Below are 41,493 nucleotides of genomic sequence, written 5' to 3'. Positions count from 1 at the left end.
TCTGCGGAGCAGAAACTTCCATTTCATAATAAAAAAGCCGGAGTTCTGCGTAGTTGGATGACTTTCATACCTACTCTCTTAGGGGTGGAATTCACTAACTCTTAACAGGACAATGTGAACTCGACTTCTGATTGTCATACGCATTTTTCCGACTTTTGTGCTATTATAGCCGTAAATGTGGATAAAATCCATCATTTTTGTAAAAAGAAAACTCCACCCCGTGGAATTTACTCCTACAAGGTGGAATTTACTCTTACAAAGTGGAATTAACTATTACAAGTCACCATATTTATTACAACCCTCAGAAAAACATGAAAAAGGTGCATAAAATGGCAATCAGACTTTCCGAATATTTAAAATCCATATATGGCGAAAAAGTGTACAGATTATCACTTTCTTCTGGCTGTACCTGCCCAAACAGGGATGGCAGTATAATTCTGTCTGACGGCACAAGACTCACGGGCGGATGTACATTTTGTTCCGAAGGCGGTTCCGGAGAATTTGCTGCTAAAGTCGCACCCATCTCGCAGCAGATTGAGGTTGCAAAAAAGAGAATCCGAAACAAGACTGACGCCGGAAAATTCATTGCATATTTTCAGTCCTATACCAATACATATGGAGATATTTCCGGATTAAAAGAACTATATATGGATACCATCAAAAGAGATGATATTGAAATTCTCTCTATAGGAACACGTCCTGACTGCCTTGGCCCGGAAGTACTTGAAATGCTAAAAGACTTACGGCAGATAAAACCTGTATGGATTGAGCTGGGGCTTCAGACAATAAAGGAAGAAAGTGCAGAACATTTTCACAGGGGATACAAATTAGAGGTCTTTGAAGAAGCGTATCAAAATCTAAAAGAACTCGATATAGAAGTGATAGTACATGTTATTTTTGGTCTTCCCGGAGAAACAAAAGAAGATATGCTGGATACTGTCCGCTATTTATCAGCTTTAAATCCCCCACTTGATGGAATAAAGCTTCAAAATCTTCAAATTCTCAGAGACACTCAGATGTATGAAGAATATAAGAAAACTCCCTTCCACATCCTTACCCTTGATGAACATACAGATCTATTGGAAGAAAGCTTAAAGCTTCTGCCGGATAAAACTGTAATCCACCGTATGACAGGTGACGGTCCAAGAGCTCTTTTGATAGAGCCTCTGTGGAGTCTTGATAAGAAACATGTGCTGAACACCATAAATAAAAAGGTCAACAAATATTTTTAGCGATTAGTGCATTCCCATTGCCCAGAATGCCACTGCGCTTGCAGCAGCCACATTCAGGGAGTCCACTTCATGTGACATGGGTATTTTAACGCAGAAATCACAGGCATCAATGGTTTCCTGAAGAAGTCCGTCCCCCTCTGCGCCAAGATATATTGCTAGCTTGTCCTTTGATACGATTTCTCTGTCATCAACTGAGCGGGAATCATCCCTAAGAGCCATGGCAACTGTAGAAAATCCAAGACTTTTTATAAGCTCAATACTGCCTTCTTCAGGCAGAAACGTCCACGGCAACAGAAATATATTACCCATGCTGACTCTTATTGCGCGCCTGTAAAGAGGATCCGTGCACCCATGTGAAAACAATATGGCATCAATCCCAAGTGCAGCTGCGCTTCTTACAATTGCTCCCGCGTTAGTGGGGTTTGTCACATTTTCAAGGACAGCCACTCTTTTTGCCCCTTCACAAACCTCCCCTACGGAAGGAAGTACTCTTCTTTTCATGGCACATAAAACACCTCTTGTAAGGTGAAATCCCGTAATTGAAGTAAGAATCGCATCATCTGCAACATATACAGGGACATCAAAAGAAAGCTCATCCATCTTTTCCAAAAGACCGGTTGCTTCACCCTTCATCTGTCGGTCTTCCAACAATAACGATATTGGTTCATACCCTGCACCTAGAGCCCTTTCTATTACCTTTGGACTCTCTGCTATGAAAATCCCCGGCTCAGGCTCATTTATCCTATAGAGCTGAACCTCTGACTGCTCGTTATATATTGAAAGCTCCGGTGATTCAATACCGGTCACATTTGTTATATGTACCATTATCTCTTCTCCTGAATAATTTATAGGAAGAGTATACCATACGCTAAGTCCATATCTATCCGCCTTTCTCACAATAATTCTGTTTGTCTCTGTAAAAGATAATGATTTATAATAGTATTTAATTGTACACAAATAATTCAGGGAGGAGAATCACATGAACGAAATGATAACCAAGAGAAATGGTCTGCTTTCAAAAAAAATAATTGACGGGCTAAAATCCAGAAACATGAGTGGCTACTATGCGGGCTCCAAAGATGAAGCTCTTAAAATTGCTCTGGAGCTTATCCCAAAGGGAAGCAGCATAGCCATGGGTGGCGCCATGAGTGCTCACGAAATCGGCCTTGTAGATGCGCTTAAGACATCCGACTACAATTTTATAGACAGAGACGCTGCAGAGGATAAACGTGCTGCTATGCTTGCAACCTACGATGCGGATGTATTCTTATCAAGCGCCAACGCCATGACTGAAGATGGCATTCTTATCAACATTGACGGTAACTCCAACAGAGTATCCGCTATCGCTCAGGGCCCCAGGAAGGTTATTTTTATTGTCGGAATGAACAAGGTATGTCCTGATGTGGACAGCGCCATGAAAAGAGCAAGAAATGTAGCTGCTCCCATAAATGCCCAGCGCTTTGGTCTCTCAACACCCTGTGCTAAAACCGGTAGCTGCATGGATTGCAAATCGCCTGATACCATCTGCTGTCAGTTCCTCATGACCAGATTTTCAAGGCACGAAGGAAGAATTCATGTAATCCTTGTTAACGATTCTCTGGGCTTCTAAATAGAATTAATCTGAAAGTGCCTTCCTCATTATCTAAAGGAAGGCACTTTTTTATCATTCCGGTCTCTCCGGTCCGTTCTTTTTCATAAGCTGTTTAAGAAGTAGCGGTTGAAAAATAAATATCAGGAAAAATCCCACAACATAGCAAATAAACAGCGATTTCAGAAACATGGGCGCAAAAGGTATCTGCGCCATTCCGTCACTTTGCCTCATCGCCATATTATAAGCAAAAGCAACCATAACAAGTGTCATAACAGGAGTATAGATTGTGTTTGAAACAAGGCTCTCAAATACTCTGGTTCCAAAAGCCCCCCTCTGAAGTCTCATCCTGGCACACAGTATCGCAGTTACCTTACCTATGGGAATAATAAATCCTATTATAAGACTTATTATCGTGCTGAGTATAAAGCTGATAATAAATCCCGGTACCGTAAAGTGCCCCGATGAAAGGATTCCCACCAGAGAAAGGCAAAAGCTCATAAGTATGCCCATTCTGATTGCCATTTGACGTCCGATTTTTCGCATCTGTTCTTCCATGCTATTTCCCCTCTCTGAATAAAAAATGGATTAGTGATGTTCCTTATTGAATTTTTAAATTAAACAGCTCCGGATGTTCCTTAAAATGCATCATCATAGTTGCCGTAAGACTCAGATTTTTCGCTTCCTCTCCTATATCATTTCTCTCAACCCATTCAGCTCTTGCAAGCTCATTTTCATCCATGTTTATATCCGCATCGCCATCAAGCTCGCAAAAATATCCAAGAAGAAGATTTGAATCAAAGCCCCAGGGCTGACTTGCAAAGTATCTGATATTCTTAACCTTAACTCCTACTTCTTCATAGACTTCGCGTCTTACAGTATCCTCCGCAGTTTCTCCTATCTCACAAAATCCCGCTATAAGCGCATTTCCTTTATAAGGTCTTCCTGCGTACCTGGTCATCATTATTCTTGTCCCATCAGTTACGCCAACTATGACTGCAGGACATATCTTTGGATAGATTATATTCCCACAGTCCGGACACTTTAGCGCTCTCTCCGCATCATGGATAATAGTTTCTCTTCCGCATCTTCCGCAATACTTATTATCCCTGTACCACACATAAAGGTGATAGGCTGTCATTCCGGCAAAGCACAAATCTCCCGGCCTGGCACTTCTAAGTACCCTGATATCCTCATAATGAAACTGATGACATGCACTTTTATCATCTGATATCTCTGAAATATAGAATCCATATTCTTTTTTAGGTAAAAAGAATTTATCCTCATCAATTGAGAAAAGATAGATCAGCTCATGCTTATCAATTCCGATTTCTTCTACTCTCGGGCACCTTACGGCTCCATCTTCCCCTAAAACGCACAAAACTTCCCTTCCCCGAAACGAAAACACATAATCGCGGGGATTCGGAAGCTCTTTCTTATAAACATTATTAAAAACCTTCGGTGAAATATCCTGTATCATATATTGATTATACAGTATCTCTATTCTGATATGATAGCTTGTTTTTACTTAATTTTATCTTTATAATATCTTTTATACAATTTATTTAAGGAGGCATATCATGAAGGAAGTATACGAATTTTTGAAAAAATGTGGCACTTACTATCTGGCAACAGTTGATGGAGATCAGCCTAGAGTACGTCCCTTTGGAACCGTAGACATTTTCGAGGATAAGCTCTATATTCAGACAGGAAAAGTAAAGGATGTCTCCAAGCAGATTCAGAAAAATCCCAAGGTTGAAGTTTGTGGCTTCGCTGAAGGCAAATGGGTTCGCGTTGCTGGAGAACTGGTTCGCGATGACAGAGTAGAAGCTAAAAAGCACATGCTTGATGCGTATCCCTCACTTCAGGGCATGTATTCAGCAGAGGATGACAATACTGAGGTTCTCTATTTCAAGAATGCCACAGCTACCTTCTCATCATTTACAGAAGCACCCAAAGTTGTTACATTCTGATAAACATATTTCATTTGACTTATTTAGAAATGCCTCTCCGGCTATCGGAGAGGCATTTTGTGTAACGAATACAATTTTTCAGATCTACATTTCTTCCGTAACCTGGAAAATATAGAATTTCAGATAATAAGAAGCATCATTTGACCACAGAATAGGGTGATCAGCAGCCTGCTGCCTGAACTCTACCTGTCTTAACTGCTTGTGGGCACTGCGTGCAGCTTCCCTTATTGTCTTTGCAAAAAGCTCCTCATCCATGAAATGTGAGCACGAGCAGGTTGCAAGAAAACCTCCGTTTTTAACAAGCTTCATTCCACGTATATTTATTTCTCTATAGCCGGTAACTGCTTTCTTAATTGATGCTCTCGATTTTGTAAATGCAGGAGGATCCAATATTACAACATCATAATTCTCTCCCTGCTTTTCAAGGTCAGGCAGAAGATCAAACACATCCGCACATTTGAATTTAATGATATCCTCAAGGCCGTTCAGCTTCGCATTCTCTTCAGCCTGTAAGCAGCCTACATCAGAAGCATCTACCGCAAGCACAGACTTAGCTCCTGCCTTAGCACAGTTTAGACCAAATGATCCTGTATGAGTAAAGCAGTCCAGTACCTTCTTGCCCTTACACAGAGAAGCAATCGCTTTCCTGTTATTCTTCTGATCCAGGAAAAATCCTGTTTTCTGTCCATTTTCAACATCTACATAATACTTAACCCCGTTTTCCTCAATCAAAACCTTTGTGTCAAAAGGCTCTCCGATAAATCCCTTTATTCTCTGAAGGCCTTCCTGCTCACGCACCTTGGCATCGCTTCTTTCATATATCCCGCGAATCTTTACCCCATCCTCGGCAAGAACCTTTTTACATATATCAAGTATTCTGTCCTTCATGCGATCCGTACCCAGAGCAAGTGATTCTATTACAAGAATATCCGAAAACTTATCGATCGTAATTCCCGGAAGAAAATCCGCCTCACCGAAAATAAGTCTGCAGGAGATTGTCTCATACCCTGATTGCTCAGGGCACATTACTGCCTTTCTGTACTCCCATGCGTTGCGGATTCTTGTCTCCAATAATTCATCATTTACAGGATGCTCTTTTCTTCTGGACATCATCCTTATGCGAATCTTGGAGTTGGTATTTATAAACCCATATCCCATGAAATAATCATCATGATCATGAACCTCTACAATATCACCATTTTCAAAACTGCCTTCCACTCTGTTTATTTCATTATCAAAAACCCAGGCTCCGCCTGCCTTTATGATTCTGCCCTCGCCTTTTTTGAGTATTATCCTTGCATATTCACTCATACATAATTCCTTTCAAAAACAGCTATGCCTCTTAAGTTACTGTTTAAATAAATATATCTGTACCTAACATAATAGCATATACTTCACAATTTGATTAATTATGGGCATATCCATTAACCAGACTTTTGACAATCTTCTTTTTTAGTGATATCTTCTTTTAAAGTTGAATGATTATAGTAGGGCAGTTATATAACAGCCACGGTTCGGACATCCACAATCCTGCTTTCAGGTTGTGGTTTTTTATTTGAGAAAAAATAACATTTTATACACGAGGTAAACATGGAAAACGAATTATTTGAAAAAGCACCAATTCCCAAGGCATACATGAAAATGGCTCTTCCTGTTGTAATGGGAATGATCGTAACTCTTATCTACAATCTTGTGGATACATATTTCATTGCACTCACCGGAAATACAGACTTAATCGCAGGTATTTCATTGTGTGCACCCTTATTCACACTTCTCCTTGCTATAGGAGATATATTCGGAATAGGCGGAAGCTCTGTAATCTCAAGGCTTCTCGGCGCAGGAGAAATTGAGGATTCATCCAAAAAGAGTACTTTATGCTTTTACAGCGCAATCTTTGTTGGCATAGTATTCTCTGTCCTGATGCTTGTTTTCAAAAAGAACATCCTTTATGTTCTGGGTGCTACTGAACAGACCTACAACTACGCTTCACAGTATTACACCTGGCTCATTCTGGGATCTACCTTTATAATTTTTTCACTGGTTCCCTCCAACCTGTTAAGAACAGAGGGCGCTGCACTCACATCCATGATTGGTTCTGTTATCGGAACAATCGTAAACATTATTCTGGACCCTATTTTTATCTTCACCCTGGGCTTTGGTGCTGCCGGTGCTGCCATGGCAACCATAATAGGCTATATCACAACCTGCGGCTTCTTTGTGTATTTTATTGCCAAAAAAAGCAAGGTATTTTCTCTTGCTCCTTCCAATTTCAACATGAACATGTCCTCCCTCAACGAGATACTGCTTATTGGTCTTCCCTCCAGCATCACCAACCTTATGCAGACCATCGGAATAACAGTCACCAACCGCTATCTGCAGCCCTATGGTAACGACAATATCGCAGTAATGGGAATTGTTTTGAAAATAGTAAATATTGCTGTTCTTGTAATTGTAGGCCTCTCTTTTGGCGGTCAGCCACTTATCGGCTACAACTATGGTGCCCACAATATGAAAAGACTTAAAAGCACCATGCGTTTTGGCATAACCGTAACCGCCGGAACGGCTGCCTTTCTATTAGCTGTACTTTCTGTCCTGGCAAATCCCATCGTATCCGGATTCCTTAAGGATGAAAGCCTTGTTAACCTCGGTGTACATATGCTTCGCTTCCAGCTTTTAGGAATGCCGCTAATGGGCATCTGCCTCATTTTCATATGCACCTTCCAGTCCACCGGAAAAGGTGTCAGCGCATTTTTACTCTCTGCCTGCCGCCAGGGAATCGTTTACCTGCCCGTTATCATCATGCTCTCATCCCTTCTGAAAATGGAGGGAGTAATCATGTCACAGGCCATAGCAGACGTTATAACAACAGCTATCGCACTGTTTATTTTCAGAAAGGGACTTTATAAAGAAATAAAAAACTATCTGTAAATATGTAAAGCTATTGACAAAAGCCTTATATTTATTGTATCATCATGTGTGCTGCAAAAGTCTTCTTGCGACTTTTGCTTTACATATATCGGAATGTGGCTCAGTTTGGTAGAGCGCTGCGTTCGGGACGCAGAGGCCGCAGGTTCAAATCCTGTCATTCCGACTAATTTTAAAAGGAGCGCAACATCCCGAATGTTGCGCTCCTTTTTTATTACATCATTTTAAGTATTTCATCTCTTACGCCATCCATGCGTGAATCCACAAGGCCAAAATCCATTTCCTTGTAGCTCCAGGAAGCACGACCGATATTGTACTTGTTGAAGCAGGTTCCGATGGCTGTATACCATTTGAGGGCATCCTCAGGAGTGGCCTTTTCAATAACACCATATTCTCCGCAGTAAAGAGCTACGTTTCTCTCCTCTGCTACCCTTACAGCTTCCTCCATATACTGCTCGAAATACTCGATTCCAAGCTTCTTATCCGGATTATCTACCTTTAATTCCTCAGGTCTGTTACCAAGCTGTGCAAATGCATTCTCATCATACTGACGATAAGTGGAGTCGAATGCCATGCGGAATTCTGTATCCATAGTCTCAATCCATGCTGCACCCTGATGTGTAAAAATAAGGGGCTCATAGCAATGGAAGTTGTAAACTACATTTTCATCATAAGGAGCACACAGATCCTTTAAAGCAACAATACTGTTGTTATAATAGCCTCCGAGAAGAATCTTAATTGTCGGTGCATAGGCTCTGATTCGCTTTATGCACTCAGTAGAAATACGATTCCAGGCGTCACAGTACTCCTTCTTTGTAACTTCATTCAGGATCTCAAAAGCGACCCTGTTCTCATATTTTCCAAAACGCTTAGCGAACTGCTCCCACAGTTTGTAAAAACGTTCCTGGTATTTCTCATTCTCAAAGAATCCCGCTTCCTGCTCACCGCTGTCAAAGCTGTAACCGAAAGTTTTATGAAGATCAAGAACGGTATTAAGGCCATACTTTTCAGTCCAGTCAAGAGCCTTCTGTATGTATGCAAAACCCTCTTCCTTATATGTACCATCTGTATCTTCAACAAGATCATAATCGATGGGGATTCGTATATGATCGAGCCCCCATGATTTAATCTTTTCTATATCGCTCTCTTTAATAAAATTATCATAGCGTTCCTTGGTATGGTCACATTGTGACAACCATCCACCAAGATTTATTCCGTGTGAAAATCCCGGAAACTGCTTCATATTTTTTGTCCTCCTTAGCTGGTTGCAATGCTCAATTACTGCAGTCACTAATTCTAATACTCATGGTATAACCTTTTATACAAAAAACATGCTATTTTTATCAAAATGATGCGTATATCTGTCATTACATTATTATGAAAGCTTGAGATCGCCTTCCTTTATCCATCCCATTTTACGGAAAACTGCTCCAAATACAGTTGTAAGTACCGCGGGAAGAATAAAGCATATAAGCACAAGTCCTATCCAGTCAAATGCTGTAATTCCTGCCTTGGCACCCGTAGCAACATCATTAACCCATCCTGCGTAGACACCTATCTGACCTACAAGTCCGCAGGTTCCCATACCCGACGCAACTGCACTTGCAGGATCATTCATCTGAAGCTTAAAAATACAGGTTGCAACAGGACCGGTAATAGCACTTGTAAGTATAGGTGCAATCCAGATTTTAGGGTTCTTAACAATATTTCCCATCTGAAGCATGGAAGTTCCGATTCCCTGTGAAATAAGACCTCCCCACTTATTCTCCTTGAAGGACATAAATGCAAAACCAACCATCTGAGCACAGCATCCTGCTACCGCAGCTCCGCCTGCAAGACCTGTAAGCCCAAGAGCTGCACATATTGCAGCTGATGAAATCGGAAGGGTAAGTGCAATACCAACCACAACAGAAACAATAATTCCCATGAGGAATGGCTGCTGTTCGGTTGCCCACATTACTACTCCTCCTACTGAAGAAGCCGCTGTACCGATAGCCGGAGCTATAAGACTGGCAAGTCCTACTCCCACCAGAATTGTAACAATAGGAGTCACAAGAATATCTACCTTGGTCTCCTTTGATACAGCTTTTCCGCACTCAGCAGCTATTATAGCTATGAAAAGAACTGCAAGCGGTCCGCCTGCCCCTGCTCCGCCTGAAAGAGTTGTACTTCCAAGGGCATTAGCTGCATATCCGACTGTGGCAAGCGAAAACAATACAAGTGGTGGTGCCTGAAGTGCGTAGCCTATTGCTACTGCCATGGCTGCTCCGCTCATTGATGAAGCATACTTTCCAATCTCTGAAAGCCATGCGAGCCCCAACTGAGTACCGATTGTGTTCAGAATCGTTCCTATCAGGAGCGACGCAAACAATCCCTGCGCCATTGCGGACAGTGCTTCGATACCATATCTCTTGCCGGAGATTACGATATTCTTTCTTTTCAAAAATTCTTTCATTACTCCTCCTTGCCTCCTTATATCAGCCCCTTATAGGCTGTATACGTGAAGGACTTTAAAATTATTATTATTTATGCTTCAACGACAGCATTTACAAAAGCTTCAAGCTCCTGCTCATCTGTCTCATGAAGTGCACTCTTAATTGTGAGCATTGGCTCCACAATTTTCACGTTTTTAAGGCACTGAAGCTTCTCAGTCATAAGCTTTCCGGAAGCAGGTGCCCAGGTTCCGTTCTGTGCAAGCGCAAAAGTCCTGTTCTGAACCGTAAGTGCTATGCAATCAGATAGGAAATTCTCCATTGGCGTGTATATTCCATTGTTATATGTGGGACAAAACAGCACAATTTTACCGCAGCGCCATACCTCTGATGTAAGAACTGACACATGTGTCTGAGATACATCGTATACGCTTACGGATTTTCCGCTCTTTTCACGGATCATAGCTGCTGCCTTCTGTGCAGCGCTCTCTGTGTGACCGTACAGGCTTCCGTAAATGACCAGAATATCTTCATCCTCGGGAGTATATGTACTCCACTTCTGATATTTATCGATAAACCATGCGATGTTTTCTCTCCATACAGGACCATGGAGAGGGCAGATCATCCTGATATCAAGACCTGCTGCCTTCTTAAGCACTGCCTGAACCTGCATGCCATACTTGCCAACTATATTAGCATAATATCTTCTTGCATCATCAAGAAATTTTTTCTCAAAATCATATTCATCAGCAAAGATACCTGCATCAATAGCCCCGAAAGTACCAAATGCATCTGCGCTGAATAATGCGCCTGTAGCTGTATCAAATGTAAACATAGCTTCCGGCCAGTGTACCATAGGTGCCATTACAAAGCTGAGAGTATGCTTTCCAAGCTCTAAGGTATCACCTTCTGCTACCGTAATCTTTCTCTGTTCATTGAGCTCCGGGAAAAACTGTGAAAGAAAAGTAAAGGTCTTGGCATTTCCTACAAGTGTTATTTCCGGATACATAGCAACTACGGTCGCAATCTGAGAACAATGGTCCGGCTCCATGTGGTTTATCACAAGATAATCCGGCTTCTTTTCCCCAAGTACTCCTTTCAGATTCTCAAGATACTGATCGGATATAGAGATATCTGCTGTATCAAAGATAGCTGTTTTCTCATCGATAATTGCATAACTGTTATAAGAAACTCCATTCTCGATTGGGAAAATATTCTCAAATCTGGAAAGTCTTCTGTCGCTTCCTCCAATCCAATATGTATCCTCTGTAATCTTTTTGTAGTTGATCATGTTATACCTCCTATACCCTCATGGTTTTTTATTTTTTAAAAAGGGCGCCAATACAAAAATTGGCGCCCTTATAAAAATCAGTCTATCTCTATCTCTTCATCCTCAGGACTCTTCTCCTCTGTGGATTCATGATATTCCTTCTCAGTATTAACGCTCCAGATATTGCTTCTGTCACGTGTACCGCTAAGGATGTTTTTAACTGTTTCAAAAGAAGTACACATTGAGTGATCAATGTTATTATATCTGTGCTGACCATTTCTTCCAACACAGAAAAGATTGTCTATGCTGTTAAGATAATCAACCAGCTTGTCCATCTCATCATATGTATCAAAGTAAGCAGGGTATGCCTTCTTAACACGCTCTACGTGATAATCAAGCACTTCCTTCTCCTCATCAATAAGGTTGATCTTTACCATCTCCTTGATTGCCATCTTGGCAAACTCATCATCGGACATACTCCACATGGAATCACCCTCGTTACAGAAGTACTCAAGGCCCATCCATACAGTGTGGTCGATATCCTTAACAAGGTAAGGAGACCAGTTATTATAAATCTGGAAACGTCCCATTGATACATTGCGGTCATGTACATAAACCCAGTTATCCGGAACAATATTACCAATAGTCTTAACCTTAGTCTTATTCTCAAGATTAAGATGAGGAATAAGAACACCAAGTGTCATGTAATCTCTGTAAGGAAGACCTGCTGCAATTCTTGCAGGATCTGCGGGAACATCATTCATTCCTGCAACAAGATCCTTTATCGGCATTGAGCTGATAATATAGTCACCCTCGAGAGTAACACTCTTACCATCCTTCTCATAGGTAACGCCTGTAAGATGATCACCAGCCTTGTTGATCTTAACAACCCTGGCACCTGTGATAATCGTGCCACCTTTCTTCTCAATCTCGGAAGCTGTTACATCCCAAAGCTGTCCGGGACCAAGCTTGGGATAGCTGAACTCTTCAATAAGAGATGTTTCAACCTTTCCACCTGTCTTGCCACTCTTTTTCTTAAAAGCATTGGCAAGCACTGCCATGATCGAAACGCCCTTAACTCTCTGAGCTCCCCAGCTGGGATCTATCTCTGAGGGATGTCTTCCCCAAAGATTAGCAGTATAGTGTTCAAAGAACATGGAATAAAGCTTCTTACCAAAACGATTTACATAAAAATCTTCAAGTGAATTTTCCTTACGCTTAAAGATCATTGCCTTTATATATGAGAATCCGGCTACGATTGTTGTTCCGAGTCCCATATTTGTAAAGGTCTCAACCTTAAGTGTTATCGGATAATCAAAAAACTTACCGTTAAAGAAAATTCGTGAGATACGATTTCTCCTGAGCATTACTCTGTCCACCATCTCAGGATCAGGACCATCACTTGCCAGGGATGAAGAACGCTTCAGTACTATGTCATCATATGACGGCTTTCCCTGTCTGGGCAGCATCTTATCCCACCACTCGTTTACTTCGGGTACCTTGGAGAAGAATCTGTGTCCACCCATGTCCATTCTATTGCCGTGATATTCAACAGTTCTGGAAATACCACCGAATTTCTCTGTCTCCTCAAGGACAACAACTTCGATATCTTCAGATCTGTCCAATAACTCGTATGCTGCTGTAAGTCCCGCCGGACCTGCACCAATGATTACTGCTTTTTTCATTTTTTTACATTCTACTCCACTATCTTAATTTATTACGATCACAATAGTGTAATTTTATCATCTATACTAATTTATGTCGACTGCATATTTGTCTTTAAGGATATAATTGTTGTCTCCACAGCCTTCATGTCTATCGGTTTCGAGAGATGAGCGTTCATTCCGGATTCAATGGCCTTATGCACATCATCCGCATAAGCATTTGCAGTCATGGCAATTATCGGTATTGTTTTCGCTTCTTCTTTATCCAGTTTTCTTATTGCAGCTGCTGCCTGATATCCATTCATTACCGGCATATGAATATCCAGCAGGATCATATCATAGTAACCCGGTTCTGCCCTTTCAAACATTTCGACAACCTCCTGGCCGTTAGTTGCCCTCTCTACCTTTGCCCCCTCCATACTCATAAGCTCACAAAGTATATCCGCATTGATATCGTTATCCTCAGCCGCAAGGAAACGCATACCCTCAAGTATTTTTTTATTTTTATCACTATTTATACTGGTTCTGTTTAATATATCTTCCATTAGCTGCTGGAACGTAGACAGGAAAAAAGGTGTCTGCAGAAAATCATATATTCCCGCATCTCTTGCTTCCTCCGCAATTTCTTCCCAGTCATCTGTCAGCAAAATAATAATCGGTTTAGGCATAAGGGATTTATTCTTGATAAATCGTGCAAGTTCAAAACAGCTTATGCTCCTTATCTGCATTCCGAGAATTATGACCTCGAACCCTCTGTTATCGGCATCTCCTGCCTCAATCAGTCTTATTGCCCTGTAACCGCTTGTGCAGAAAAATACCTCAACATTAGTATCTTTCACAGCTGTTTGAATCTTTTCACATTCCGCCATATCATCATCGATTATAAGCATTCTGTGAATTCCATGATTCTGCCAGAAATCTCCCTGGTCCTGCTTTATCCCCTGGAGTCTTATTGTTACATAAAATGTCGAGCCCTTTCCTTCCTCAGATTCCACTGATATAGTTCCGCCCATCATTTGCACAAGATTTTTAGCAATTGCCATTCCGAGTCCTGTTCCCTGAATCCCGGCGGTTTCAGCTCTCTCTTCCCTTGAAAAGGCATCAAACATTCTTTGCTGGAATTCCCTGCTCATTCCTATTCCGTTATCCTTCACAGTAAAACGAACATCCCAGAAATCCCCGCTATCTTTTCTAACCTCGTCTACTGTAAAGTCTACTTTACCTCCGTTAGGCGTATATTTAACTGCATTTCCCAGAATATTTACAAGAACCTCATTTATTCTCTTTTTATCACCAACAAACATATCCTGCTGCATTCCGCCGGAATGTACCTGATAATCAATCTGCTTCGCCTTTGCCTGAAAAGCGACAACGGAATTAACCTCTTCCAGCAAAAGTCCAAGCGCAAACTCCTCATGATTAATTTCTGCCTTTCCGCTCTCTATTTTACTCATGTCCAGTACATCATTGAGAAGAGAGAGTAGATTTTGACATGCAAGTCCGATCTTATGGGTATAGTCCCTTACCTTCTGCGGATTATCCGAGTTCTTGGCTATAAGGAGATTGAAGTTTGTTATTGCATTCATAGGAGTACGGAAATCATGGGACATATTTGCCAAAAAATTGGTTTTAGCTGCATTTGCTGCATTTGCAACCTCTATCATCTCCTGCATCTGCCTTCTCTGTCTTACTTCTTCTGTAATGTCCCCCCACACAAGCAAAAATCTGTCACTCTGATCCATATCGGTATGACTTATGCTTCCCCTGAAAAACCTGGATTCACCTGTTTTAGGATTCTTTACTTCAAGAGTTTCGGCTTCCATCTTTCCACCTACTGGCAGCTTTTTGACCATATCTTCCTTTTGTGGATTAATATCTTCCACAGTGACTCCCAGCTGTATCAGATTTCTGACATCTTCCAGGATACTCTCTCTTGACACTCCAAGAATTTCCTCAGCATTTTCCGTCAAAAACTCAACCTTAAAGTCTTTTGCTGAGAATATGGCTGCAACCATCTGTTTCTGATTAACCACATAGTCAAAAAACCATTCCTTGCAGCGAACCTGATTGTCCAAAGAACACTCATTATTTTCTCTCATAACTATTCTTGCCCCCTGGATTTAAGCGCCCTTACGGTGCTCTCAAACAGTTTTATATCTATAGGCTTAGGCAAATGTGCATCCATACCGGATTCACTTGTCTTTTCTATATCATCTCTGAATGCATTTGCGCTCATCGCAATAATTGGTATGTTTTTTGCATCCTCCCTGCCATCTTCCGCGAGCTTCCTTATGGTTCTGGCCGCTTCATAGCCGTTCATCTTCGGCATCTGAATATCCATAAGTATCATGTCATAATAGCCCTTTGGTTTTTCTTTGAATTCTGCTATAGCCTTTTCCCCGTCCTCTGCTACCTCGACAAGCTCTGCCCCCTTAAGTTTTAATATTTCTACAAGTATCTCAGCATTAAGTTCGTTGTCCTCAGCTGCAAGAAAACGCATTCCCTGAAAAGCATTCTCTTCCTTCGGTTTTTCTTTTTCCGGATTTCCTGACTCAAGGACTTCCTCCAGTTCCTCCATCTCTTCAAGCTCTGTCTTTTCCGCTATATCAAAACCGAGGCGTACGGTAAACAACGTACCGACATTCACATCACTTTTTACCTCTATGGTTCCTCCAAGCATATCTATTGTTTTTTTGACAACCGTTAGTCCCAGTCCTGTACCCTGCTCTTTGCTTGAAGCTTTTCTTTGTTCCCTCTTAAAAGGTTCATATATCTGATCCATGAAGGCTTCACTTATCCCTATGCCATTGTCCCGGACTTCAAACCGTAGCTGTACTCTATTCTCCGGCTCTTTACTTTCAGTATATACATTCAATGATATCTCACCTTTTTCATCCGAAAAAGAAACTGCATTCTGCAACAGATTTTTAAGTATTGTCTCTATTCTCTGAGAATCTCCAAGCAGGGCATCCTCTGTTACATCATTTTTATTTATAACAAATTTCTGATGCTTATCTTCTGCTAAAGGTGTTATTTCATCACTCACCTTCCTTAACAGATCATCCAATGAAAACCTTTCATTTTTTATTTCCTCCCCACCTTCCTCCATCTTGCTAAGGTCAAGGATACAATTTATCATATCCAGCATGTTTCTGTGAGCATACTCAGCTTTTTCGCCATATTCTATAACCTTATCCGGGTTATCGGCATTTTCCTTCATAAGAGTGATATAACCTGCCATGGCATTCATTGGTGTCCGGAAATCATGTGACATATTTGCAAGGAATCTTGTCTTGGTCTCATTCGCCGAATTAGCAACCTCCAGCATTGCCTGCATTGAGCTGTATCTCAAAATCATGATGACTATTACCATGATGATTGAAAATGCCACAATGAGAAGTATGGTATTTATGTTCTTAACATGCGCTATGCTCTTATCAACTCCGCTTGCAGGTGTAAGGCACACCAGCATACTGTCCTGCATTTCACATGGCATGAATGTAATATAGTAATCCGTCCCCTCGATAGTCATCACGATTACTCCGGTCATTCTCTCCGCAATTTCTATCTCAAAGGTTTCGCCAAGCGAATCGTACAGTACCTCACCATTTTCTTTTATATACTCAACAATATTTTCTTTTTCTTCAGATATCTTTACTGATGAAATAATCAGATTCCCTTTTTCATCAACCAGATAGTTCTGAGATCCCTCCATATCACTTCTTCGTATGGTAATTCTATTCTTCATCTGCATGGAATCAATCCCAAGTCCTATTGCGCAATAATGGAAATCCTTATATTTACCTGGTTTTACACTGAGCACAAAAATATCAAGCCTGTTACCACCGGATCTCATCATGTGTGTAACCTGCCTTGTACCTACTTTTTTAAGCTTTTCTGTAAATTCTTCGCCCACCTCGAGCTTTCCCGTATTTCCCTCAATCTCAAGAAAAGCTCCGCTTTCATCAATCAGATACGCTTGTTCAACATCCCATATTCTTTTTTCAGTGGAAATATAATTTTTCAGATCGTATATTCCGGAAGATTTTTCATGTTCAAGATGATACGACCAGCTTCGAAGCAGCTTGTAATACCTCGTAAATCTGGTCGAAATCACAGACTCCAGCTGAGAAAAATAAGTTGTCAGCTGAACTGCCCGATCGCTATATATAAATCTGCCCTGAATGGTGTTTACCGCAAAAATCAGGACAACAAAAAGCAGAGCAATGGTTACAGGCATTGTCCACTTTGACTTCATTTTCTCACCACGCATATTAACCCCTCATGAAAACTGCGTTTGTGAAATACTATCTAAGCTCGTACATTCTATCTCCCATAAAATATTCGCCGCATTTTCTAAGCTCAGAAAGCACCAGATTATAGCTTTTCAGATTGTCCATCCAGGTATCAATACTGATTCCTCTTGTAACTACAGGACAAACCGTTATCTTAGTATCCTTAAGCTCCGACTGGAATGTCATGAGTGCACGTCTGGCATGAAAAGCCTGACAGCACAATATTATATGTTTCACATTTTTTAATTCGTCTTCGATTATTTTCCTCGAAAACTTTGCATTCTCAAAAGTATTTGTAGATTCTGTCTCCTGAATGATCACATTATCATCGACTCCCTGCATAACCATAAGCCTGGTAAGATATTCAGCCTCTGTAGCACAACCAAGGCTATCCCCACTGCTCGCAGAAAATCTGTTAAACTCATCCTCAAGAGATTCGTAATTCATATAATATTTGCCGGATACAAGAATCTTTGGTGCATATCCTTCCTTCCATAAATATGCACCATGCTCCGCAAGCTCCTTCATCGGAGCTCCGGGTATAAGTATAAGATCAGCCTTCACAGGCTTCTCGTCAAGGAAAATGAATTTCCCTATCTCTTCAAAAGACACAATATTTGCCGGTTTCATCGAATCATTACCTTTTTGATCTCAGCTATATAATAATAGTGATAATCTCCTTTTGCATAATAGTCTGCTATCAGTCTTCCATTGACGAAGTTCTCCTCCTTCATGAGCTGTTTATAAAGGACCTTGCAAAGAATTATATTATCTGCTTCGTCTATAAACGGAATTCCATCGTCAAAATTGAGATTCAGCTTTGCATTTTTTATCTTATCCTCATCTCTGCCTGATACAGATCCAAGATACTTTTTTACACCCTTATACTGGTCATGGTGTAAGAATGATAAGGAAAATTTCTTCTGGGCATCAATAAATTCCTTTGTGTATCTGCTTTCACGCACATACACAATGGCACATGTCTTATCCCAGACATGTGTTATTCCACCCCAGGACACAGTCATGGTATTAGCTTTTTCTTCATTTCCGGCTGTCAGAAGTGCCCATGAATCACCACCAAAACGGAAAGCACCTTCCAATATCTCATCCAGGTCAACGGGTTGGAATACATGAAGTCCCATAATAAATCCTCCTTAAAAGTCTCTTAGTTTATCATCCTCTGTAAGCTCAGTGTTCTCAATTTTCAAAATAGTTATGTCATAACTGTAGTCGCTGTTTACTTCAATAGTAAGTTTATCTCCTGCTTTATGTCCCATAAGCTGTTTTCCAAGAGGAGATTCTATGCTTATAAGTCCTTTCAGAGCGTTACCCCTCATGGTAGTTACTATTTTGTAAGTGGCCTCCGAACCATCATCCTCCATTCTCACAGTGACCGTTTTATTCATTCCCACCTCATCCTCTGCGCTGGAGTCATCCACTATCTCTGCAGTTTTAATCATTCTCTCAAGGAATCTTATTCTGCTCTCATTCTGATTTTTAGCCTTCTTTGCAGCGTAGTATTCAAAGTTCTCACTTAAATCTCCCTGAGCTCTCGCTTCCTTAACATCCTCAAGAAGCTCCTTTCTGACAACGGCCTTGCGATGTTCAATTTCCGCTTCCATGTCCTCAATATCTTTTTTTGTAAGCTGGTTGTGCATTTGTTATGTCCTTCCTTTCCCCTCGCCCTATACTTCTCCCTAAGGTGAAAGCATAGGATGATACACTAATTCTACACGATATATTGGAAAAATAGTATTAAGAAACAGTAAAATATCAAGTCTCTATAAATAAAAAAGCTGCCACAGGAAGTCCCATGGCAGCTCCAAATTCTATATAATCGCTTTTATCAAGCCTTTCCGTCAGAACCAAGAACGTTGATAACCTTGTCGTGAACGATTTCCTTAACGTAAGCACGTCCATCACCAAGATACTGACGAGGATCAAAGTGCTCAGGATGCTCAGCGAAGTGCTGACGGATACCTGCTGTCATACCAAGACGAAGATCAGAGTCGATGTTGATCTTGCAGACTGCACTCTTAGCTGCTGCTCTAAGCTGCTCATCCGGAATACCGATAGCATCCTTCATAGCGCCGCCGTTCTCATTGATGATTCCTACGAACTTCTGAGGAACTGCTGAAGATCCGTGAAGAACGATCGGGAATCCGGGAAGTCTTCTAACTACTTCCTCAAGGATGTCAAGACGAAGCTTAGGATCCTGGCCAGGCTTAAACTTGAATGCACCATGGCTTGTTCCAATAGCGATAGCCAGTGAATCAACGCCTGTACGCTTCATGAAGTCCTCAACCTGATCGGGATTTGTGTACTGAGCTGCGTCATCAGCAACGTTTACATCATCCTCAACACCTGAAAGAGTACCAAGCTCAGCCTCTACAACTGCACCCTTTGAGTGAGCGTAATCAGCAACCTTCTTGGAGAGCTCGATGTTCTCTTCATAAGGCTTGGAAGAAGCATCGATCATAACAGATGTGAATCCGTTGTCGATACACTCCTTACAAATTTCAAAGCTTGCACCATGATCAAGGTGAAGAGCGATCGGAATAGATGTAGCTTCTGTAGCTGCCTTAACCATGTTTACAAGGTAAGGAAACTGTGCATACTTGATAGCGCCCTGTGAGCACTGAAGAATAACGGGGGACTTGAGCTCGTCACAAGCCTCTGTGATAGCCTGAATGAACTCCATGTTGTTGATATTGAATGCACCAACAGCATATCCACCATCGTATGCTTTTTTGAACATATCAGTCGTTGTAACTAATGGCATAATTTTTACCACCTTTCGTAAATATTGTTAACAAAACACTAGGAATATTATATCTCAATTAGTTAGCTTAGCACAATCCTTATTTGCTATGAAAACTGCTTTTTATCGCTTGATTTATGGTAGAATATAGCCTAGAATGCCTGTTTTATATTATTATCAGCCAAAGACGGGCAAAATCACTTATACCCGGAGGAAGAAAAAGTGCGTAAAAAGCTTTTCATCGCAGTTAGAGATATTCTTTTTCTTATCTTACTGCTTTGCTGTATCATTGCCGCATCTCTGCTCGTTGAGCGAAAATCCAGTTTCAATAAAAATGAAATGTTTTTCAAGGAGGCGAAGAAGAATCACATAGATGCCCTTATTTTAGGATCCTCTCACGTAATAAATGGTATCAACCCACTTCAGTTATACGAAGAATATGGCTATACCTCTTACAATCTTGGTGGCTATGGAAGCGTACTTCTTTCAAGCTACTGGCAGCTCATGCTTGCACTTGATCACTGCACCCCAAAGCTTGTTATCATCGATTCCTACATGCTTGAAAACGATGTCAGATACATCGATGATCCAAATGCCAATGTCAGCAGTGACGAGCTTCATCTTAATATAGACAGATTTCCTCTTAGCAGAATGAAATATCATGCCATAAATGATATGTTTGAAAATCAGGATAAGAAATATGCCTATTGGTTTGATTTCATCGTTTATCACGACAGATGGAAGGAACTTGATTCTGCTGATTTTAATCGCTTCACAAAGGACGCTGACATAAACCGCATGATGGGTGCTGTTATGGACTATGAAATCCACTCTGCAGAGTATGAATACGTGGATTACCAGGCAGGAACCCTCGAACAGGAAACAGTGGGAACCCACTACCTCAGAATGATTCTTAACACCTGCAGGGATCGCGGCATACAGGCTGTTGTTGTCACTGTCCCGTTTCTTGCTATGGCAGAGAATCAGGCTGCTGCCCACACAGCCGATCAGATCGCCGCGGAATATGGTTTTCCCTCATTAAACATGCTGGAGGTTCCCGGAATTATTGATATAAACGCTGATATGGCAGATCCGGGACATTTAAATGTATTAGGATGCCAAAAGGTTACATCCTATCTTGGCAGCTATTTATCCCAGACCTGTCCCCTTCCCGATCACAGGGAAGATCCTTCCTATGAAGAGTGGAATAAATGCCTTGATGAATACCATTCAGAGCTTGCATCCATGACTGAAGGAAATGAGGATTTATACACACAGCTGATGATGTATTCCCTATCAGGCTCTGAAAAAACCTTTGTAGTTTCGATTCGAGGCGACTCTGCTGTCTATGCAGATCCGACTCTTATAAGACAGTTACGATCCCTTGGAGCAGGCGAAGCCCTTGACATGGCTGTCTCTGAAAAGTGCTCCTATCTGCTGGTGTCAGACCATGGAAATATCTCTGAATTTGCAGGAGATGGCGAGGACGTTTATATAGAAACAGCAGAAGGCTCTCTTACCTATACACCTGCAAGTGCTATTTACAGAGTTCTTGCCTTAAATGGTGATACCGAGAACAATTTCCTCTACTCAGATGACCATGCTTACGCCGATGTGCAGCTACTTGGCTTCTCAGGAGGAAATCTTTCATCCCACCAGTACTACACCTGTGATCACTTCACTTATGACTATGATGAAAACTAATTATTTCGGAGGCTGACATGCAGTTCGTTTCATTAAGCTTTTTGCTGTTTTTACTGATAACAATTTCAATATATTTTATTGTTCCCAAAAAATTCAGGTACCTCTGGCTCCTTATCGCAAGCTGGGGCTTTTATTACAAGCTGAGCGGCAATCTTCTTTTGATGCTGTTAGCCGTAACTGTAATCTCTTATATTTCCGGATTACTTTCCGGATCATCTGCAAAAACTACATCCGAAGGAAAAAGAAAGGGAGCCCTTATTACAGGAATAGTTCTCCTTGTTCTTAATCTTGGCTATTTTAAGTACACAGGTTTTTTACTTGAGATAGTAAAAAGCATTCAGTCCGCCTTGGGACTTGAAGGTTTGGGCGAAATCGCTGAAATAATCCTTCCTGTGGGAATATCCTTCTATACCTTCCAGGCAATCGGCTATATCATCGACTGCTACAGAGGAACAATTGCACCCGAGAAAAACTTTTTCAGGCTTTCCCTGTTCATTTCCTTTTTCCCTCAGATTACATCGGGTCCCATAGAGAGAGCAGGCAATATGCTCCCTCAGTTCAAGAATCTCGCTGATTTTTCTCATGACAACATGAGGGATGGCCTTCTGCTAATGATGTGGGGATATTTCCAGAAGATTATCATCGCTGACAGACTCGCGGTACTTGTGAATACGGTTTACTCCTCCTATAAGGATTACCCCGGTACTGTCCTGTTTTTAGCAACTGTTTTTTATTCTCTTGAGATATACCTTGATTTTGCAGGCTATTCCAATATCGCTATAGGCTCAGCCAAAATTATGGGAATTGATATAATGAAAAACTTTGAGCAGCCATATCTTTCGGAATCAGTCGCTGAATTCTGGAGAAGATGGCATATCTCCCTATCATCCTGGCTGAGAGATTACTTATATATTCCACTTGGAGGAAACAGAAAGGGATATGTAAGAAAACTGATCAATATCTGCATCGTCTTTGCCATAAGCGGTTTGTGGCACGGTGCCGCCTGGACCTTTGTTTTTTGGGGATTTCTCCACGGACTTTATCAGGTAGCAGGTATTTTATTAAAACCGGCACGTGAAAAGCTCCTGCATGCACTTAATGCAGATTCAAACAGCTTTTCCCTTAAGCTGATAAGAATAATAATAACCTTCCTGCTTGTAAATATAGGCTGGATATTCTTTAAGGCACCTGACTTTAAGGTCTCCATGTATATGCTGAAAAACATGTGGACTATAACTCCCTGGGTTTTATTTGACAAAACCCTCTTTAATCTGGGACTTCCGGAAGCTGATGTCAGACTCCTGATACCCGCACTGATAGTCCTTACAATCGTTGACATCCTGAATTATAAGGGCATATCTGTACGGAAAAAAATAACGAAGCGTGCACTGTGCCTCCGCTGGATCACATACATCCTTGCAGTTTTGTTTATCTTAATCTGCGGTGTATGGGGTCCCGGCTACAATGCCGCTTCGTTCATCTACTCAAGCTTTTGATTTTTTTACAATAAGTCTTATTATCACGCCTAAAGCAAAAACTAATGATACAATCTCTGCCACTCTCCAGTAAAGAGGCTCACGGAACCTGATTCTTATTACAGAGTCGGTTCCTGCCGGCAGAGTCACTCTAAGCTTATTATTATCTCCTGAGGACATCTTATAACTCGTTTCTCCATCCGTTCCGTAATAATACGGATAAGAAAGGATCGGCAGATCAGCATAGCCCTCTTCTCCTGTATTGTTGCTAAGTCTAAGCGAATATTCTCCGCCATTTCTCATTTCATCAGAATACGTTATCTCTTCTGCAGATGGAAGAACCGATGCGTACTGCAATCTTTCCGTATCTGTTCCAACGAGCATATACTGCCTGTCATCGTCAAAGGAGGTAAGCTCATCCACTGTCTTAACTGATACTATGTTTGTCTGTTTCTCAAGAAAAGCATTCACATATGATCCGCTCTGCCAAAGACTTAAGACTACAAGTATTACACCCAGTAAATAAGCAGGCTTCTTTCTCTGAAGCAGTGCAAAAAATGTACATATCAAAACAGTGGCTGCAGTGAGATATCTTGCCGGGTACTGTATGCTTCCGAGAAGCTTGAATACGAACCTGGCCTTTTCAAACAGAAAATCATAGGGAAAATAGCAGGTACTTAAAATGAGTGCAAAAACGCTAAGCACCAGTATTATTATTTCCGTCACATGCTTTCCAATCTCTTTTCCTCTGGAAATCAGAAGCACAATTCCTACTACCACAATAGCAATAAGCGAAAGTCCCGGTGACTGCGGAAGCTCCTCCACGGGCTCAGCACCAAGTTCCTTAATGGGTGCCAGCACATCATAAAAGGCTCCAAACAACTGTCTCCAGGTAATTCCAAAGGTTTGTATCGGAGTACTCTCTCCTGAATTTATCAGCATAGGTGCATTTTTATAATAATCAATGAGCGGAACAAGCTGCCCCAGGTTAAGAAGGAGCGCCCCTCCTGCTGCTGCCATAAGTGTCTTCCACTTACCCTTTGTAAGCATATTTCTTGCATCTGCAATCACGAAGATTACCACGAAGAGAACGGCCATTACCACACTAAGAAGATGTGTCATGAATAGTCCTGTCATTCCGGCTGCAAGCTCTATCGCACCACGCTTTTCATTATCACCTCTGTGTATTCTTGCAAGCCCAAGTACAATCAGCGGAAGAAATGCAAAGGCACTATACTCACCTACTGCTTCTCTTGAAAGCATATCCGTAAGTCTCCAAAATGAGAAGAAATACAGGATCATACAGATTATTCCGGTAATTCTGTTTTCCGAAAGATATTTAAAACAAAAATAGGCCGTAAGAGCTGTTAATATTTGAATAAGTATCAGATAGCACTTATATGCAAGCCAAAGAGGCATACCGCAAATATGAAGAATCGCCGGTATATATAAAAGTGCATCACCGTACATCACACCTACCGGATAGCCATAATTGTTGAACCAGAAGTGCTGCATCTTTACAGGAAATTCACCTGCCTTAAGCCCCTCTGCAATTCCGGCTATTCTCCTCAAATGAAAAGGAAGATCATGGCCAAAGGGAATCCCCTCCTTTTTTTCTTCAGCTTTTTCCAGTGCTTCATAATCCACTGGCTCCCCGCTATATACAAGAGAAGCTCCGTCCAGTTCAATTACCTGATTACATCCTATTTCCTGCAGTCTCCCGATCGCCTCAGGATTTCCCGCAAATACCAGATACACGTAATCAGGACTCAGTTCCTCAGGTGTATAGAATAAATACCTGGCATAAAAGGATGTATCTCCCATGTTGAATTCATAAGGTGAGAGCTTAGTCCCAAGCAAGTAATAGATATAGGGCGGAATGTAGGGCTGATTGTCATGAATTACTACCACCTGCTTATCAGCAAATGCTTCTTCCTCTTCCAGCACCCTTATAGGTTCATCAATAGGCTTCTGGAAAAGATAAAGATCATCCGAATATGTTCCCAGGTATTTTGTAAAAAACGCCGCTGAAAATGCTATAAATACACATCCCAGTACTGCAGATACCGCAAGATATAATTTCTTATTCTTTGCAAATAATCCTATGAAAAGGTCTGCTCCAAAGGCTCCGAAAAATGCCACAGTAAAGAAGATTCCGTTCATCTTATTTACATTTGGTCCATCTCCTCCAAGCATTGACCCGATAAGGAGCTCTGCAAGGAACCACAGGGCAGGAACTGCCTCCGGTGCAAACTCCTTTTTCCCAAAGCCTTTAAATGAACATATCAGCGTCCGTACAAATCCGGCTGCAATAAACGGTATCAAAATGTAATACATGGTTCCAAAGGAAGGCATGCTGTTGTAGTTAAGACTGTCAAAAAGGAAAATGCTTTTCAATGCATTTAGAAGCCCCTGAATCGAGGGCACACCTATTTCCCCTCCTCGGTAGAAGGTAAGCGCAGGCATTGTAATGATGCCAAATACTATGGATTCACTTCCTGTAATATTTACATACTGTGTCACTAAAAGCGGAAGTGCAAGAATAGCGAGCGGAACAGCAAAACAAACAACTCTTAGTGCGTTCAGCTTCCTCTTAATGAGAAGCACAATAAAGAATACAAGTAAAAAGAGTGGCATTATCGCATAGCAGATAGCATATGTATAAAGCGAAACTCCTGCCATCAGTCCCCCAAGAGCATAGTCTGCCTTCTTACCTGAATCTACTGCCCGAAGAAGCAAAAATAAGAACAGTGTAGTCATTCCAAGCATGAGGTTACAGTCAAGACCAAACCTCGCACTCATGACAAATACCGGACACCCCGTGAAAAGAAGAGGATAAATATATGCAGCCGCAGAATCCTCGCCACATATTCTCTGTACTATCTTCTCCCCTGCAAACAAAGTTATGATAGATGATATAACTCCGGGAAGTCTTATTGCCAGGACGCCGAGTCCCATGAATTTCACAAAGACAGCAGCCATATAAGCATATAGCGCACTCTGTCCTCCACCATAGTTTATCAGGTAAACAGGGAAGGATAATAAATTCCTGTCGACTCCGTAATTTGCAAGACAATATGCATCATAGGCCATTCCTGCCTCATCTACATGCAATCCTGCAGGAGAACTCTTAAGAAATATCAGTCTCGATAATATAGCTATAATATATACAGTCGCAAAATAAATTGTTTTTTTATCCAAGCTCTTCTTAGCGCTCACTTCGTTTTCTCTCCATCTTACATATTATTACAAGAGAGGCGATACCCAGAACAAAAAGCACGAGTCCCAAAGTAAGTCCCGGTGTATGATACTTAAGTACTATATTGTGCGTCCCCTCTCCTATAGGTGTCCCAAGGAACATTATATTTGCTTTTTCAGGCGTTCTCTTCTCGTTATCCACATAGATAGTCCAGCCCTTATCATATGGAATATTCAGCACAAGATATGAGTCTTCCCCGGCAGTTATTGTTCCGGTTATCTCGTTTGTCATAAGTGACCTGGGATTTCTGTGAAGTTCATTATCCGCTATAGTTTCTGCCGCAAATACAGGAGCTTTTTCCGCATAACTCTGCATAGGCTGACAGATAACCGCAAGCGTGTCAAAGCTGTATCTTCCCTTTTGAGGAAAAGTGATGGTAATACTGCTTCTTGCTTCATCGCTATAGCACAGGTTTACAAGGTAGTTATGCCATCCGCTGTAAAACTGGCTGTACGGGGTCTTATAGGCGATAGTCTTTGTAACAGCCCTGTTTTCAGGTGTGCTTGTGCTCACCGTAATATTTGCAGCATCATCCTTTATATCACAGTTTAAATTTTCAAAATACAGGTATGTCTCAGAACCGGGAAGTCCTTCAAAGGAAATGGTGCACTCTGCATTATCCTTTTTTACTACAAAAACATTATCCTTAAGCTTTACCCCATGCTTGTCTGTTATCTCATACGGAACTGAAACATCTGTAAATATGCCTTCATCGGTTGTATCCAGCTCAGAGATTTCACAGGAAGCATCTTTGTTTACCTTTTCCCTGACAGCTCCAAAAAGCATGGCCTGCTGCCTCTTTGCAGGGTCAAGTGTATCATAAGCCTCCCTTGTCATAGTCTGTCTGTACGTATATCCAAGGGCAGGGGCATTGCCATTAGCATAAATTCCAAAATTATACCACTCTGAAAAAGGAGCATAGCCATAGGGGATATATCTTTGCTCCTCCTCGTTATTATATCTAAGCGTATAGTACTTAACTCCTGCAAGCTGCATCGGTATAGCACGATCATCAAGTCCGAAAAATGAGAAATTTGACATCTCATTTATGGCAAGAGATTCCATATAATCTGAAACTGCTCCGTTTGCAAGACTCCAGTAAAACTGGGTTGATGGAATTCCATAGGGCAAAGAAGCGTTCCATGTAAGACTTCTGCCTGAATAACTGTAATAATTATCGTATCCCTCCGGCACAGTTTCAGATAACGCTCTAAGCTCTGTACTCATAACAAGCTCATCATATTCTTCCGGCGACATGCTATCGACATATCCGCTTGGAAGATTTCCTGCTTCCGGGGCATTGGCTGTATATCCGTTAAAAACTATGCCCAGAAGTACCAGAATCAATAAACTACTTCTCCTTACAATCTCAGGAAGCTTTACAGCAAAAAGGATAACAAACATTACTGCAAGCAGAATAAGCTGAGGGGTAATCCCTATTGCCTTTTCTCCAAAAAGCATAAGAACAGCAACATATACTGCACTTATAATCGCTGCTGTAAAGATATTCTTTAAATCTAAAAGGACGCTCTCCTGCGTAAAATATGTAATTAGATACGAAAGCAGCAGGCAATATGCAAAGCTCCACCTGTTTATTGTGTAGGAAAATCCTGTCATCACATATCCTGCAGCAGGTATGATCAGCATCGCAGTCATAACAACGGCAATTATCCTATACCTTACCACCTCATTTTTTCTTTCCTCATCCGATTTAAGGAAAAGAAGTGCAAGAGCCGGAAGTGCAATAAAGGTAAGACTTATTACCGTATCATATCTTGGGAAGTATTTATATGAAATCAGACTGACAAGCAGTTCCTTATAGTAATCCAGTGAATAAACAACCGGTACCGCATGAGATCCAAGACCTGCTCTGGGATTTGATAAAAATGCCAGTATAACAGGAAGAAGAATCGGCATAGCTAAAAGGGTTCCAATCACTCCAAGGCCAAAGAGCCTTCCTATACAGATGATTCCTTCTTTAGTATCTTTGAATATCTTATTTGTCAGCAGATAAATGATGGTGTATGCCACAATCATAATAACCAGCATGTAGAAGAAATAGAAATTACTAACTGCTGAAAAAGCTACTGCCATAATAAATGTCAGGGATTTTTTTTCGTGAATATATTTCTGAACTCCGATGATAAGAAGCGGTAAACATATCATAGGCTGCACAAACTGTGGATTCCACATACCTATAAATAAAACTATTCCGCAAAATGCATAGGATATTGCTCCCGTCAGACGGGAAATAACAGAAAATCTCTCCTCTCTTCCTGCAAGTGCAAGGAAGGATACTCCTGCCAGATATGGACGAATGAATATCAGAAACTGAAAATAATAATATACATATTTTGATGGTAACAATCCTACAGGAAGATTTAGCGGATCTCCCACTGCATAATACTGCATGGACGTGAGAAAATCCGCACCATATCCTATTCCGAAATCATAGCTCTGCAGGGAAAGCTTATGCTCGGTGAACAGTCTGTAAAAAATACCCCGTAAAAAACGACCATATTTTGCCAGTGCATTAATATGCTGCTTAAAAGCATCAGAACTGTTAATAAGCGATTTCCCACTCTTAAAGAACCATCCCCATACAAAGACGGAGATCAAAATGTAGATAACAGTAAAGCATATAAATGTTCTTCGCTTAGATCCGGCAGATGAAGATTTCATTATTATCAACCTCAATATTTTTAATTTATTTTACATACGGAAGAAGTTGGTAGACCAGAATGCTTCCTCGTTCACAGCTGTTATTCTGTTGTATTGCAATACAACAGCAGAGTCACTGCCATATGCCCTGACAAGCCTACCGTTTTTTACGTTGTAGCTTAAGGGATCTGTAGTAAAGCCTTTATTATTGCTCTCAAGTACTCTGATCAGTCTGGCTTCCTCAGGTATTCCAAGCGGTGCAAGACTGATTTCCGTAACAGTCAGATATTCATTTGTATTTATTACAACAATAGTGGCACTCGTTCTGTTGAACCTTCCGTACGCAAGCACACCATCGTCTGCATCGAGCCTGACAATAGACCCTGTCTTAAGCTCCATGCTTGTCTTATGAATGTGGATAATTTCCTTATGGAACTCCAGCATTTCCTGATCCTCAGTTCCCCATGGATATGTTCTTCTGTTATCAGGATCTGTAAAGCCACACACGCCCGCTTCGTCGCCATAATAAACTGTAGGTGCTCCCGGCCATGTCATCTGAACAGTAACAGCCTGTCTCATCACAGCCTTGTTCACTCCCTCTTCAGCTGCCCTGAAGCCTTTGGTTCCACACCTTCCTACAACATGATTTGTCCTTGATAAAAATCTCGAATGATCATGATTAGAGAGCTCATTCATGGCAACAAGAGCTGATTCCTGTACAAAGTTGTCAGCCCCTGCGCAGAGCATAGTCTCCCAAAACAGATTTACATCACCAATTTTCTCTTCATGGAACTCATCACTGTGTTTTTCCATTCCTGTAAGAAAATACGTAAGAGGCTCCATGAAAGCATCATAATTCATTACGCTGTCCCATTCACCGCCCTTTAGCCATTCATGAGCACTTCCATAATGCTCGGCTAAAATGAGCGCTTCGGGATTAGCTTCCTTTACAGCATTTCTGAATTTCTTCCAGAATTCGTGATTATATTCCGAAGAATGGCCAAGATCAGCTGCCACGTCAAGTCTCCAGCCATCTGCGTAGTATGGAGCAGAGACCCATTTTTTTCCGACTCCGAGAATATAATTCTCAAGCTTCTTACTTCCTTCATAATTCATTTTGGGAAGTGTATCATATCCCCACCAGCCTTCATAATTACCGTTGTACGGCCATTCTCCGCCGCTAAATCCAAAGTAATCATGATAGGGGCTATCCTTTGAGACATAGGCTCCGGGGTCATATCCCGGTGCATTCTCATATATACGCTCCTTATCCATCCATTTATTAAAGGATCCGCAGTGGTTGAATACTCCGTCTAGTATGACTTTTATTCCACGCTTATGAGCCTCATGAACAAGCTTTGCAAAAAGAGCATCGGACGCCTCTAAATTTTTCCTGTTAGTTACTCTGTCAATATATCTGGTAGCATATCTGTTCTCAGAGCCTTCTTCCAACAATTCTCCGTTGTCCGAAATAATTACACCAAAATGAGGGTCAATATGATCATAATCCTGCGTATCATATTTATGAGATGAAGGAGATACAAATATTGGATTGAAATATATTACCTCTATTCCCAACTCCTTAAGATAATCAAGCTTATCTAGAACTCCCTGAAGATCGCCTCCGTAGAATTCTCTTATATTTCCATCCGGATCCGGATATTTTTTCCAGTTAGTCACCTGCACACTGTGACTTCCGACATAACTGTATTCATCTGTCAAAACATCATTGGAAGGATCACCGTTTCTGAATCTGTCCACAAAGATCTGATACATAACGGCACCTTTTGCCCAGTCAGGTGTTTCATACCCGGGAATCAATCTGAATTTATACTTATCCGGAACTGACAGACTCACACCTTTACAATCGTAATACAGAGTCTCTCCGTCCCCTTCAATTTTGAAATAATAATAGATAGTATCGCTGTTAACCGGTATTTTTCCTTCGAAAAGATAAAAGTCAAACCCATCCTCTGAATGGTGTTTTTTCATATCATTCTCTGCCAGTTGAACACCATTTCTGGATACAAGTGTTATCTTCTTTGCATCATTCTGTCCACAGCGAAAATACAAAAACACAAAACTGCCTGCCTTTGGATGCGGCGGCTGTAGAAAGTCCAGCGTCATGTCATGGAACAGTCTGTCCCGTCTAATCATAAAAATCTCCTTGATATGAAAAAAAGACAGCTTAGGGTTGCTGTCTTTTTTAGAGAAGGTATTTCTTTCTTATGGGTATAGCAAAAAACTTTAATGTATTGGGGGTTACGCGATTATAGTAGCACGTAAACGATTACGGGTAAATACTCACGTTTCACAAAATAACTAAAACCTCATATACATTTTTGTGTATTTTGCACAAGCCTTAAATTTTTTCGGCAAGTGCTGCTATGTCTTCCCCAAGTGAAACAGCAGGGTGTGAGGCAAAAAGTTCCTCGAACTCCTCACGTCCTATTTTTTCTTTTTCTATCAAAAGCTGAGAACTGGAATGAAGAATATCCTCATATGATCTTAATATCTCCTTGGCCTTTGCATAGCACAGATCAATTATATCCTTGACCTGCTTATCAATTTCACCTGCCATCAGTTCAGAATTCCTCTTGTTGTGCTGAATGTCATAGCCGATGAATACGTCCTCTTCCTGCTCGTTGTAATTGATGATACCGATCTTCTTTGACATGCCGTATACGGTAACCATCTTTCTCGCTTCACTTGTTGCCTTCTGAATATCACTCGAAGCTCCTGTTGTAATATCACCAAAGATGATTTCTTCGGCAATTCTTCCACCAAGAACTACCATTATCTCCTGAAGCATCTTACCCTTTGTAAGGAACATCTCATCCTTTTCGGGAAGAGGCATTGTATATCCTGCAGCACCCATACCTGTAGGTATAACAGAAACAGTATAAACAGGTCCTACATCCGGAAGAACATGATAAAGGATTGCATGCCCTGACTCATGATATGCAGTGATCTTCTTTTCCTTATCGGAAATGATATGGCTGTGTTTCTCTGTACCGATACCAACCTGTACAAAAGCTTTCTGAATATCATGCTGTTTGATATATGTACGATTATCCATTGCAGCATTAATAGCTGCCTCATTGAGAAGATTCTCCAGATCGGCTCCTGTAAAGCCTGCTGTAGTCTGGGCAATATCCTTAAGAACAACATCCTCACCAAGTGGCTTATTTCTTGCATGAACCTTCAGGATTTCTTCTCTTCCCTTAACATCAGGACGGGCAACAGTAATCTTTCTGTCAAAACGTCCCGGACGAAGAATAGCGGGATCAAGTATGTCTACACGGTTTGTTGCAGCCATGACAATGATTCCCTCATTTACACCGAAACCGTCCATCTCAACAAGAAGCTGGTTCAGTGTCTGTTCACGTTCATCATGTCCGCCGCCCATACCTGTTCCACGGCGTCTTGCAACTGCATCTATCTCATCGATAAAAATAATACAGGGTGAATTCTTCTTTGCATCAGCAAACAGATCACGCACTCTTGAAGCTCCGACTCCGACAAACATCTCAACGAAATCAGAACCCGAAATACTAAAGAAGGGAACTCCTGCCTCTCCCGCTACAGCTCTTGCAAGAAGAGTTTTACCTGTTCCGGGTGCACCCTCAAGCAGAACACCTTTAGGAATTCTTGCTCCTACTCTGGTAAATTTTCCGGCATCTTTCAAAAATTCTATAATCTCTGTCAGCTGCTCTTTCTCTTCAACAAGACCTGCCACATCGGAAAGCTTTATCTTGTTATCATCTCCTGTCGAAAGACGAGCTCTGCTCTTTCCGAAATTCATCATTCGGTTATTACCGGACGATTGCCCCTGAGCATTATTCATCATCACAAACAGAAATGTGATTACAAACAAACCAACCAATATAGGTATGATGCTGCTGATTAAAAGATTCTCTCCCGGCACATCTCTGACCACAGGATCGATGCCTTTTTCTATCAGTAAATCCTCTACATCCGAAACATCGGTTGCATAGAGCACTTTTTCCTGACCATCGGTAAGTGTAATCTGAACAACACCTGTAGGCGTCTCCTGATTAGGTATAATAACCGCACCTACCACTTTCCCCTTTTCAAGAGCATTTTTCAACTGTCCTATAGTATAAGCCGTATCCGAAGACTGGATTCTGCCTTTTCCATACTCAAGAAAAGCCAAGGCTAATAAAAGGACCACAATAAGCCCAAAGTAAAAATTAAATCCCCTGTTTTTATTCACTGTTTATCCCCTTTAATCGAACTCTACTACCCCAATGTAAGGAAGGTTTCGATATCTTTGATCATAATCCAGACCATAGCCCACAACAAACTCATCCGGAATCTCAAAGCCTGTGTAGTCTACGTGTACGTCCATAACTCTTCTCTCAGGTTTGTCAAGAAGAGTGCAGAGCTTAATGCTTGAAGGTCCTCTGTCACCAAGCATCTTAAGAAGATAGCTGAGAGTTCTTCCTGAATCCACAATATCCTCAACAACCAGTACATCCTTACCGGCAATAGGCTCATCAAGATCCTTAACGATCTTAACTACTCCGCTGGACTTGGTTGATGAACCATAGCTTGAAGCAGACATAAAGTCCATAGTTACAGGGACTGTAATTCTCTTTGCAAGCTCACACATGAAAAATGTGCCACCCTTAAGTACACATATAAGATGTACTGTCTTGCCGGCATAGTCTTTGCTAATCTGCTCGCCTATTGCCTGTATTCTCTTGTCTACTTCTTCCTCAGAAAGTAATACTCTAACTGATTCTGCCATAATTACCTCTCTTCCGGAAGTGTCATGCACTCCGTCTTTCTTAATCATTTAATAACTGTTACTTCCAAAACTCTGTCTGAATCATCATCCAGTTTATAGAAATCGCCCATTCGGTATCCGGGAATCCAGAGAACATTACCCCCGTCCGCCAGTATATAGAGCTCATCTCTCTTATTAATCGGGATTTTTTCATCTATCATGAATTTTTTCAGTTTCTTATTTCCATTTCCGAGCGAGATTATATCTCCTGTTCTTCTCGTACGGAACTGCAAACTATTACTTATTTTATCATAATTAAACCATTTCGTATATTCGGTTGTAGGTATTTTGAATGAGCTTTTATAAGGAAAAACCCTGATATTTACCATTCCCAGATTAGGAATTTCCCTCTCAATGGTATCGCCATCCTCTATTTTGCTTAGGTCAAGCACTATGCTATCATTTTCCGCATTTTTGTCATCGGTTTCAAAATAAAAGTGCAGCTTGTCATAATTTCTTACTGCCTTTATTCCATATGGCAAATCCAGCATTGCACTTCCGTCAGTACTCATCACAATCGCTGACAGCTCCTTAATATGTACTGCCTGAATATCCTTAACATGCGGATAAAGAAGATGGATTCCCTTAATTATAAGTCTCTCCCTGATAATATCCGGTACCCCGGCAAGGACTATGCAGTCCATTATCACTTCTTCCCTGGAGTTCTCGATAAGCCAGTTTTTTACCAGATTAGCCTGTCCCTCAAGATATTCATCTATTTTTGCAAGATATTCGGCTGTTTCCGCCACGTGCAGATCTGCCCTTGGATTTATCTGTTCATTGGCCACAGGAATAATATTATGTCTTATACGGTTTCTGGTGTAGTCATCCGTAAAATTGCTACTGTCATTACAGTATTCATATCCTTTTTCCGACAGGTATTTTTCTATCTCATCCCTTCCTGTCATCAAAAGAGGTCTTATCAGCTCAAAGCCTTCCCTCGTGCCTTTTGCTCTGATTCCTGACAATCCTTTTATCCTGCTTCCTCTGAAAAGATTGTGAAGAACTGTCTCAGCCTGATCATTCCTGTTATGTGCCGTAGCGATTTTTACAGGCTTGCCTGTCTTCCTTTCTATCTCACCGGCTATATCACAGAAAGCTTTATACCTTTCATTTCTTCCTGCTTCTTCCTCTGAGGAGGGAGATTTTTCCACAATTTCAGGTATATTTATATCTCTTCTGTAAAAAGGAACATCCCATTTTTCACATAGTCTCTCAACAAAAACCGCTTCACTGTCTGCCGCTTTTCTTATCATGTGATTAATATGAACTACATACAGACTAAAAGAAAGCTCCTCCCTAAGCTCGCAGAGAGTATGAAAAAGACAGACAGAATCCGCTCCACCCGACACTCCCGCAAGTACTATCTCTCCACTTGAAATCAGCCTCTCGCTCTTTATGTATTTTTTTAATTCCTCAGTCAGATTATTCATGTTTTCTAAATCTAAAAAGCTCCGGAGTATGTACTTCCGGAGCTCTTATCACCTTTTTATTTTCCTGAGCTTTTATCCTTGAAAATTATCTCTCCGGGATATACCAGACCCAGTTTTTCTTTTGCAACCTGTTCAATATACTTTCTGGTAGTTGTATATGTCTCGAATTCTGCTATCTCTTCACTACGCTCTGTTTCTTTATCTATCTGCGCCTGTAATGTTTCAATTCTGCTCTGATACTGGTCTCTCTTTTGAACCAGACTAAAGCTTCTTACCAAAACAACCACAAGAAGCAGAGCCACAGCAACAGTAGCCATAATCATTCCATATGTATTTTGAACACTGCCTCTTTTATACTTTGCTCTTGTTGCCATTATCTCTCCCCATCCGAAAACATCCTGTTACAAACGTTATTTCGGAAACATAACTCTTCAAATCTATTTTAGTACTCATAAAATGTGCTGTCAAATACCACATATCAAATATATCGATAAAGCGATGATACATCCTCTTTATGGATTGTTTCTTTGACATCCAGAACTTCTACCTTAACATCCTTATTTCCAAAGCTTATGGATATTATATCTCCTGCTTTGACATCTGTGCCGGCTTTTGCCACCCTGTCATTTATCATGACTCTTCCGGCATCACATGCGTCATTTGCTACTGTTCTTCGCTTTATAAGTCTTGTTACTTTTAAATATTTATCAAGTCTCATGGTTGTCCTCCACTGACCTCCGGTTCACCTGATGTATCCTCATCGCCAGAAGTCTTATTTTCGTCAGCAGCATCACTTCCGCTGCTTCCACTATTGCTATTTCCGCTGTTATCATCATTATCCGAGGTATTGTCTTCATGGCTTACAGGAACGAGATCAGGAAATGAATAAGTCACATTTGTCTTTTCCTTATCAACCTGTATAGTGTAGCTCTTCGTCTGATAGCCATCCTTCTGAAGAGTAACCATATGCTTGCCTGCTGTTTTCACAAACGTTACCGGCAAAATTCCAACATAATTGCCGTCAAGATATGCCTCAGCTCCTATAGGAGTATCAAATGTAACTTTATATCCGGCAATTTCGTTACTGTCCTCTTGAGAAGATCCTGAATCAGATGAATCCGAATTGGAACTATCCCCTGTTGATGCAGCATCTGATGCCTTATTTCCATCAGAACTATCTTCTCCTGAATCATCCTCCGAAGACGCCTCCGTAGCTGCAGCATCAGAATCAACTTCTCCCGAGCTTGCACTTGATGAGCTTGAAGAAGACTTGGTATTGGAAGAATTCGTCTTCTTTTGTTTTTCCTTAGTTGACGCTGTGTCTGCGGCATTTCCATCAGTCACAATATATCTACTGCCATCATCATAAGTGCTTGAAGAATCACTTGATGATTCATCATCTGATGAAGCTTTATCAGATGCCTCCTCTGATGCCTTATCAGTATTTTCCTTTGGTTCAAGATCTATAAAAAGTGTGGCATCGGGTTCAGCAACCTTAAGGGTATGATCCTGTGGTTCATATCCTTCAGCCATTACATGGAGCTTATGCTTGCCATATGTATAGCTTCGGGGAACCTCCGTCAAAACCTCTTCGCCATCCACAAATACTCTTGCTTCAGAAGGTGTCACTATAAAAGTAACATTTCCCTCCTTAATCTTTTCAACCTCAGCAACGCTTGTATCTATAACAGTCTCTTCATTGCGATTTACAACTATCTCAGACTGAAATTTAGCACCATTACCTAAGATGCTGACATTATAACTACCCTCAGGAGCACTGATAAGCATATTGGGAGTTATCTTACGGATTACCTCTTTATCAAGTTCAATCCAGGCTCCTACAAGGCTTCTGTCATTTACCGTATCAGACGAGAGGCTTACATATCCGTGTCCTCTTGTTACCACTATGCTGTAAATCTCTTTATCTATTCCGCTTACGCGTATTGTATCCGTCGAAAGAATATCCTCCGGATTAACCGCCTGCCCATCCGAGATAATAAGTGTTTTAGGTGTTATATGAAAAACAGTGCCATTAATCTTTGCTGTTTCATCATCACTGACAAGATCAAAATTATTGACCTCTGCCTCAACCCACGCCTCATCTGAAACAACCAGTGAATTAAGGTGCTTTACTCCTTTTAAAAAGGTTATATCAACAATCTGACCAACTTCAAGAAGTGAAGCAGACATGGGATTCCCATGAATATCATATATCATTGAAGTATTGTCATAGCTTAATGTATAGTTCTTACCTATATCGTGATTTCTGAACTGAATTGTCTTGGAATATGTATTAATCTGCTTAACCGCTGCAGTATCAGCCGAATCATATTTGCCAAGAAGTGAAACTCTAACCTTGGTATCATCGCTCACATCAGATTCCACAGCGGATACACACAGTGGTTGTTGCATGAGAAAAACTACCGCAAGCAGCAGTATGAAGAATCTCTGAAATTTATTTTTCATAAGTCTTCCCCCTTTTCCAAATATATATTTGGAAATATCCCCAAGCTCTATTCATTCCCTTTCATAGCAAACCCGGTAAAATTAGTTTCGTCCAGCAGATATTCCTTCGTATTGTGAGACGGATCATCAATCACATCCGAAAGCATCGCTGAAAGTATGTCACCCAGCTCCCTGCCGGGTTTAATACCCTTATCAATAAGGTCTTTACCATTGACAGCAAGATTTTTTAAAGAAAAGCACTCTCCGTCTCTCTTTATCTCATCGTAAAGCACATTTAGTCTGTCTATCCATTCGTACTTCTCATCCTGAAGATAACTACTCTGTGCTGCAGTATCTGCCTTTTTTACCTCTATAAAATATGGGAACAGCTCATCCCCTATTTTATTCATGGCCCTTCTGACATTCTTTTTCTCTGCAGGAAAACGCCAGTCATGGTTTTTTATAAGCAATTCGACTTTATCCATGGTATCTCTGTCGAACTTAAGCCTTCTTAAGATCATAACCGCTGTATCAGCACTCTTTACAGCATGACCGCGGAAATGATCTATTCCTTCATCGTCAGTAGTTCTGCAGGAAGGCTTTTCAATATCATGAAAAAGCATTGTAATTCTTAAAACCTTATCGTTTTTTACGGCCTCTACAGATTTGATAATGTGTTCACCGACATTGTAACAGTGATGCGGATTATTCTGAGGTGTAACAAAGCACTTATCAAACTCAGGCATAAAAACAGCGGTAATCCCTGTTTGGTACAGTTCCTTTACTTTTCCCGGATTATCCGATATGAGAAGCTTAACAAGCTCGACCTGCACTCTCTCTGAGCTTATTCTCTTAAGTGTAGGTGCAAGCTCTGTTATTGCCTTTCTGGTATCTTCCTCTATGGAGTAGCCAAGCTGAGCTGCAAATCTTATAGCCCTCATCATTCTGAGGGCATCCTCTGTAAAACGTTCTCTTGGCTCTCCCACACATCTTATTATTTTTTTATCAATATCCGTAAGACCGTCAAACTCATCAATAAGACCATCCTCATCACTATAAGCCATGGCATTTATTGTGAAGTCCCTTCTCTTTAAGTCCTCAATAAGACTTGCCGTGAAAGTTACATCCTTCGGATGTCTTCCATCCTCATATTCACCGTCTATACGATAGGTGGTAACTTCAAACCCTTCCTTGCCCATCATGACAGTAACAGTTCCATGCTGTATTCCGGTATCTACGGTTCTTCCGAATATATTTTTTACCTGCTCGGGCCTGGCGCTGGTGGTAATGTCCCAGTCACCGGGCTCTCTACCCAGTATACTGTCTCTTACGCATCCTCCGACCACATAGGCCTCATAACCGGCATCGTGGAGTTTATCCAGAATCTCGGCTGCAGGTGCAGGTATATCAATTTTGATTGTTTTTCTATCCAACTCTTTCTTCTATCTTTCGTCTTGGTATTGCATATTGCCAAAATGGATTAATATGCTCTGCCCCAGTAAACCATCTTGGTTGCAGGCTTACCACAGCATACGCATGTTCCTGACAGATTCTCCTGCTCAAAAGGAATGCATCTGCTTGTTACGGAATAATCTTCCTTGATCTTGTCCTCACATGCTCTGTCTCCACACCACATAGCCTTTACAAAGCCCTTGGTCTCCTTGAATGCTTCCTCGAACTCTTCCTTTGTGGTTGCAGCAAAAGTATGTGTCTCAAGGTGATTCTTAGCTCTCTCGTACATGTCATTCTGTATCTGAGGAAGAAGCTCTCCTACCTTAGCTGCTACTTCATCAATAGCACATTCTATCTTCTCTCTTGTATCTCTTCTGACAAGAACACACTTACCTGCTTCAATGTCCTTAGGTCCAATCTCAATACGAAGCGGGATACCTCTCATCTCCTGATCAGCAAACTTATATCCGGGACTTCTGTCTGAATCATCAATCTTAGCTCTGAAGTCCTTAAGTGCCTCAAGCATCTTACCTGCTGTCTCAAGCACGCCTTCCTTCTTCTGCTGAATAGGAACTATCATAACCTGAACAGGTGCAATTCTGGGCGGAAGCACAAGACCTGAATTATCACCGTGTACCATGATCATTGCACCGATAAGTCTTGTTGTTGCGCCCCATGAAGTCTGGAATACATGGTGAAGCTTGTTGTCTTTTCCGGCATACTGAATCTCAAAAGCCTTGGCAAAGCCATCACCAAAGTTATGGCTTGTTGCAGACTGAAGAGCACGTCCGTCATGCATAAGAGCCTCTACTGTGTATGTAGCATCTGCTCCTGCAAACTTCTCCTTCTCAGTCTTCTGACCCTTGATAACCGGAATAGCCATATCCTCAGCAAGGAAATCTGCATAAACATTCAGCATCTGCTGAGTTCTCTCCTCAGCCTCTTCAAATGTGGCATGTGCTGTATGGCCTTCCTGCCAGAGAAATTCTCTTGAACGAAGAAAAGGTCTTGTCTCCTTCTCCCAACGAACAACGCTGCACCACTGATTAAGTACCTGAGGCAGATCCTTGTATGAATGAATCTCTCCCTTATAGTAATCGCAGAAAAGAGTCTCCGATGTAGGACGTACACAATATCTCTCTGTGAGAGGTTCGATTCCACCATGAGTAACCCATGCCACCTCCGGTGCGAAACCTTCGACGTGATCCTTCTCCTTCTGAAGAAGAGACTCCGGTATCAGCATTGGCAGATAAGCATTTGTAACACCAGTCTTCTTAAATCTCTCATCAAGATGCTTCTGAATAAGCTCCCATATAGCATATCCTGCCGGCTTAATAACCATAAAGCCCTTGATATTTGAGTAACTGATAAGTCCTGCCTTTGTGACTACGTCAGTGTACCATTGTGTGAAATCCTCATCCATTGAGGTTATCTCTGATACAAGTTTCTTTCCATCCTGTGCCATGATTAATTCTCCTAATCTTATTACTTATTTGTATGTGTTTTCTAATTCGCATAGTTTGTATCATGATATAGCTTTAATGCACTGTTTGTCAATGATTTGGTGGATTTGCTTTATGTTTTCAACCCTGCTTACTACTAATTGTTATACACATAATGATCAACCCTTATAACTTCTCTTTCTATGCATGCTCCTTATATCTTGTTTTCGGATTTATGCTCATATTTTACTATTTTTAGTCCATATTTCCTGATAATCCTTATCTTGACTGATACACTACCTATAATTATTTACGTAATATCGTTTCCCTTACGTCAACCCATCAGTTTTCTTTGATTTAGGGCTATAAATCAGCATACTTTTCTGGAAAATAAATTTCTATAAATAATTTCCTTGAGGTTAGTTCAATCTATTTCTTAAAATAACAAACAATTGGTCTACTAAAACTGAAAACCTTTTATCATTTTTCGTAAAGCCTTACGTCAGATTGAATAATTTATACTCTATTGACCTACCACCTATTTTTCAGTTAGCCCAATTATTAAATTTGTTCGCGAATAGACTGATTTCCAACCGGAAGATTTTCCCGCAAATATTTTTGAGGCTTCTGGCATGATGGTGGGTACTATGCCAGTCCTCTGATGTATAT

The 41,493-nt window shown here is 41.1% G+C and carries 31 protein-coding genes and 1 tRNA gene; 7 read left to right on the top strand and 25 right to left on the bottom strand.

Annotated features, from left to right (window positions below; genetic code table 11):
• The first annotated feature begins 329 nt into the window (after nucleotides 1–329).
• Nucleotides 330–1,232 carry a TIGR01212 family radical SAM protein gene (locus G602_RS0112975; protein WP_026659412.1) on the top strand — a complete coding sequence of 301 codons (903 nt, stop codon included), beginning with the start codon at nucleotides 330–332 and terminating at the stop codon, nucleotides 1,230–1,232.
• A 3-nt stretch (nucleotides 1,233–1,235) separates the two neighbouring features.
• Here the strand turns inward: G602_RS0112975 and G602_RS0112970 are convergent, their stop codons facing one another.
• Complete coding sequence (locus G602_RS0112970; RefSeq protein ID WP_026659411.1) at nucleotides 1,236–2,057, bottom strand: TrmH family RNA methyltransferase; 822 nt, start codon at nucleotides 2,055–2,057, stop codon at nucleotides 1,236–1,238.
• A gap of 154 nt (nucleotides 2,058–2,211) precedes the next feature.
• On the opposite strand from G602_RS0112970, the gene G602_RS0112965 reads away from it, so the two are divergent.
• Entirely contained in the window at nucleotides 2,212–2,841 is a 630-nt protein-coding gene (locus tag G602_RS0112965) for a lactate utilization protein (protein ID WP_026659410.1), read from the top strand.
• Between the two features lie 54 nt (nucleotides 2,842–2,895).
• Here G602_RS0112965 and G602_RS0112960 read toward each other — a convergent pair whose 3' ends face one another.
• Together G602_RS0112960 and nudC are read right to left on the bottom strand one after the other, a co-directional pair.
• A complete protein-coding gene (locus tag G602_RS0112960; protein ID WP_026659409.1) occupies nucleotides 2,896–3,378 on the bottom strand; it encodes a hypothetical protein in 483 nt (160 codons plus the stop codon).
• Nucleotides 3,379–3,421: 43 nt separating this feature from the next.
• Entirely contained in the window at nucleotides 3,422–4,201 is a 780-nt protein-coding gene (nudC, locus tag G602_RS0112955) for an NAD(+) diphosphatase (protein WP_330369184.1), read from the bottom strand.
• 199 nt (nucleotides 4,202–4,400) lie between these two features.
• On the opposite strand from nudC, the gene G602_RS0112950 reads away from it, so the two are divergent.
• The gene (locus G602_RS0112950) at nucleotides 4,401–4,793 is read left to right on the top strand and encodes a pyridoxamine 5'-phosphate oxidase family protein (RefSeq protein ID WP_026659406.1); all 393 of its coding nucleotides are present in this window, start codon (nucleotides 4,401–4,403) and stop codon (nucleotides 4,791–4,793) included.
• 84 nt (nucleotides 4,794–4,877) lie between these two features.
• On the opposite strand, the gene G602_RS0112945 is transcribed toward G602_RS0112950, so the two are convergent.
• Nucleotides 4,878–6,104, bottom strand: coding sequence for a class I SAM-dependent rRNA methyltransferase (locus tag G602_RS0112945; RefSeq protein WP_026659405.1), 1,227 nt, complete (start codon nucleotides 6,102–6,104; stop codon nucleotides 4,878–4,880).
• Nucleotides 6,105–6,383: 279 nt separating this feature from the next.
• On the opposite strand from G602_RS0112945, the gene G602_RS0112940 reads away from it, so the two are divergent.
• Together G602_RS0112940 and G602_RS0112935 are read left to right on the top strand one after the other, a co-directional pair.
• Complete coding sequence (locus G602_RS0112940) at nucleotides 6,384–7,721, top strand: MATE family efflux transporter (RefSeq protein ID WP_026659404.1); 1,338 nt, start codon at nucleotides 6,384–6,386, stop codon at nucleotides 7,719–7,721.
• 89 nt (nucleotides 7,722–7,810) lie between these two features.
• Nucleotides 7,811–7,884: transfer RNA gene (locus G602_RS0112935), tRNA-Pro, on the top strand.
• A 48-nt stretch (nucleotides 7,885–7,932) separates the two neighbouring features.
• Here the strand turns inward: G602_RS0112935 and G602_RS0112930 are convergent.
• The 10 genes from G602_RS0112930 to fba form a co-directional block, all read right to left on the bottom strand.
• Nucleotides 7,933–8,961, bottom strand: coding sequence for a glycoside hydrolase family 5 protein (locus G602_RS0112930; protein ID WP_026659403.1), 1,029 nt, complete (start codon nucleotides 8,959–8,961; stop codon nucleotides 7,933–7,935).
• A gap of 132 nt (nucleotides 8,962–9,093) precedes the next feature.
• Complete coding sequence (locus G602_RS0112925) at nucleotides 9,094–10,173, bottom strand: PTS transporter subunit IIC (protein ID WP_026659402.1); 1,080 nt, start codon at nucleotides 10,171–10,173, stop codon at nucleotides 9,094–9,096.
• Between the two features lie 71 nt (nucleotides 10,174–10,244).
• A complete protein-coding gene (locus G602_RS0112920) occupies nucleotides 10,245–11,441 on the bottom strand; it encodes an FprA family A-type flavoprotein (protein ID WP_026659400.1) in 1,197 nt (398 codons plus the stop codon).
• A gap of 77 nt (nucleotides 11,442–11,518) precedes the next feature.
• A complete protein-coding gene (locus G602_RS0112915) occupies nucleotides 11,519–13,105 on the bottom strand; it encodes an NAD(P)/FAD-dependent oxidoreductase (protein WP_026659399.1) in 1,587 nt (528 codons plus the stop codon).
• A 71-nt stretch (nucleotides 13,106–13,176) separates the two neighbouring features.
• A complete protein-coding gene (locus G602_RS26510; RefSeq protein ID WP_049945215.1) occupies nucleotides 13,177–15,183 on the bottom strand; it encodes a hybrid sensor histidine kinase/response regulator in 2,007 nt (668 codons plus the stop codon).
• Nucleotides 15,184–15,185: 2 nt separating this feature from the next.
• Complete coding sequence (locus G602_RS29000) at nucleotides 15,186–17,357, bottom strand: hybrid sensor histidine kinase/response regulator (protein ID WP_049945214.1); 2,172 nt, start codon at nucleotides 17,355–17,357, stop codon at nucleotides 15,186–15,188.
• Between the two features lie 34 nt (nucleotides 17,358–17,391).
• Nucleotides 17,392–18,009: a YdcF family protein gene (locus tag G602_RS0112900; protein ID WP_026659398.1), complete on the bottom strand. Its 618-nt coding sequence runs from the start codon at nucleotides 18,007–18,009 to the stop codon at nucleotides 17,392–17,394.
• Nucleotides 18,006–18,521, bottom strand: coding sequence for a flavin reductase (locus tag G602_RS0112895; RefSeq protein ID WP_044932044.1), 516 nt, complete (start codon nucleotides 18,519–18,521; stop codon nucleotides 18,006–18,008). Before G602_RS0112895 ends, G602_RS0112900 begins: the two co-directional genes overlap by 4 nt.
• Before the next feature lie 12 nt (nucleotides 18,522–18,533).
• Nucleotides 18,534–19,037, bottom strand: a complete 504-nt coding sequence (gene greA / locus G602_RS0112890) for a transcription elongation factor GreA (protein WP_026659396.1) — start codon at nucleotides 19,035–19,037, stop codon at nucleotides 18,534–18,536.
• Nucleotides 19,038–19,225: 188 nt separating this feature from the next.
• Nucleotides 19,226–20,161 (bottom strand): class II fructose-1,6-bisphosphate aldolase, encoded by a 936-nt coding sequence (fba, locus tag G602_RS0112885; RefSeq protein WP_026659395.1) that lies wholly within the window; start codon nucleotides 20,159–20,161, stop codon nucleotides 19,226–19,228.
• A gap of 201 nt (nucleotides 20,162–20,362) precedes the next feature.
• On the opposite strand from fba, the gene G602_RS0112880 reads away from it, so the two are divergent.
• Together G602_RS0112880 and G602_RS0112875 are read left to right on the top strand one after the other, a co-directional pair.
• Nucleotides 20,363–21,844: a hypothetical protein gene (locus G602_RS0112880; protein WP_026659394.1), complete on the top strand. Its 1,482-nt coding sequence runs from the start codon at nucleotides 20,363–20,365 to the stop codon at nucleotides 21,842–21,844.
• Between the two features lie 17 nt (nucleotides 21,845–21,861).
• Entirely contained in the window at nucleotides 21,862–23,340 is a 1,479-nt protein-coding gene (locus G602_RS0112875) for an MBOAT family O-acyltransferase (RefSeq protein WP_026659392.1), read from the top strand.
• On the opposite strand, the gene G602_RS0112870 is transcribed toward G602_RS0112875, so the two are convergent.
• The 11 genes from G602_RS0112870 to proS form a co-directional block, all read right to left on the bottom strand.
• Nucleotides 23,329–26,538, bottom strand: coding sequence for a 6-pyruvoyl-tetrahydropterin synthase-related protein (locus tag G602_RS0112870; protein ID WP_026659391.1), 3,210 nt, complete (start codon nucleotides 26,536–26,538; stop codon nucleotides 23,329–23,331). The genes G602_RS0112875 and G602_RS0112870 overlap by 12 nt on opposite strands.
• Nucleotides 26,528–29,260, bottom strand: coding sequence for a YfhO family protein (locus G602_RS0112865; protein ID WP_026659390.1), 2,733 nt, complete (start codon nucleotides 29,258–29,260; stop codon nucleotides 26,528–26,530). Before G602_RS0112865 ends, G602_RS0112870 begins: the two co-directional genes overlap by 11 nt.
• A 30-nt stretch (nucleotides 29,261–29,290) precedes the next feature.
• Nucleotides 29,291–31,393 (bottom strand): glycoside hydrolase family 13 protein, encoded by a 2,103-nt coding sequence (locus G602_RS26500; protein WP_155829874.1) that lies wholly within the window; start codon nucleotides 31,391–31,393, stop codon nucleotides 29,291–29,293.
• Between the two features lie 208 nt (nucleotides 31,394–31,601).
• Nucleotides 31,602–33,476, bottom strand: a complete 1,875-nt coding sequence (ftsH, locus tag G602_RS26495; RefSeq protein WP_044932039.1) for an ATP-dependent zinc metalloprotease FtsH — start codon at nucleotides 33,474–33,476, stop codon at nucleotides 31,602–31,604.
• 12 nt (nucleotides 33,477–33,488) lie between these two features.
• A complete protein-coding gene (hpt, locus tag G602_RS0112850) occupies nucleotides 33,489–34,013 on the bottom strand; it encodes a hypoxanthine phosphoribosyltransferase (RefSeq protein WP_026659389.1) in 525 nt (174 codons plus the stop codon).
• Nucleotides 34,014–34,057: 44 nt separating this feature from the next.
• On the bottom strand, nucleotides 34,058–35,485 hold the full coding sequence (gene tilS / locus G602_RS0112845; protein ID WP_026659388.1) for a tRNA lysidine(34) synthetase TilS: 1,428 nt from the start codon (nucleotides 35,483–35,485) through the stop codon (nucleotides 34,058–34,060).
• Between the two features lie 56 nt (nucleotides 35,486–35,541).
• Nucleotides 35,542–35,859 carry an FtsB family cell division protein gene (locus tag G602_RS0112840; RefSeq protein ID WP_026659387.1) on the bottom strand — a complete coding sequence of 106 codons (318 nt, stop codon included), beginning with the start codon at nucleotides 35,857–35,859 and terminating at the stop codon, nucleotides 35,542–35,544.
• Between the two features lie 104 nt (nucleotides 35,860–35,963).
• Nucleotides 35,964–36,203: an RNA-binding S4 domain-containing protein gene (locus G602_RS0112835; protein WP_026659386.1), complete on the bottom strand. Its 240-nt coding sequence runs from the start codon at nucleotides 36,201–36,203 to the stop codon at nucleotides 35,964–35,966.
• Nucleotides 36,200–37,951, bottom strand: a complete 1,752-nt coding sequence (locus tag G602_RS0112830) for a PEGA domain-containing protein (RefSeq protein ID WP_026659385.1) — start codon at nucleotides 37,949–37,951, stop codon at nucleotides 36,200–36,202. Before G602_RS0112830 ends, G602_RS0112835 begins: the two co-directional genes overlap by 4 nt.
• Before the next feature lie 47 nt (nucleotides 37,952–37,998).
• A complete protein-coding gene (locus G602_RS26490; RefSeq protein WP_044932048.1) occupies nucleotides 37,999–39,348 on the bottom strand; it encodes a CCA tRNA nucleotidyltransferase in 1,350 nt (449 codons plus the stop codon).
• Nucleotides 39,349–39,410: 62 nt separating this feature from the next.
• On the bottom strand, nucleotides 39,411–40,847 hold the full coding sequence (gene proS / locus G602_RS0112820; protein WP_026659384.1) for a proline--tRNA ligase: 1,437 nt from the start codon (nucleotides 40,845–40,847) through the stop codon (nucleotides 39,411–39,413).
• Nucleotides 40,848–41,493 lie beyond the last annotated feature (646 nt).

Origin of the sequence: Butyrivibrio sp. AC2005 (assembly GCF_000424145.1) — a bacterium.
GTDB lineage: Bacteria > Bacillota > Clostridia > Lachnospirales > Lachnospiraceae > Butyrivibrio.
This window is presented reverse-complemented; position numbering and strand designations above follow the sequence as displayed.

Bases quoted from the DNA above. Each gene is read 5' to 3' on its own strand.
- G602_RS0112950 (WP_026659406.1), top strand. From the start codon at position 4,401: ATGAAGGAAGTATACGAATTTTTGAAAAAATGTGGCACTTACTATCTG.
- G602_RS29000 (WP_049945214.1), bottom strand. From the start codon at position 17,357: ATGCGTGGTGAGAAAATGAAGTCAAAGTGGACAATGCCTGTAACCATT.
- G602_RS0112840 (WP_026659387.1), bottom strand. From the start codon at position 35,859: ATGGCAACAAGAGCAAAGTATAAAAGAGGCAGTGTTCAAAATACATAT.
- fba (WP_026659395.1), bottom strand. From the start codon at position 20,161: ATGCCATTAGTTACAACGACTGATATGTTCAAAAAAGCATACGATGGT.
- greA (WP_026659396.1), bottom strand. From the start codon at position 19,037: ATGCACAACCAGCTTACAAAAAAAGATATTGAGGACATGGAAGCGGAA.
- G602_RS0112865 (WP_026659390.1), bottom strand. From the start codon at position 29,260: ATGAAATCTTCATCTGCCGGATCTAAGCGAAGAACATTTATATGCTTT.
- tilS (WP_026659388.1), bottom strand. From the start codon at position 35,485: ATGAATAATCTGACTGAGGAATTAAAAAAATACATAAAGAGCGAGAGG.
- hpt (WP_026659389.1), bottom strand. From the start codon at position 34,013: ATGGCAGAATCAGTTAGAGTATTACTTTCTGAGGAAGAAGTAGACAAG.
- G602_RS0112900 (WP_026659398.1), bottom strand. From the start codon at position 18,009: ATGAAACCGGCAAATATTGTGTCTTTTGAAGAGATAGGGAAATTCATT.
- G602_RS26510 (WP_049945215.1), bottom strand. From the start codon at position 15,183: ATGAGAGAAAATAATGAGTGTTCTTTGGACAATCAGGTTCGCTGCAAG.
- G602_RS0112925 (WP_026659402.1), bottom strand. From the start codon at position 10,173: ATGAAAGAATTTTTGAAAAGAAAGAATATCGTAATCTCCGGCAAGAGA.
- G602_RS0112965 (WP_026659410.1), top strand. From the start codon at position 2,212: ATGAACGAAATGATAACCAAGAGAAATGGTCTGCTTTCAAAAAAAATA.
- G602_RS0112835 (WP_026659386.1), bottom strand. From the start codon at position 36,203: ATGAGACTTGATAAATATTTAAAAGTAACAAGACTTATAAAGCGAAGA.
- G602_RS0112970 (WP_026659411.1), bottom strand. From the start codon at position 2,057: ATGGTACATATAACAAATGTGACCGGTATTGAATCACCGGAGCTTTCA.
- G602_RS0112830 (WP_026659385.1), bottom strand. From the start codon at position 37,951: ATGAAAAATAAATTTCAGAGATTCTTCATACTGCTGCTTGCGGTAGTT.
- G602_RS0112920 (WP_026659400.1), bottom strand. From the start codon at position 11,441: ATGATCAACTACAAAAAGATTACAGAGGATACATATTGGATTGGAGGA.
- G602_RS0112940 (WP_026659404.1), top strand. From the start codon at position 6,384: ATGGAAAACGAATTATTTGAAAAAGCACCAATTCCCAAGGCATACATG.
- G602_RS0112930 (WP_026659403.1), bottom strand. From the start codon at position 8,961: ATGAAGCAGTTTCCGGGATTTTCACACGGAATAAATCTTGGTGGATGG.
- G602_RS0112960 (WP_026659409.1), bottom strand. From the start codon at position 3,378: ATGGAAGAACAGATGCGAAAAATCGGACGTCAAATGGCAATCAGAATG.
- G602_RS0112895 (WP_044932044.1), bottom strand. From the start codon at position 18,521: ATGGGACTTCATGTATTCCAACCCGTTGACCTGGATGAGATATTGGAA.
- G602_RS0112875 (WP_026659392.1), top strand. From the start codon at position 21,862: ATGCAGTTCGTTTCATTAAGCTTTTTGCTGTTTTTACTGATAACAATT.
- G602_RS0112945 (WP_026659405.1), bottom strand. From the start codon at position 6,104: ATGAGTGAATATGCAAGGATAATACTCAAAAAAGGCGAGGGCAGAATC.
- G602_RS0112975 (WP_026659412.1), top strand. From the start codon at position 330: ATGGCAATCAGACTTTCCGAATATTTAAAATCCATATATGGCGAAAAA.
- proS (WP_026659384.1), bottom strand. From the start codon at position 40,847: ATGGCACAGGATGGAAAGAAACTTGTATCAGAGATAACCTCAATGGAT.
- G602_RS0112915 (WP_026659399.1), bottom strand. From the start codon at position 13,105: ATGAAAAAAGCAGTAATCATTGGTGCAGGTCCGGCGGGACTTACAGCA.